This is a genomic window from Pluralibacter sp. (assembly GCF_019237635.1).
In the GTDB taxonomy this organism is placed as follows: Bacteria; Pseudomonadota; Gammaproteobacteria; order Enterobacterales; family Enterobacteriaceae; genus Enterobacter_B.
In genome coordinates, this window is record NZ_JAFAGS010000072.1 from 1 (window position 1) to 57,671 (window position 57,671).

55 protein-coding genes (1 of these 55 running past the window's edge) are annotated in these 57,671 nt (G+C 55.7%); 29 read left to right on the forward strand and 26 right to left on the reverse strand.

The features are described from left to right. The 8 genes from JO226_RS08335 to JO226_RS08370 all read left to right on the forward strand — a co-directional run. The coding region (locus JO226_RS08335; RefSeq protein WP_293547140.1) for a DUF3459 domain-containing protein at window positions 1-413 on the forward strand (413 nt) is incomplete at its 5' end. A 404-nt stretch (window positions 414-817) separates the two neighbouring features. Then, window positions 818-1,798 (forward strand): 6-phosphofructokinase, encoded by a 981-nt coding sequence (locus JO226_RS08340; protein ID WP_293547143.1) that lies wholly within the window; start codon window positions 818-820, stop codon window positions 1,796-1,798. A gap of 10 nt (window positions 1,799-1,808) precedes the next feature. Continuing rightward, entirely contained in the window at window positions 1,809-2,123 is a 315-nt protein-coding gene (locus JO226_RS08345) for a PTS sugar transporter subunit IIB (protein WP_293547146.1), read from the forward strand. Then, window positions 2,116-3,483: a PTS sugar transporter subunit IIC gene (locus JO226_RS08350; protein ID WP_293547149.1), complete on the forward strand. Its 1,368-nt coding sequence runs from the start codon at window positions 2,116-2,118 to the stop codon at window positions 3,481-3,483. Before JO226_RS08345 ends, JO226_RS08350 begins: the two co-directional genes overlap by 8 nt. Then, window positions 3,470-4,312: a class II fructose-bisphosphate aldolase gene (locus JO226_RS08355; protein WP_293547152.1), complete on the forward strand. Its 843-nt coding sequence runs from the start codon at window positions 3,470-3,472 to the stop codon at window positions 4,310-4,312. Before JO226_RS08350 ends, JO226_RS08355 begins: the two co-directional genes overlap by 14 nt. A 66-nt stretch (window positions 4,313-4,378) precedes the next feature. Beyond that, window positions 4,379-4,648, forward strand: coding sequence for a hypothetical protein (locus JO226_RS08360; protein WP_293547155.1), 270 nt, complete (start codon window positions 4,379-4,381; stop codon window positions 4,646-4,648). A gap of 20 nt (window positions 4,649-4,668) precedes the next feature. After that, window positions 4,669-5,106, forward strand: coding sequence for a PTS sugar transporter subunit IIA (locus JO226_RS08365; protein WP_293547158.1), 438 nt, complete (start codon window positions 4,669-4,671; stop codon window positions 5,104-5,106). Next, entirely contained in the window at window positions 5,103-5,657 is a 555-nt protein-coding gene (locus JO226_RS08370; protein ID WP_293547161.1) for an AAA family ATPase, read from the forward strand. Before JO226_RS08365 ends, JO226_RS08370 begins: the two co-directional genes overlap by 4 nt. A 105-nt stretch (window positions 5,658-5,762) precedes the next feature. Here the strand turns inward: JO226_RS08370 and JO226_RS08375 are convergent, their stop codons facing one another. After that, a complete protein-coding gene (locus JO226_RS08375; RefSeq protein WP_293547163.1) occupies window positions 5,763-6,305 on the reverse strand; it encodes a CpmK protein in 543 nt (180 codons plus the stop codon). Continuing rightward, entirely contained in the window at window positions 6,302-6,883 is a 582-nt protein-coding gene (locus JO226_RS08380; protein ID WP_293547166.1) for a spore coat protein CotH, read from the reverse strand. Before JO226_RS08380 ends, JO226_RS08375 begins: the two co-directional genes overlap by 4 nt. A 450-nt stretch (window positions 6,884-7,333) precedes the next feature. On the opposite strand from JO226_RS08380, the gene nrdD reads away from it, so the two are divergent. Together nrdD and nrdG are read left to right on the forward strand one after the other, a co-directional pair. Continuing rightward, on the forward strand, window positions 7,334-9,469 hold the full coding sequence (gene nrdD / locus JO226_RS08385) for an anaerobic ribonucleoside-triphosphate reductase (RefSeq protein WP_293547168.1): 2,136 nt from the start codon (window positions 7,334-7,336) through the stop codon (window positions 9,467-9,469). 76 nt (window positions 9,470-9,545) lie between these two features. Next, on the forward strand, window positions 9,546-10,010 hold the full coding sequence (nrdG, locus tag JO226_RS08390) for an anaerobic ribonucleoside-triphosphate reductase-activating protein (RefSeq protein WP_293547171.1): 465 nt from the start codon (window positions 9,546-9,548) through the stop codon (window positions 10,008-10,010). Window position 10,011: 1 nt separating this feature from the next. Here nrdG and JO226_RS08395 read toward each other — a convergent pair whose 3' ends face one another. From JO226_RS08395 to pmbA, 11 genes are all read right to left on the reverse strand, one after another. Then, entirely contained in the window at window positions 10,012-11,922 is a 1,911-nt protein-coding gene (locus tag JO226_RS08395) for a BglG family transcription antiterminator (RefSeq protein WP_293547174.1), read from the reverse strand. A gap of 56 nt (window positions 11,923-11,978) precedes the next feature. Continuing rightward, window positions 11,979-12,719 carry a KDGP aldolase family protein gene (locus tag JO226_RS08400; RefSeq protein ID WP_293547177.1) on the reverse strand — a complete coding sequence of 247 codons (741 nt, stop codon included), beginning with the start codon at window positions 12,717-12,719 and terminating at the stop codon, window positions 11,979-11,981. Next, window positions 12,716-13,834 carry a DgaE family pyridoxal phosphate-dependent ammonia lyase gene (locus JO226_RS08405; RefSeq protein ID WP_293547179.1) on the reverse strand — a complete coding sequence of 373 codons (1,119 nt, stop codon included), beginning with the start codon at window positions 13,832-13,834 and terminating at the stop codon, window positions 12,716-12,718. Before JO226_RS08405 ends, JO226_RS08400 begins: the two co-directional genes overlap by 4 nt. Further along, window positions 13,818-14,951 (reverse strand): amidohydrolase/deacetylase family metallohydrolase, encoded by a 1,134-nt coding sequence (locus JO226_RS08410; protein ID WP_293547182.1) that lies wholly within the window; start codon window positions 14,949-14,951, stop codon window positions 13,818-13,820. Before JO226_RS08410 ends, JO226_RS08405 begins: the two co-directional genes overlap by 17 nt. A gap of 19 nt (window positions 14,952-14,970) precedes the next feature. Next, on the reverse strand, window positions 14,971-15,615 hold the full coding sequence (locus JO226_RS08415) for a DUF4310 family protein (protein WP_293547184.1): 645 nt from the start codon (window positions 15,613-15,615) through the stop codon (window positions 14,971-14,973). Window positions 15,616-15,626: 11 nt separating this feature from the next. Beyond that, a complete protein-coding gene (locus JO226_RS08420) occupies window positions 15,627-16,403 on the reverse strand; it encodes a DUF4311 domain-containing protein (protein ID WP_293547186.1) in 777 nt (258 codons plus the stop codon). 61 nt (window positions 16,404-16,464) lie between these two features. Continuing rightward, window positions 16,465-16,764, reverse strand: a complete 300-nt coding sequence (locus JO226_RS08425; RefSeq protein ID WP_293547189.1) for a DUF4312 family protein — start codon at window positions 16,762-16,764, stop codon at window positions 16,465-16,467. 2 nt (window positions 16,765-16,766) lie between these two features. After that, the gene (locus tag JO226_RS08430; protein WP_008786042.1) at window positions 16,767-17,129 is read right to left on the reverse strand and encodes an SFCGS family glycine-rich protein; all 363 of its coding nucleotides are present in this window, start codon (window positions 17,127-17,129) and stop codon (window positions 16,767-16,769) included. A 10-nt stretch (window positions 17,130-17,139) separates the two neighbouring features. Then, window positions 17,140-17,469 (reverse strand): glycine dehydrogenase, encoded by a 330-nt coding sequence (locus JO226_RS08435; protein ID WP_293547199.1) that lies wholly within the window; start codon window positions 17,467-17,469, stop codon window positions 17,140-17,142. Window positions 17,470-17,775: 306 nt separating this feature from the next. Beyond that, window positions 17,776-18,165, reverse strand: coding sequence for a cytochrome b562 (gene cybC / locus JO226_RS08440; RefSeq protein ID WP_293547202.1), 390 nt, complete (start codon window positions 18,163-18,165; stop codon window positions 17,776-17,778). Window positions 18,166-18,218: 53 nt separating this feature from the next. Continuing rightward, complete coding sequence (gene pmbA / locus JO226_RS08445; RefSeq protein ID WP_293547205.1) at window positions 18,219-19,571, reverse strand: metalloprotease PmbA; 1,353 nt, start codon at window positions 19,569-19,571, stop codon at window positions 18,219-18,221. Between the two features lie 95 nt (window positions 19,572-19,666). Here pmbA and yjgA point away from each other — a divergent pair, with 95 nt between their 5' ends. Next, window positions 19,667-20,218, forward strand: coding sequence for a ribosome biogenesis factor YjgA (gene yjgA / locus JO226_RS08450; RefSeq protein WP_293547208.1), 552 nt, complete (start codon window positions 19,667-19,669; stop codon window positions 20,216-20,218). Window positions 20,219-20,284: 66 nt separating this feature from the next. On the opposite strand, the gene mpl is transcribed toward yjgA, so the two are convergent. Further along, the gene (gene mpl, locus JO226_RS08455) at window positions 20,285-21,658 is read right to left on the reverse strand and encodes a UDP-N-acetylmuramate:L-alanyl-gamma-D-glutamyl-meso-diaminopimelate ligase (protein ID WP_293547211.1); all 1,374 of its coding nucleotides are present in this window, start codon (window positions 21,656-21,658) and stop codon (window positions 20,285-20,287) included. Window positions 21,659-21,833: 175 nt separating this feature from the next. Here mpl and fbp point away from each other — a divergent pair, with 175 nt between their 5' ends. After that, window positions 21,834-22,832 (forward strand): class 1 fructose-bisphosphatase, encoded by a 999-nt coding sequence (fbp, locus tag JO226_RS08460; protein ID WP_293547214.1) that lies wholly within the window; start codon window positions 21,834-21,836, stop codon window positions 22,830-22,832. Between the two features lie 55 nt (window positions 22,833-22,887). Here fbp and yjfF read toward each other — a convergent pair whose 3' ends face one another. From yjfF to ytfQ, 4 genes are all read right to left on the reverse strand, one after another. Next, complete coding sequence (gene yjfF / locus JO226_RS08465; RefSeq protein WP_293547217.1) at window positions 22,888-23,889, reverse strand: galactofuranose ABC transporter, permease protein YjfF; 1,002 nt, start codon at window positions 23,887-23,889, stop codon at window positions 22,888-22,890. Beyond that, window positions 23,876-24,901: a galactofuranose ABC transporter, ATP-binding protein YtfT gene (ytfT, locus tag JO226_RS08470; protein WP_293547220.1), complete on the reverse strand. Its 1,026-nt coding sequence runs from the start codon at window positions 24,899-24,901 to the stop codon at window positions 23,876-23,878. Before ytfT ends, yjfF begins: the two co-directional genes overlap by 14 nt. Window positions 24,902-24,911: 10 nt before the next feature. Continuing rightward, entirely contained in the window at window positions 24,912-26,414 is a 1,503-nt protein-coding gene (gene ytfR, locus JO226_RS08475) for a galactofuranose ABC transporter, ATP-binding protein YtfR (RefSeq protein WP_293547223.1), read from the reverse strand. 71 nt (window positions 26,415-26,485) lie between these two features. Then, window positions 26,486-27,442: a galactofuranose ABC transporter substrate-binding protein YtfQ gene (gene ytfQ / locus JO226_RS08480; protein WP_293547226.1), complete on the reverse strand. Its 957-nt coding sequence runs from the start codon at window positions 27,440-27,442 to the stop codon at window positions 26,486-26,488. A 294-nt stretch (window positions 27,443-27,736) separates the two neighbouring features. On the opposite strand from ytfQ, the gene ppa reads away from it, so the two are divergent. Next, on the forward strand, window positions 27,737-28,267 hold the full coding sequence (gene ppa, locus JO226_RS08485; protein WP_013367898.1) for an inorganic diphosphatase: 531 nt from the start codon (window positions 27,737-27,739) through the stop codon (window positions 28,265-28,267). A gap of 69 nt (window positions 28,268-28,336) precedes the next feature. Here ppa and nadS read toward each other — a convergent pair whose 3' ends face one another. Both nadS and JO226_RS08495 read right to left on the reverse strand, forming a co-directional pair. Then, window positions 28,337-28,633 carry a NadS family protein gene (gene nadS / locus JO226_RS08490; RefSeq protein WP_293547230.1) on the reverse strand — a complete coding sequence of 99 codons (297 nt, stop codon included), beginning with the start codon at window positions 28,631-28,633 and terminating at the stop codon, window positions 28,337-28,339. Between the two features lie 53 nt (window positions 28,634-28,686). Next, window positions 28,687-29,010 (reverse strand): type II toxin-antitoxin system RelE/ParE family toxin, encoded by a 324-nt coding sequence (locus tag JO226_RS08495; protein ID WP_293547233.1) that lies wholly within the window; start codon window positions 29,008-29,010, stop codon window positions 28,687-28,689. Window positions 29,011-29,340: 330 nt separating this feature from the next. Here JO226_RS08495 and JO226_RS08500 point away from each other — a divergent pair, with 330 nt between their 5' ends. Beyond that, on the forward strand, window positions 29,341-30,921 hold the full coding sequence (locus JO226_RS08500) for a methyl-accepting chemotaxis protein (protein WP_293547235.1): 1,581 nt from the start codon (window positions 29,341-29,343) through the stop codon (window positions 30,919-30,921). 41 nt (window positions 30,922-30,962) lie between these two features. On the opposite strand, the gene JO226_RS08505 is transcribed toward JO226_RS08500, so the two are convergent. From JO226_RS08505 to tamA, 3 genes are read right to left on the reverse strand one after another with little or no spacing between them, the layout of a single operon-like run. Then, window positions 30,963-31,307, reverse strand: coding sequence for a gamma-glutamylcyclotransferase (locus tag JO226_RS08505; RefSeq protein ID WP_013367900.1), 345 nt, complete (start codon window positions 31,305-31,307; stop codon window positions 30,963-30,965). 2 nt (window positions 31,308-31,309) lie between these two features. Continuing rightward, window positions 31,310-35,086, reverse strand: coding sequence for an autotransporter assembly complex protein TamB (gene tamB, locus JO226_RS08510; protein WP_293547240.1), 3,777 nt, complete (start codon window positions 35,084-35,086; stop codon window positions 31,310-31,312). Continuing rightward, window positions 35,083-36,816: an autotransporter assembly complex protein TamA gene (gene tamA, locus JO226_RS08515; RefSeq protein ID WP_293547242.1), complete on the reverse strand. Its 1,734-nt coding sequence runs from the start codon at window positions 36,814-36,816 to the stop codon at window positions 35,083-35,085. The genes tamB and tamA overlap by 4 nt, the downstream gene beginning before the upstream one ends. Window positions 36,817-37,033: 217 nt before the next feature. Between tamA and msrA the strand changes: the two genes are divergently transcribed. Then, the gene (gene msrA, locus JO226_RS08520) at window positions 37,034-37,675 is read left to right on the forward strand and encodes a peptide-methionine (S)-S-oxide reductase MsrA (RefSeq protein ID WP_293547245.1); all 642 of its coding nucleotides are present in this window, start codon (window positions 37,034-37,036) and stop codon (window positions 37,673-37,675) included. Here the strand turns inward: msrA and JO226_RS08525 are convergent, their stop codons facing one another. Next, a complete protein-coding gene (locus JO226_RS08525) occupies window positions 37,676-38,734 on the reverse strand; it encodes a LacI family DNA-binding transcriptional regulator (RefSeq protein WP_293547248.1) in 1,059 nt (352 codons plus the stop codon). It lies immediately after the preceding gene. 192 nt (window positions 38,735-38,926) lie between these two features. On the opposite strand from JO226_RS08525, the gene JO226_RS08530 reads away from it, so the two are divergent. From JO226_RS08530 to araC, 10 genes are all read left to right on the forward strand, one after another. After that, window positions 38,927-40,078, forward strand: a complete 1,152-nt coding sequence (locus JO226_RS08530) for a Gfo/Idh/MocA family oxidoreductase (protein WP_293547251.1) — start codon at window positions 38,927-38,929, stop codon at window positions 40,076-40,078. A 15-nt stretch (window positions 40,079-40,093) separates the two neighbouring features. Further along, on the forward strand, window positions 40,094-41,278 hold the full coding sequence (locus tag JO226_RS08535) for a Gfo/Idh/MocA family oxidoreductase (RefSeq protein WP_293547254.1): 1,185 nt from the start codon (window positions 40,094-40,096) through the stop codon (window positions 41,276-41,278). Next, window positions 41,275-42,342, forward strand: a complete 1,068-nt coding sequence (locus JO226_RS08540; RefSeq protein WP_293547256.1) for a Gfo/Idh/MocA family oxidoreductase — start codon at window positions 41,275-41,277, stop codon at window positions 42,340-42,342. Before JO226_RS08535 ends, JO226_RS08540 begins: the two co-directional genes overlap by 4 nt. Before the next feature lie 12 nt (window positions 42,343-42,354). Then, window positions 42,355-43,377 (forward strand): Gfo/Idh/MocA family oxidoreductase, encoded by a 1,023-nt coding sequence (locus JO226_RS08545; protein WP_293547259.1) that lies wholly within the window; start codon window positions 42,355-42,357, stop codon window positions 43,375-43,377. 76 nt (window positions 43,378-43,453) lie between these two features. Continuing rightward, the gene (locus JO226_RS08550; protein ID WP_293547262.1) at window positions 43,454-45,001 is read left to right on the forward strand and encodes an MFS transporter; all 1,548 of its coding nucleotides are present in this window, start codon (window positions 43,454-43,456) and stop codon (window positions 44,999-45,001) included. A gap of 9 nt (window positions 45,002-45,010) precedes the next feature. Then, window positions 45,011-46,078, forward strand: a complete 1,068-nt coding sequence (locus tag JO226_RS08555; RefSeq protein ID WP_293547263.1) for a 1,4-beta-xylanase — start codon at window positions 45,011-45,013, stop codon at window positions 46,076-46,078. 211 nt (window positions 46,079-46,289) lie between these two features. Continuing rightward, a complete protein-coding gene (locus JO226_RS08560; RefSeq protein WP_293547265.1) occupies window positions 46,290-47,630 on the forward strand; it encodes a hemolysin family protein in 1,341 nt (446 codons plus the stop codon). Window positions 47,631-47,823: 193 nt separating this feature from the next. Further along, window positions 47,824-49,047, forward strand: a complete 1,224-nt coding sequence (locus JO226_RS08565; protein ID WP_293547268.1) for an oligosaccharide MFS transporter — start codon at window positions 47,824-47,826, stop codon at window positions 49,045-49,047. A gap of 18 nt (window positions 49,048-49,065) precedes the next feature. Continuing rightward, entirely contained in the window at window positions 49,066-51,075 is a 2,010-nt protein-coding gene (locus JO226_RS08570; protein ID WP_293547271.1) for a beta-galactosidase, read from the forward strand. A gap of 21 nt (window positions 51,076-51,096) precedes the next feature. After that, window positions 51,097-51,969, forward strand: a complete 873-nt coding sequence (gene araC, locus JO226_RS08575) for an arabinose operon transcriptional regulator AraC (RefSeq protein ID WP_293547274.1) — start codon at window positions 51,097-51,099, stop codon at window positions 51,967-51,969. 64 nt (window positions 51,970-52,033) lie between these two features. Here araC and JO226_RS08580 read toward each other — a convergent pair whose 3' ends face one another. After that, window positions 52,034-52,240, reverse strand: a complete 207-nt coding sequence (locus JO226_RS08580) for a DUF1107 domain-containing protein (protein WP_003856054.1) — start codon at window positions 52,238-52,240, stop codon at window positions 52,034-52,036. A gap of 320 nt (window positions 52,241-52,560) precedes the next feature. On the opposite strand from JO226_RS08580, the gene JO226_RS08585 reads away from it, so the two are divergent. Continuing rightward, window positions 52,561-53,121, forward strand: coding sequence for a YtfJ family protein (locus JO226_RS08585; protein ID WP_293547355.1), 561 nt, complete (start codon window positions 52,561-52,563; stop codon window positions 53,119-53,121). On the opposite strand, the gene cysQ is transcribed toward JO226_RS08585, so the two are convergent. Then, window positions 53,115-53,855 (reverse strand): 3'(2'),5'-bisphosphate nucleotidase CysQ, encoded by a 741-nt coding sequence (gene cysQ / locus JO226_RS08590; protein WP_293547358.1) that lies wholly within the window; start codon window positions 53,853-53,855, stop codon window positions 53,115-53,117. The genes JO226_RS08585 and cysQ overlap by 7 nt on opposite strands. Before the next feature lie 192 nt (window positions 53,856-54,047). On the opposite strand from cysQ, the gene JO226_RS08595 reads away from it, so the two are divergent. From JO226_RS08595 to JO226_RS08605, 3 genes are all read left to right on the forward strand, one after another. Further along, window positions 54,048-55,991: a bifunctional 2',3'-cyclic-nucleotide 2'-phosphodiesterase/3'-nucleotidase gene (locus JO226_RS08595; RefSeq protein ID WP_293547361.1), complete on the forward strand. Its 1,944-nt coding sequence runs from the start codon at window positions 54,048-54,050 to the stop codon at window positions 55,989-55,991. A 115-nt stretch (window positions 55,992-56,106) separates the two neighbouring features. Further along, window positions 56,107-56,931 (forward strand): AraC family transcriptional regulator, encoded by an 825-nt coding sequence (locus JO226_RS08600; protein ID WP_293547364.1) that lies wholly within the window; start codon window positions 56,107-56,109, stop codon window positions 56,929-56,931. Window positions 56,932-57,004: 73 nt separating this feature from the next. Beyond that, window positions 57,005-57,671, forward strand: partial view of a DMT family transporter gene (locus JO226_RS08605; protein ID WP_293547367.1) — the 5' portion only. 308 nt of this gene lie beyond the right edge of the window; the window shows 667 of its 975 coding nt (coding positions 1-667); its start codon is at window positions 57,005-57,007; its stop codon lies off the right edge, out of view.

Sequence of the window (57,671 nt, forward strand, 5' to 3'; positions counted from 1 at the left end):
CGCCGATGCAGTGGAGCGAGGCGGCGCACGGCGGCTTCACCACCGGCGAGCCGTGGATCGCGCTTTGCGATAACTACCGCGAGATCAACGCCGACGCAGCGCTTCGCGACCCCGATTCAGTGTTCTACACCTATCAGTCGCTGATTCGGCTGCGCAAAACGCTACCGGTGTTGACGTGGGGGGATTATCAGGATCTTCTGCCGCAGCACCCTTCCCTGTGGAGCTACCGCCGCCAGTGGCAGGGCCAGACCCTGCTGGTGGCGGCGAACCTCAGCCGCGAAGTGCAGACCTGGGCGCCGGAGCAAACCGATGACGACTGGCAAACTGTGCTCAGCAACTACCCGGACACCGCCGACAAACCGGGCGCAATAACACTGCGCCCGTTTGAAGCGGTGTGGTGGCTGCTGGGGTAATCAGGCAAGCTCCCCCGGCGGTACATCTGCCGGGGCGGCGAATATGAGCAATAATTTCATCACCGATACCCCCGCGCTTTCCCCAATTAATACTTTCATCAGCACAAAAATGCGCAGCTAATCACATTTCTGTCTTTTCATAACAATGCAAAGCCGCCTAAAGGAACATCGAATAAAACCGATTCCCGCAAAGTAAATTAACTCAATGATAATCAACAAAATAAACAAACAACTTTGACTTTTCTTTACTTCATAAAAGTGATGTCAATCACAAAAACAAACCATAAACTCATTGAGTCAAGGCTATGCATCGTTAATTTTATCACCACAATGTGATCTTCATTGCAAATACAGGGATTGAAATCAGGAAAAAATGTTTCTACGGGAATTAACGGGGAAACACAATGAAAATTGGCATTGTTATCAGTGGTGGAGATGTATCTGGAATTAATAACTTCATTTTCCAGATAGCTAAGCTCGCAAATGCGGAGATCACACTATTCAACGGTGGAATACCCGGTTTGTTAGATAAAAACCATCATGAAGTCTCCTGGCGTGATTTGGTTGATTTCTCTATTGCATCGATTCCCATCATTACGTCAGGGCGGACAACACGAAAATTAATACGGAGTGAATATGATGCAATTGCTAAAAAAATAAAATCATTACGCATTGATGTTTTGATTATGGCAGGAGGTGATGGGAGCCTGCAGTTTCTCAACACGCTGAGTGAGTTTGATATTAACTGCTTTGGGGTGGGAATGACCATCGATAATGACGTATATGGTAGTGATTATACGATTGGTTTCTCTACTGCCTGTGAACAGATTATTAAGGAGGTTTCTCGTTTAAGAAATACGGGGCGAGCACTACCGGGGCGTGTGTTTATGGTGGAAATATTAGGAGGCTACTGTGGTGAACTGACCCTGCAGTCGGCCATTAAGAGCAACGCGGATATCGCTTTAATTCCGGAGCATCAGATACCTGTAGAATGCCTGGCTGAGCGTGTGAAGCAAAAACTAACCAGTCAGAACAGTATCATTATTCTCTGTTCCGAAGGTTATACCCGAGAGTATTCACCAGGTTTTCAGGGTGCAATCGATACGATGATTAAGCAGCTTGAACCGCGTATTGGCGTACGTATCCGTAAAACAATTATCGGTTTTGGTTTACGTAATGGCGACCCGACCTGCGAGGAAATTTACCAGGGTACCATTATGGCTAATGAAGTCGTTCGATGTATTCAATCAGGGATGAAGAATAAAGCCATCATTATAAACTCAAGCAATAAGCCGATCCCAATAGATTTAATAAGTATGAAGAAGCGTCTGGTTGATGTAGAAGGACATTATTACAAACTTGCCAAACAACTCAATATTATTTGAGGAGACCTATATGCTAAAAATCCTTTGCGTATGTGGCTGCGGCCTCGGTTCAAGCTTTGCTATCGAAATGACAGCCAAAGCGGTTTTAAAAAAACTAGAGATCCCTGCAAAAATTGAGCATACCACAGTATCTGAAGCTGGGGCGTTTAAATCAGACATGATTCTGACGCAGAAAACATTTGCAGACATATTAACGGCAGATGCCAGTAAAGAAGAAATTAAACGGGTCGTGGTATTGAACAAACTCACAGACAAGGACGAGATTGAAACCAAGATTGTTGCATTCTTAAAAGAACATAATCTGAAGGTAGCAGACCATGAATAGTTTTGTAGAGTTTATCGTCAAGGATCTACTTGGTCAGGCTTCAATACTCATTGCATTTATCGCGATGCTGGGCTTGATCTTGCAAAAAAAATCGCCAGGAAAAACGGCGGAGGGAACGTTTAAAACGCTGCTTGGTTTTTTAATCATGATGGCTGGTATTAATATCATTGTCGCCACACTGACGTTTCTGAATGATATTTTCACCCATGGTTTTGGTATGAAAGGATACATCACTGATGTAGCAGCTATCGCCGGGTTAGCGAATCGGGAATTAGGTTCTGAGGTCGCATTAACGTTAATGGTGATTTTTGCCGTCAACATCATTATTGCTCGCTTAACACCGCTAAAATATATCTTCCTCACGGGTCAGGCTCTGCTTTGGATGGCAACCATCGGTGCAGTCATTGGCTACAAGGCAGGGTTGACCGGATTACCCCTCATTTTAACCGGTGGCATTTTCGGTGGCGTGATGGCAGTACTGATGCCTGCACTGGCACAGCCTGTGGTAAGGCGCATTACCGGTTCTGATGACGTAGCGCTCGGCCATTTTTGTACCATCGGTTATCTGGTACAGGCAGCCGTGGCCAAAGTGGTAGGAAAAGGCTCTCGTTCCACAGAAGAACTTGAATTACCGGATAACTTTAAGTTTTTACAAGATACCTACCTTGCAATGGCGGTTGTCATGGTACCCATGTACCTGATTCCCGCGCTGGCTGCTGGCCCGGAGTACATCGCTCAGTTCTCTAACGGCATTAACTACCTAATGTATGCCTTTATGCAGTCTATTCAATTCGTGGCTGGCGTATTCGTTCTGTACAGCGGTGTACGCTTATTACTCAATGAGTTAGTTCCTGCATTTCGCGGTATTGCGATGCGCATAGTTCCAGATGCCAAACCCGCGCTGGATTGCCCGGTTTTGTTTCCTTATGCCCCCAATGCGGTCATTGTCGGGTTTCTGGCAACCACTGTCGGTTCCATTATCGGCATGCTGATATTCCCGATGTTTGGTCTGGCAATGATTCTGCCGGGATTATTAACCAACTTTTTTGCAGGTGGCACCGCAGGGGTATTTGGTAATGCACTGGGCGGCCGTCGTGGCGCAATAATTGGTGGGATAGTACACGGTCTGTTTATTACCTTCCTACCCGCCATTCTGGTACCGATGCTCGAAAGCTACGGCTTTACAGGCGTCACGTTTAGTGACTCAGATGTCATCAGTTCCGGATTGGTTTTAGGGCATGTGTTCCAGCACAACTGGTTATTTGTTGCATTGTTCATTGTTTTTGTCGCCGCACTGGCATGGTTCGTAAACGGTAAAACTGGTCAGCAAAAAGAGGAGAGTGTTCATGAGTCTGTATAATTTCAACGATATTCTAAAAATCGCTCAGGAAAGAGATTTCAAAGCTATTGGTTCATTTAATCTACACTGTATTGAAATGCTACCCGCATTTTTCAAAGCAGCGAAGAATACCCATAGCCCATTAATGATTCAGATATCAACAGGAACCGCAGAATACCTGGGGTATCGTTTACTTGTAGACGCGGTATGCTCACTCGCAGACAGTGAAAATGTGCCAACCTGTTTGCATCTGGATCACTGCTCTGATCTCACAGCCATTAAAACAGCAATGGATGCCGGGTTCTCTTCAGTGATGTATGACGGCTCCCACCTCGGACTGAAAGAGAACATCGATAATACGCAAATTGTCGTGAAAATGGCGCACGCCAGAAACATCACGGTAGAAGGCGAGCTGGGCGCTATCGGTGGCTCGGAAGATGGTAAGTCAATCGCCGCAGAAAATATCTGTTTCACCACTGTGGAAGATGCCAAACGTTTTGTTGATGAAACACAGGTCGATATGCTGGCGGTCTCCATAGGAACAGTGCATGGTTTATATACTGGCAAAGCACAGATTCAACATCAGCGTTTGCAGGATATTAGCGCTGCGACGGGTATTCCTCTGGTCTTACATGGTGGCACAGGCGTCAGTGATGACGATATGCGTAAAGCCGTCACTGAAGGCATTAATAAAGTTAATGTCGGTACGGAAATGAATGTGCAATGGGTCGATAAGTGCAAAACGACCTTTGAGAAGGGTAAGGTGAATGACAGCGTGCGGAAATTTTTAATTCCCGCAAACCATGCTGTTACCAATGTATTAATGGAAAAAATCGCATTATTTAAGTAATACCCTATTTTTTATAATACATCATCACCAGGGTAGCCCTGTCACTCATCGGGGTGGGAGAGAATTATGTTTCAATTATTGAAGTCACTGTTAAAAAAAGAAAATAACCCGCCACAGGAGCATGATGAAGAATCCGCTGCATTGGCAGCCGAAATAGCCAAACTGGAAACTGAGTTACAGTGCGAACCTGGTAATGGAGAAATACAAAAGGCATTAATGCTAACCTATAACCGCGCACTCCCTATGTATGCTAAAAGCAAGGCATATCGCAAGGAAATAGATTCGCTTTTTGTTCGCATTGATAACTTACGCAATATTATTCGTCGTAATATTTAGGACAAAGATCAGGAGTCAAAATGACGATAAAAAACCTACTGATTGAGGCAGACGCAATTCAGGTCGGCGTCACAGAGTCGGACTGGCAAAAAGTCATTCAACTGGCGGCCAGCCCGTTAGTGGCACAAGGATATATTTCTGAAGATTATAGTCAGGCGGTGATTGATAATACCCTGAGCCATGGCGCGTATTATGTTTTTGATGAGGGAGTGGCGATCCCTCACGCCAGACCAGAATGCGGTGTAAATCGCAATTGCTTCAGTCTGGTGTTGTTGGAGCACCCGATCCGGTTTGCTGGCAGTGAAAAGGCAGACATTGTCATCATGTTTGGCGCCGAGGATAGCAACGCGCATATTGAAGAGGGTATCAGGGCAATCGTCGCCTTACTCGACAACGACGAACGCATGACTAAGTTGCGGGCAGCAAACTCCAGAGAAGAGGTTATCGCACTGCTATGAAACGATACCTTACTCCTGGTTGTAAAACAGTCATTCTGATTAACGGCATTCCCGCTTCAGGAAAGAGCACCATTACCCGGCAATTATCTGAAACATTACATCTCCCCTTCCTGACCATTGATGGGATTAAAGAACCCTTTATGGCGCGTTTCAATGATATTGACCGCACTTTCAATCGGCAGTTGGGATGTGCGGCATATGAGGTTATCTGGTCGATTATTGGGCAATCCCCCGCCAGTTGTGTCTGGTTGATTGATGCCTGGTTTGGTTTTCAACCACGCGAAACGCTGCAACAACTGGTGCAACAGGCAGGTATAGAGAGAGTATTAGAAATCTGGAACCAGATCTCTCCCGAACAGGTTGTCTCACGTTATGCCGAACGATTACAGCACCGCCAGCCGGGACACCCCGGCGAAGAATATCTCCCGGAGTTAGCATCGCTGGCGGAATACGCTGAACCTATGCGTCTGGGGCCAACCTTTACAGTGGATCAGCAGGCTTTACTGGATATTGATGCTTTAACATGTTGGATCGAGACTCAGATTGCCTGAGCCCTTCCCGGCCACGCTGCGCCCGTTTGAAGCGGTGTGGTGGTTGCAGGGGTAATCAGGCAAGCTCCCCCGGCGGCATGTCTGCCGGGGCGGCGGTCTGCGCATTCAGTAGAACAGATCTAACTGATAGGGCTCTCCAGTGATGGTCATTGAACCGTCTGCGTTGGTAAAAATATCCGCCTGATATCTGGCGTTCCCGATCCCCGTGACCATATTATCCAGGTCGGTGTACGCCCCCCTGATCGATTTATCTTTTGCCCAGGAGGGCAGATTTTCTATGTCATAGTAGAAAATTACCGACTTATTGCCATGGCCGCGGTTGACGATATCGTCAATGTGTTTCACGCGAATGCGGCCATAACAGAAGTCGCCATGCTTGTTAAATTCTTCCTGGCCTGCACGGGTTAGCGACCAGGTTTTCTTGTTGGGGGTCACTTTCACCAAACCAGCATCGACCAATGCCCACATTTTGGCATTAACCCACACCGACTCATTCTGTGTCATCGAAACGGGCCACAATGTTTCCCCCAGGCATAACGACGGTTGTCGATCCAGCGCCTGTTGAATCAGCTTTATATCATTATCGCGGTCGGTGCCGTGGCTGAGGAACGATAACAGCAGGCAACAGACGAGAAAACAGGGCCTCATTCCAGCGCCCTAAGGCTAATATGATTAAAAGCCTCATCCGTGTCGCTATATCGTTCTTTCGTCACATATGCTCTGGTGAGCTCCCAATAGAACAGAGAGACGCCAGGGTCTTGATCATTGATTTTGATATCATAACGACTAAATTTTACCGGAAGCGCATCCGTAACATCTTCACCATGTTGCTTACTCGCTAATTTGTAGGCACTGACGACAAAATAACCATTTGCTTTTTTATACAGCTGGTAGTTGGTTATTTTGATCGTGGAAGCAGACAGGCTGAAATCAGACCAGGTAAACCCCGTATCATTGGGAACGGGGATAATATTATATTCTCCATCCTTATTTTTAATGAAAATCGTCATGGTATGGTTGGGATGCGAGGTATTGTTATCAAATATGGCATCAATAACGATGTCTTTTATTCCATCGCCATTAACATCCAGCATATTGACGCCTTTCTGCAGCATAACCGGACTATGTTCGCCAGAAAACGCGCCAGGAGATATCAACATCAGCAGAGCGATGATGAACAGATTACGGTTCAATATGAAGGAAAAGGCCTGTATCAGGTATCTCATATAACTCCCTGTCAAATCTCGATGTCTCCCTTTGGAACAGAACGACATACCAGTATAGCCCCTTTTACAATATGCACAGGTGCCAATAGCCTCAAGCCCGCACAGTGACCACCTGATTTTGTTTATTTTTTACTCACCTTTCAAACGAAGAAATTTTCGTTAGGCTACATTGCCCGTCCTCTGTACTGTCCAGTTTTTACTTTGTCCTGAATCAAAAAAATCGCAAACATCTTTGATGCAAATCACTATATATAGAACTTAGAATGCATCCCGGCCCTACATATTGTATTAATCGTCTATTCTCTCACCTGAACCCGACTAAAAAACCCAGGGCGAGAATGTGGATAAAAAGGGCCGGAATCGGGGAAGTGTCTGGCAGGCAAGCTGAATCATGCCCGCGACGCGTCTTCCGCCTCTGTGGATAACCTGTTCTTTTAATATGGAGTGATCATGACACCGCATGTGATGAAACGCGATGGCTGTAAAGTGCCGTTCACCTCAACGCGCATCCAGGAAGCTATCCTGAGAGCCGCGAACGCAGCGGGAGTCGATGACGCAGACTATTGCGCCACCGTCGCAGAAGTCGTTAGCCAACAAATGCAGAGCCGCGAGCAGGTCGACATCAACGAAATTCAGACCGCCGTCGAAAACCAGCTGATGTCCGGGCCGTACAAGCAGCTGGCCCGCGCCTACATTGAATATCGCCACGACCGCGATGTTCAGCGTGAAAAGCGCGGCCGTCTGAATCAGGAGATTCGCGGCCTGGTGGAGCAGACCAACTCCGCGCTGCTCAACGAAAACGCCAATAAAGACAGTAAAGTGATCCCGACCCAGCGCGACCTGCTGGCCGGTATCGTCGCCAAACACTACGCCCGTCAGCACCTGCTGCCGTACGACGTGGTGCAGGCCCACGAGCGCGGGGAGATTCACTACCACGACCTCGACTACTCCCCATTCTTTCCGATGTTCAACTGCATGCTGATTGACCTTAAGGGCATGCTGACCCAGGGCTTCAAGATGGGTAACGCGGAGATTGAGCCGCCGAAATCCATCTCTACCGCCACCGCCGTCACCGCGCAGATCATCGCCCAGGTGGCCAGCCACATTTATGGCGGCACCACCATTAACCGTATCGATGAAGTGCTGGCGCCGTTTGTGACCGCAAGCTTCGAAAAACACCGCAAAGTGGCCGACGAATGGCACATTCCGGATGCCGAAGGCTATGCCCACTCGCGTACGGAAAAAGAGTGCTACGACGCCTTCCAGTCGCTGGAGTATGAGGTCAACACCCTGCATACCGCCAACGGCCAGACGCCGTTCGTCACCTTCGGTTTCGGTCTCGGCACCAGCTGGCAGTCGCGGCTGATCCAGCAGTCGATTCTGCGCAACCGCATCGCCGGGCTTGGCAAGAACCGCAAAACGGCGGTCTTCCCGAAGCTGGTGTTCGCGATTCGCGACGGCCTGAACCACAAGGTCGGCGACCCGAACTACGACATCAAACAGCTGGCGCTGGAGTGCGCAAGCAAGCGCATGTATCCGGATATTCTCAACTACGATCAGGTGGTTAAGGTTACCGGCTCGTTTAAAACGCCGATGGGCTGCCGCAGCTTCCTCGGCGTGTATGAAGAGAACGGCGAGCAGATCCACGACGGGCGCAACAACCTCGGCGTGATTAGCCTCAACCTGCCGCGCATTGCGCTGGAGGCGCACGGCGACGAAGCGGCTTTCTGGAAGCTGCTGGACGAGCGTCTGCAGCTTGCCCGCAAGGCGTTGATGACGCGTATCGCCCGTCTGGAAGGGGTGAAAGCCCGCGTGGCGCCGATCCTGTATATGGAAGGCGCCTGCGGCGTGCGGCTGAAAGCCGATGACGACGTGTCTGACATCTTCAAAAACGGCCGCGCGTCGATTTCGCTGGGCTATATCGGCATTCACGAAACCATCAATGCGCTGTTTAGCAACCAGCACGTCTACGACGACGCCGCGCTGCGTGAGAAAGGCGTGGCTATCGTTCAGCGCCTGCGCGATGCGGTTGACGAGTGGAAAGCGGAAACTGGCTACGGCTTTAGCCTCTACAGTACGCCGAGCGAAAACCTCTGCGACCGCTTCTGCCGTCTCGATACTGCGCAGTTCGGCCTGGTGGACGGCGTGACGGATAAGGGCTACTACACCAACAGCTTCCACCTCGATGTGGAGAAGAAGGTGAACCCGTACGATAAAATCGACTTTGAAGCAGCTTATCCGCCCATTGCCAGCGGCGGGTTCATTTGCTACGGCGAATACCCGAACATTCAGCACAACCTGAAAGCGCTGGAAGACGTCTGGGATTACAGCTACCAGCACGTACCGTACTACGGCACCAATACGCCTATCGACGAGTGCTATGAGTGCGGGTTTACCGGCGAATTCGAGTGCACCAGCAAAGGCTTCACCTGCCCGAAATGCGGCAACCACGACGCCTCCCGCGTGTCTGTGACCCGTCGCGTGTGCGGGTATCTGGGCAGCCCGGATGCGCGTCCGTTTAACGCCGGCAAGCAGGAAGAAGTGAAACGCCGCGTGAAGCATTTAGGGAACGGGCAGATCGGTTAATCCTCTGTCGCTTTCATGCCCGGTGACGCTACGCTTACCGGGCCTACAAACCGTCCACCCGGCATGGTTATACGCTATGAACTACCACCAGTACTACCCGGTTGATATTGTTAATGGTCCCGGCACGCGCTGCACCCTGTTTGTTTCCGGGTGCGTGCACGAATGCCCCGGCTGCTACAACAAGAGCACCTGGCGGCTGAACTCCGGGATGCCGTTTACCCGGGAGATGGAAGAGCGCATCATCGCTGACCTGAACGATACCCGCATTAAACGCCAGGGGATTTCGCTGTCCGGCGGCGACCCGCTGCATCCGCAGAACGTTGCGGATATTCTGCGTCTGGTGCAGCGCGTGCGCGCGGAGTGCCCGGGGAAAGATATCTGGGTGTGGACCGGCTATAAGCTCGATGAACTCAACGACGCGCAAATGGTGGTCGTCGACCTGATCAATGTGCTGGTCGACGGTAAATTCGTGCAGGATCTCAAGGACCCGGCGCTCATCTGGCGCGGCAGCAGCAACCAGGTCGTGCATCACTTGCGCTGAGTCAGAAGCGGCTCACGCACTCCATCGCCACCGTTTTAAACTCGGTAAAATCGCCGCAGGTACACAGCCGCGCCATTGCGCGCTCACGCAGGAAGGTGACGAAAATATCGTAGATGGCCATCGCCTCTTCATATTCGCTTTTGCTGATCGCCAGCAGGAAAATGACGTGGGCGGTTTCATCCCCCCAGGCGATACCCTGCGGGGCCAGCACGGTATAGACCACCGTTTTCTTTGCCAGCAGTCCCAGGGCGTGAGGCAGCGCGATGCCGTCACCCAGCATAGTGCTGACGATGGCTTCACGCTCGACCACTGAATCAACAAAATCGCCGTCGACAAACCCCTCTTCGCGCAGCTGCTGACACAGCTCGCGGAACAGCGTTTGCTGGTCGAGCGGCGTGTTGATAATGCGAAAATGGCGGGCGTCGAAATACTTTTCCAGCATCCACGGACGGGTTCTGTCGACCAGCACCAGTTTGCCTATCTGCTCAAGCTGATAGTCCGTGGGAAACGGCGACACCACCACCACCGGTTTGTCTTTTTCCGCCGCCCGCGCCGTGGAAACGACAAAATCTTCACTGATGGTCTCGCGCTGCTCATAGTCGCGCAGCGAAATAGTACCCGCCATCTCCAGCTGCGGGTACTTGCGCTGCAGCACGGCTTCAATCATCCGCGCCATGGCGTTACCGGCATCGCACACCAGCAGCACCCGCGGCTGGCGCTGGTAGCCGATGTTGTAGTGACGCTCCAGCCCGACGCCGATGTGCAGCACCAGAAAACCTATCTCGTTTTCGCTGATGGTCCACGGGGTGTATTTGCTCCAGCCGGAGACCGCCGCGAGGGTCATATCCCAGGCCATCGGGTAGTGCTGCTTGATGTTATCGAGCAGCGGGTTGGGGAGCATAATCTGGTAGCGCACCCGGGTTATCATGGTTTTGATATGCGTCAGCAGGTCGGCATGCAGCTGCGCATCGCTTAGCAGGTTGTAGTTATAGTGGCTGTTGATGTACTGCAGAATGTAGTTCACCAGCGCTTCGTCATCATCGGCGTTGATCTGGCTTGGCGCAATATCCCGCACCTGACGAGCAGCAATATGCACCCGCAACCAGTTCTCTTCCGACGCGGCCAGGGTTTTCCCGGCCAGATGCTGGATAACGCCGGCAATCTCCCGCGCCGCCTGCAGCACGTGCTCATCGACATCATCAGCGGTAAATTCCGGCAGCGGATAACCCTCGCTGATACGCCGCACCGCCACCGCGCAGTAGAGCCGGACGAACAGCTCGCCTTCATCGGTCAGGCGGATATGACAGCGGCTGAAAGCCTCCTGTAACGCATGCTCCAGTTGCTCCGGCACTCCTGCGTTGAGCGCCTCCTGCATCAGTCGCGGGTGCTGGTTGTCCTGCTGCGCCAGCTGCCAGAGCAGGTCCGTCAGACAGGCGCGAATCGACATTTCGCTGCCGAACAGTTTCACGCCGTGGCGCGGGCGCGTTTCCAGCGTCAGCTGATAGCGCGCCAGCCATTCGCGCACTTCGGCCATGTCGCCCTGCAGCGTCGCGCGGCTGACGAACCACTCGTCGGCGAGATCTTCAAGCTTGAGGGAAAACGCGGAGGTGAGAAAGCGCACCATCAGGTACTGTACCCGCTCGCTGGCGGTACGCGGCACCCGCAGCGCGCGCGGGCGCGAATCCTGCAACGACTGATAGCGCGCCGGGTCGTTGATGTGGAGCTGATAGCCGTTGCCACGGCTGAGAACAAACTGCGCGCCGTGCTGCGCCAGCAGGGCATTGAGCGCCGTAATATCGGCCCGAACGGTACGCGTGGAAACGGAAAGCCGCTGCGCCAGTTCATCCTGCGGCAGGGTTTCGTTTTGCAACATTTCAAACAATTGCGCCAGGCGTTGATTCGGGAATCGCACTGCAGTTTTCCTCTCTTTCAGCACGGGCGCCTGCGCGCCCGTCGTACAGCTTGAAATCACTCAACCAGCGCTTTGGTCATCGCCAGCAGTTGACGAACGTCCTCAGGGCGCGTATCACCGCTGTCGTTATCAATAATCGAGCTGTAGATATGCGGAATGATCTTGCTAACGCCCGCATCGAGGGCGATTTTCAGGATCTCGCCATAGTTTTCCAGATCGATCCCGCCGGTCGGCTCCAGCCAGAAATCGTGACGGGCGCAGGCCTCAGCCACGGCCTTGTACTCGTCACGGCTTTTCAGGCCGCCCATCGGGAAATATTTCACCGAGCTGCATCCCATGTCTTTCAACAGCGCGATCGCCGTATCAACAGGGACAATGCCGTCCTGCGCTTTGCTGCTCAGCGGACCCGTGGAGATTTTCACCATGCCAGGCGTCCCGGTCGGCGACACCAGACCGTTGACCACCGTGTCGTTTTGACCGAGCAGCGCGCGGCTGGTCGCTACGCCGGTGAACACCTGGTTCACGTGCTGCGGCTGCACCTCGCGGGCGATTTCGCTCACCATCTGCGACTGGTTCGGGTCCCCTGCGCCAAGGCCCACCGACAGCGCGTTGTCGATAAGCGCCGCGTACTCGCGCATGTCGGCAACCGCGGTGGCAACGTCCGGGTAGTTTTTCGACAATACGCCAACCAGCACGTGGCCTTCGGCGGCTTCATAAATGGCGCTCGCATTGACTTTAGACCCCGCCAGCACGTTCAGGCAAACACGGTCACGGTAAAAATTCGGGGTCAGCTTCATGCGTTTTTCTCCTTGTTCAGCACATCCGCAATTCGACGCGCCACAATCTCCAGCTGCTGCGCGTTTACGCTGCGCACATCGGCTTCAATAATGCCTTCGTTGGCCTTGTAGCCGCGGAAGTAAATAGCGTATTCGCCCTGCTTGAGCGCGTTGACCAGCTCGCTCGTGGCGATACCGGTGACGGCCTCATTAAATTTGATTTCGGTGCGGGCGATATCGCGCCCGGCGCTGTCCCAGACCACGCGAGCCGAGACGCCGTCAATGGCGTTCAGCGCGGCGATAAACGGCGTCATTTTTTCCACCATTTGCGCGCCGCTCTCTTTTTCCGCCGTCAGGTAATGTTCGATGGCGCAGGTCAGGCCAAGGATGCCTTCTTTACCCACTTTCATCGCGCGGCCGATACCCGCCGTCTGGCGTTTTACCCACTCGACGTACTGGGTTTTACCCACCACCAGACCGCTGGTCGGCCCTTCAATGGCCTTCGCGCCGCTGTAGATAACCAGATCCGCGCCGGAGCGGTAGTAGCACTGCAGATCCTCTTCCGCCGCCGCATCGACGATCAACGGAACATTGTGCTTGCGCGCTACCACCACCGCCTGCTCGACGCTGAGCATGCTCTTTTGCACGCAGTGGTGCGATTTAATGTACAGGATGGCGGCTGTACGCGGAGAAATAGCCGCCGCCAGCTGATCGGCGGAGCACTCGTTGGCATAACCCGCTTCCACGACCTTACCGCCGCCCAGCGCCACCATGGTGCCAACCGGGGCGCCGAAGTTAACGTTGTGGCCGCGCGGCAGCACGATTTCATTGTTTTCAATCACGGTGCTGTGCAGGTTTTCCAGCAGCCAGTCACTGTCTTTCACCAGCACGGCGGCGACGGACTGGGCAATCCCGGCACTGGCGCAAGAGACCACGGTCGCGCCTTCGACGTCCAGCAGATTCGCGATGTACTCCCCGGTCTTGTTGACCAGATCTTTCATTTCGAAGTAGTGATTCATACCGGTCATCACCACCTCAAGCACTTCAGGACGCGGCGTCGAAACGCCCAGCGCCGTCATACGGCCGGAGGTATTAATGACTTGTTTTAACTGATACTTCTCATAAATTGAAGGCATTTTCTGCGCTCCCCTGTTCGGTCATATACCCTTTGCCTGCGCGGATCGCGGCCAGAGGCACCAGATCCTGGTCCGCCTGCAGGGTGTCGTTTTCAGCATCCACCAGCGTAATCGGCTGGCGTTTTACGGTGAAGATGGTGAGGTCGGCGTCATAGCCCGGCGCCAGATGCCCCTTGTTTTTCAGGCGTACCGCCTCGGCGGCGTTCATGGTGACGCAGGCGATAACCTGCGGCAGCGACATGCCGATGGCGAGGAATTTCGCCATCACCCTTGAGAGCGAATGTACCGGCCCACTGATGCGGTTGCGGCAGTAAATATCAGAGCTGATGGTGTGCGGCAAAATGCCCATCGCAATGGCTTTTTTCGCCACCTCAAAGCTCAGGCTCGCCGTCCCGTGACCAACATCAAGCTTCACGCCGCGCCTGAGCGCGCCGGACACCGACGCGCGCAGCTCGCCTGCAGGCGTCAGGATACGGTTCGGCTTACCGTTATAGCAGTGGGTGATGATGTCGCCGGAGGTCAGCAACTCAGCAATCTCATCCAGGTTCGGCGGATTGTTGCCGATATGCACCATCAGCGGCAGATCTCCGTTGGCTTTCTGAATCGCCTTGGCGCGCTCAAGCGGCGTAATGCCGTTCTCGCCCACCACGCTGCTGCTCATCCGCGCCTTCAGGCCGACGATAAAATCAGGGTAGCGCTTGATAGCTGCCGTCGCGGCGTCGGCATCAATGTTCGCCATGTTCGCCAGCTCGTTTTGCGCAATCAGCCCGACCTTAGAGATATTGAGCAGCGCATAAACGTCGGTGGCCGCCTGACGGGTCAGCGCGTAGAAGGTATCCACATCATCCGCACCGGTGCTGCCCGCATCGATAACCGTCGTTACGCCGGTGGCAACGCCCACGCTGTCCGGCTCATCGTGATAAATCGGCGATTGCGGGTAGCAGTGCACGTGAAGATCGATCCACCCGGCGCTGACGTACTGCTCGCCGTTGAGGTCGACGACTTTCGCCGCCGCCCCGTCGATATCGCCCATTGCTGCAATTTTGCCGCCCAGGATGGCGATATCCGTTACCGTATCATCAACCAGACGCGCCCGTTTCAGCACTAAATCAAACATCACTTACTCCTTGCAGATCTTAGCTGATCGCCACCGGGAAGATGGAACCGAGGATCATCGCGCCGAGAATAGCGCCGCCGGTGATCGGTTTCTGCCAGATATAGAACAACAGCGCGCCAGCCAGAGAACCGATGCCGATAGGGATCGACGCGGTCATTGCGCTGAGGATAATGAGCGGCCCCAGGAAGCGGCCGGAGGCGTTACCCGCGCCCATCATGACGTCCGCACCGTAGGTGGAGTCACTCTGGTTAATGGTGAACTTACGCGCCAGGATGATGATGTAACCAATCGCCAGGCCGATCGCCAGGCCAGTGACCAGAGACGCGCCGAAGTTCGCCACCGGGAAGACGATCCCAGCACCCAGCAGCAGCGCCGGAACGCCGAGACCGACACCGGTCTGGATAGCGCCGCCGATATCAAGGATCCCGACCAGCGAACCTTCGATGATACGGGCGAAGAGGAAGCTGGCGCCGAACGCCGCGACCGCGCCGTAAGCGCCCGTGTCGATACCGGCCTTGAGCATCGCCACGAAGGCGACTTCGTTAAACGCGCCGATACCGTAGAGGTAGTACATGTGCGTCCCGGCGAACACGCCGGAGGAGAGCAGACCGACAAAAATCGGGAACGACCAGTCGGCGTACCAAAAACCTTTATTCTGTTCCATGCGTTATCCCCTTATTTGCCGCTCAGCGCGTTGTGAATCATATCCAGCCAGTTCGGCACGGTCAGGTGGAAGGATTCGAGCATCTTCATGTCGAAGCCGCGGAAGAAGGCGCTGAGAACGAACAGAGCGACAATCGCGGTCATCATCACTTTGGTGACGCGATGCCAACCGCTCTCTTCAACACCTTTACCAATCAGGATACCCAGTACCAGGCCCGGAACGGCGTTGCCCATGATGAGCTGCGCGGCGCCGCCGAAAATAGTGGCCCAGAAGCCGGATTTTTTACCCGCATCAATCGCCGCCAGCCAGAAGATGACCGGCATGACGGTGTTAACCAACAGGTTAGCCGCCGGTACCAGCACTTTCACTGCCGTGACCTGCAACGCCGCAGGGACTGCGGAGGCGGTGGAGTTAAGGAACGCCACGACGATCATGCCGATGATGCCGCAGGCGATCGCCATTTTTTTCGGGTCGTGCAGCGTTTGCGCAACGTTACGGTTTTTCATCATCAGCGCCGCCGCACCCCAGTTCGGGATAATGCGGTGGTCGACGTCCTGGGTGAAGGCGCCAGCCGCTACCGACGATGCCCAGGCGTTAAAGAAAAAGCCGAGACCAAAGGAGAAGTGTGAAGCCGGGTCGCCCTCGCAGGAGTTAAGTTCGCCCAATGTACGAAATGCACCCATACCTTGCGTGGTGGGTGCATGAAACATGCGTGCTGCGCCTGCGCCCACGCCGACGCCCACCAGGCCGCCGATAATGAGCGATTTTATTAATATAATTAAGAACATGTATCTGCCCTTTTCCTACCCTGCTATCTGCCGCCAGAGCCGTCAGCGCATCGGGTATCAGTTATTGAGACGTGACGAACTCCACCTTATCGAGGTTTAACGCAGTCACGTTGACGGTTACATCCAGTTCGACGCTGAAGGTGCGTCGTTCCCGGCGCAGAAAGAAGAATAAGAACGCCTCTTTTCGCACCGCTTCTCGCGCTTGAATCACCTCCACGTCCTGGGGTTCGATACGCAGTAAGATATGCGGCGATGCTTTCATCACCGCGGCCTGAACATGGCTGAGGGCGTCGGCAAAGGCGCGTGTTTTGGCCTCGCCCTTGCCCTTGACCCTCACCGTTGTGGTGAATTGTTCTTTCATACTTAAGCGCCGTATTTTTTCTGCCAGGCCTGCACCAGACGCTCGCCCAGCTCTTCTTTATCCATGAAGCCGAAGCCCAGCACGTTGCAGCCTTCGTTGATCGCCGTTACGCCTTCATCCACAGAGCGCATGCCATACTTCGCTTTGTAGCCGTATTTGGTCTGAGCGGTAATCGCCCCAGCGCCGCCGCTGCCGCAAAACGAGATGCCGAAGGTCGCGTTTTCCGCTTTCATCACATCGCCAAGCTTCATGTCTGCGGCAACGCCGGGTACCACGACGGCGCGGCCGCCCGCTTTCTCAACGCCTGCGGCGACTTTCTGACCTTTGCCCAGACGATCGCCAATCACTACGGTAATTTGTTCCATGTTTTGCTCCTTACAGGTTTTCTTTCGCCACTTCGAAGTGCACTGACAGCAGCCAGGCTTCTTCATCCGGAAGATTGCCAAATGCGGCGACCACTTCGCGGGCAAGCGTCATTGAATCGGGTGAAATTTCTTCAAACAGGCTGGCCTCCACTTCCGGCAGCGGTTCACCGGTAATCGACCGGTGCGCCATAGCGCGGACATGCGATGTCAGCATTTGCTCCTGGACGGCGTTCGGGATGATATCGTGACGTTTGAGCAGGCTGTACACCTCGCCCAGCATGCGTATGGCAAGCTCTTCTGTCCGATTCCCTGCGTCGTTATTCACTACTGCGTTGTTCACTCATCTGACCCCGTTTATTGCGTCTGATATATAACGTAGCGTCGGGTGGAGCCGGTTTGTAGCGAGTTGTTTTCCACTTCGAAGTGGAAAGGCGGGCAGCAAGAGTGATCTGTTCCACATAATTCGGCTGAATACGTACTTTTCACCAAATTCTTGTGATGAATATCACGAGAAAATGTCGACTCTCTTCCGAAAAAGAAAATGAAAAAACGTGCGCTGAGTCTCAGGAAATAAGCGTAGCTTATGAAAGAGAAAGCAGGAAAGGTGAAGAAAACGCCCCGTTGCGTTGAACAGGGCGAGAGGGATTTAGCGGTACTTCTGGTGATACGTGTTGCGGGTGGTCGCGAGGTCTGCCGCGATCGCCTGGGCTTCTTTCACTTTACCTTCATCAACAAACTTGAGCGCGCTGTCGATCTGCCCGATCAGTGTGTCGAAACCGTGGCGGTAATCTTTCATTTCCGCGCTGTCGTCGGCTTTACCTTCCAGCTTCGGCGGCGTCTGTTTCTGGGCGTCCTGGGCGGCGGTGCGCATCTTCGTCAGCGCGGCTTTAAGTTCTGTCGCATTGTCGCTTTTTTGCACCACTTTCAGGTTCGTCGCCAGGACTTCCATATCGTCGCCGATATCCGCAAACGCCGGGGCCGCAGCCGCCATCGCAAGCGAAGATACCGCCAGAATAGCTAAAAGTTGTTTACGCATTGCTCACTTCCTTTTTGTTTTTAAAGGCGCGGCAGGTCGCGCCGGAATGTGCGTTACTGTCCGGCGATTTTCATCTCCGGCAGCAGTACACTACCACACTGGATATTGCTACGAGTCTCAATATCATCAGCGATGGTGACGATATTACGCCACATATCTTTCAGGTTTCCGGCAATGGTGATTTCGCTGACGGGATACTGGATCTCGCCGTTTTCCACCCAGAAACCTGATGCGCCGCGGGAATAATCGCCGGTAATGCCGCTTACACCCTGGCCCATCAGTTCCGTTACCACAAGGCCGGTGCCCATCTCTTTAAGCAACTTTGCAAAACTCAGGCCGCGTCCGGCAATGCGCCAGTTATGGATGCCGCCCGCATGCCCGGTGCTCTTCATCCCCAGCTTGCGCGCGGAGTAGTTGGTCAGCAGCCACTGGGTCAGCACGCCGTCTTTGATGATGTCGCGACGCTCCGTGCGTACGCCTTCGCTGTCAAACGGCGTGGACGCCAGCCCTTTGAGCAAATGCGGATGCTCTTCGATGGTCAGCCAGTCCGGCAGGATCTGTTTGCCCATGGAATCCAGCAGGAAGGTGGATTTACGGTACACCGCGCCGCCGGCAATCGCCCCGACCAGATGACCAAACAGACCGGTGGCGACCTCGTTGGCAAAAATCACCGGCGCCTGCATGGTGGCAAGCTTGCGCGGCGACAAACGCGAGAGCGTGCGGCGTGCGCACTCGGCGCCGACCCACTCCGGATTTTGCAGATCGCCCATGGCGCGGCCGATGGTATAGGCGTAATCACGTTCCATTTCGCCGTTTTCTTCAGCAATCACGCAGCTTGAAAGCGAATGGCGCGTGGAGCAGTAGCTTTGCAGCATACCGTGGCTGTTGCCGAACACCTTGATGCCGTAATGGCTGTTAAAGCTACCGCCTTCGGTATTAGTGATGCGTTTATCGACGTCAAGCGCCGACTGCTCGGCGCGCGCCGCCAGCTCAATGGCCTGGTCCGGGGAGACCTCCGCCGGGTGGAAGAGGTCGAGATCCGGCGCGTCAAACGCCAGCAGATCTTTTTCCGCCACGCCCGCAAACGGGTCTGGAGAGGTATAGCGCGCGATATCCAGCGCCGCCTGCACAGTGCGGGCAATGGCGTCCGGGCTTAAGTCCGTGGACGACGCGCTGCCTTTACGATTCTGATGATAGACCGTAATGCCAAGCGCCCCGTCACTGTTGAATTCGACGTTCTCCACCTCGCCGTAGCGCGTGCTGACGCTGATCCCGGTCGATTTAGTGACCGACACTTCTGCGCCATCAGATTTGCCTGCTGCCAGCTCCAGCGCGGTGGAGACGGCTTTTTCCAGCGTTTTACGCTGTTCTGCTACCTGTGTGATGACTTTCATCGCTAATGCCATAATGTATAGGTGGTTAGACTTCAGTCTAACAGAGAACCGTTTTTCAGTGCGCGCCTTAACTGGTAACATGTGCCTCTTTTTTTAAGGAGCCTGAGATGACAAAGCCCCCCAAAGACTGGCTCGACGACGTGCCCGGTGACGACATCGACGATGAAGATGATGAGATAATCTGGGTCAGTAAAAGCGAAATTAAACGCGACGCCGAAGAGTTAAAACAGCTCGGCGCAGAAATCGTTGAGCTGGGTAAAAACGCGCTGGAGAAAATCCCGCTGGATGACGATCTGCGCGCCGCGATCGAGCTGGCGCAGCGCATCAAGAAAGAGGGCCGCCGCCGCCAGATGCAGCTGATTGGCAAACTGCTGCGTCAACGCGACGTCGAGCCGATTCGCCAGGCGCTGGACAAGCTGAAAAACCGCCATAACCAGCAGGTCGCCCTGTTCCATAAGCTGGAGCATCTGCGCGATCGCCTGATTATGGAAGGGGATGATGCGGTAGCGGAAGTCCTGAACCTGTGGCCGGATGCCGATCGCCAGCAGCTGCGTTCGCTTATCCGCAATGCGCAGAAAGAACGCGACGGGAATAAGCCGCCGAAGTCCGCGCGCCTGATTTTCCAGTATCTGCGCGAACTGGCGGAAAGCGAAGCGTAAACGCCTTATCCGGCCTGCAAGGTCGTGCGAAAAGCAGGCCCGGTAAGCGTCGCTACCGGGCTTTTTTTACTCTGCGGCTGCGGCTTTCTTCGCCAGACCTTCCAGCAGCGTCTGATGGATGCCGCCAAACCCGCCGTTGCTCATCACCAGAATGTGATCGCCCGGCTGCGCGGTTTTGACGATCATGTCTGCCAGCGTATCGACGTCCGCACTCCAGTGCGCAGGCTGTACGCAGGCGTCCGCCACTTCCGCTACCTGCCATGGGATATGCTGCGGCTGTAACAGGAACACTTCATCGGCGCGTCCGAGCGACGGGGCGAGATCGTCTTTGCACACGCCCATTTTCATGGTGTTGGAGCGCGGCTCCAGCACGGCGATAATCCGCGCCGTACCGCCGACTTTGCCACGCAGCGCCTGTAAGGTCGCGAGGATCGCCGTCGGGTGATGGGCGAAATCGTCATACACCGCGACGCCGTTCGCTTCGCCGCGCAGTTCAAGACGGCGGCGGGCGTTGATGAACGATCCCAGCGCATGGGCGGCATCGGCTGGTTGTACGCCGACGTGACGCGCGGCGGCGATCGCCATCAGGCCGTTGTTCATGTTGTGCTCGCCGACAAGGCCCCACTTCACCTCACCGACCTTGTCGCCGTCCAGCCACACTTCCCACTCGGAGGCATCAGTGCTGACTTTTTTCGCCTGCCAGTGGCCCTGCTCGCCGACCAGCTCCTGCTCGCTCCAGCAGCCCATCGCCAACGTCTGCTTCAGGTTGAAGTCGCTTTCCGGCCAGATAATCCGCCCCTGCCCCGGCACGATACGCACCAGGTGGTGGAACTGTTTCTGAATGGCTTTCAGGTCGTCAAAGATGTCCGCATGGTCGAATTCAAGGTTATTGAGAATGAGCGTACGCGGGCAGTAGTGTACGAACTTGGAGCGTTTGTCGAAGAAGGCGCAGTCATACTCGTCCGCTTCGATAACGAAGAACGGGCTGTCGCCCAGACGTGCGGAGACGTCGAAGTTCCCCGGGACGCCGCCTATCACAAAACCCGGCTTATAGCCGCAGGCTTCGAGGATCCAGGTCGCCATACCGGCAGTGGTGGTTTTACCGTGTGTCCCGGCCACCGCCAGCACCCAGCGATCGCGCAGCACGAAATCGTGCAGCCACTGCGGGCCGGACATGTACGGAATGTTCTTTTCCAGCACCGCTTCAACACACGGGTTACCGCGGGTCATCGCATTGCCGATAATCACCAGGTCCGGCTGTGAATCGAGCTGGCTTGCATCATAGCCCTGAATTAAATCAATACCCTGCTGCTCCAGCAGCGTGCTCATCGGCGGATACACATTGGCGTCCGAACCCGTTACCTCGTGGCCCAGAGAGCGCGCCAGCATTGCCAGACCGCCCATGAAGGTGCCACAGATTCCCAAAATATGAATGCGCATACGTCATTATCCTTTCTCTTAGCTGGCGCACATTTTACCCACATGTGAGACGGCTGAGAAACGCATTTCGGGTAAATCTGTACTAGCTGGCGCGATTCACCTGAGCGCAATCGTTGAATTGTTTGTTAAGATTGTTGCGGTCGCTTTACTCCATATAAATTGCAGGGAAAGTGTTATGAAAACGTTAGGTGAATTTATTGTCGAAAAGCAGCACGAGTTTTCTCATGCCACCGGTGAACTCACTGCTTTGTTGTCGGCGATAAAGCTCGGCGCCAAGATCATCCACCGCGATATCAACAAGGCCGGACTGGTCGATATCCTGGGTGCCAGCGGTGCTGAAAACGTGCAGGGCGAGGTGCAACAAAAGCTCGACCTGTTCGCCAATGAAAAATTAAAAGCTGCACTGAGGGCGCGCGATATCGTGGCCGGTATCGCATCGGAAGAAGAAGACGAGATCGTCGTTTTCGAGGGCTGCGAGCACGCCAAATACGTTGTGCTGATGGACCCGCTCGACGGCTCCTCCAACATCGACGTTAACGTCTCTGTCGGCACCATTTTCTCCATCTATCGCCGCGTTACGCCAGTCGGTACGCCGGTAACGGAAGAAGACTTCCTGCAGCCGGGCAACAAACAGGTGGCGGCCGGTTATGTGGTGTATGGCTCTTCCACCATGCTGGTGTACACCACCGGCTGTGGGGTTCACGCTTTTACCTACGATCCGTCGCTGGGCGTTTTCTGCCTGTGCCAGGAACGTATGCGCTACCCGCAGAAAGGCAATACCTACTCCATTAACGAAGGCAACTACATCAAATTCCCGATGGGCGTGAAGAAGTACATCAAGTTCTGTCAGGAAGAAGATAAAGAGACCCAGCGCCCGTATACCTCACGCTATATCGGCTCGCTGGTAGCGGATTTCCACCGTAACCTGCTCAAAGGCGGCATCTACCTCTACCCGAGCACCGCCAGCCATCCGGAAGGGAAACTGCGCCTGCTCTATGAGTGCAACCCGATGGCGTTCCTCGCCGAGCAGGCTGGCGGCAAAGCCAGCGACGGTAAAGCGCGAATTCTGGATATCACTCCGGAAAGCCTGCACCAGCGCCGTCCGCTCTTCGTCGGCACTGAGCATATGGTCGACGATGTCGAACGCTTTATCCGCGAATACCCGGACGCGTAAGGCAAATGCCTCTCTTCGGAGAGGCGTTTTTATATTTTTCAGCAAATTCAAGATGTTACTTCTGTGTTGCCGTCGGACTCACTCTCATTACCGGCGCGCTCTGGCGATTCTCCCACAGCACGGTCAATCCACGCTGTAGCGCAATAAAAATAAACAACAAAATACCGATGGCGATTTTGGTCCACCACGAGCTCAGGGTGCCGTCGAAGTTGATGTAGGTTTGTATCAGCCCCTGGATGCCCACACCGAACAGCGTGCCCAGCACCGTCCCCACGCCGCCGCTCAGCAGCGTACCGCCAATCACCACCGAAGCGATAGCGTCGAGTTCGACACCAACGCCCGCCAGCGCATATCCCGCCTGGGTATAGACGGAGAAGACAATGCCCGCCAGCGTGGCAAGCCCGGTCGACAGCATGTAAATCCGCACCGTGGTACTGCGGGTGGAGATCCCCATCAGATTCGCCGACGTGGCGTTGCCGCCAATGGCGTACACCTGGTTGCCAAACCGCGTGCGGTGGGCAAGGAATATCCCCACCACGACCACCAGCAGCATCAGCACCCCCATCGCGCTAAGGCGCCCGCCGCCGGGAAGGGTCCAGGCCAGATCGGACAACCGATCGTACAGCGGGTGGTTGATAGGGATAGACTCCTCAGAGACCAGATAGCTGACGCCGCGTAAGAAGAACATCCCGGCAAGCGTCATGATAAACGCCGGGATCTTCAGCGCATCGATCAAAAGCCCCATCAACGCGCCGAAGGCGCAGCCCATCGCCAGCACCAGCGGGAAGGCCATCAGTGGCGAAATCCCCCAGAAACCGATGGCTTTCGCCAGAAACACGCCAGTGAAGGCGATCACCGACCCGACGGAAAGGTCTATCCCGCCGGAGAGGATAACAAAGGTCATGCCGACCGCGATGATCCCCAGAAAGGCATTATCGGTCAGAATGTTGCAAATAACCCGGGTGGAAGCGAACCCCGGAAATTGGGTCAGGCAATAGAGATAGCCGAGGATAAACACCCCGAGGGTTATCATCAGCGGCAGGTTACGTTTTATCATGACCGCGCGCTCCTTTGAGTAAGCGGATAAAGCGCGGCGACTGCACGATCAGCACGCACAGCACCACCACCGCTTTCACCACCTGATTCAGCTCTGGCTGAAAACCTGACAGCAGGATCCCAGTGTTCATCCCCTGGATAATCAGCGCCCCCACCACCGACAGCAGCAGATTAAAGCGTCCGCCCATCAGCGAACCGCCGCCAATCACCACCGCCAGAATGGCGTCCAGCTCCAGCCATAGCCCGGCGTTGTTGGCATCGTCGCCGCGAATATCCGCGGCGACAATCACCCCGGCAATGGCGGCGCAGACACCGCTCAGCACATAGGTCAGCATCACCACAATACGGGTATTCACCCCGGCATTTTTCGCGGCGCGAATATTAATGCCAACGGCTTCGATAAACATGCCGAGCGCGGTTTTGCGGGTGACCAGCCAGAAGATAACCAGCGTGACCAGCGCGATAATCACCGGCGTTGGGAAAAACAGCAGCGAACCGCTGCCTGTCCAGCCAAGCGAGGCGGAGTCGAAGGTGACTATCTGCCCGGCGGTAATCAGCTGCGCCACGCCGCGCCCGGCCACCATCAGAATAAGCGTCGCGACAAACGGCTGGATCTTGAGGATCGCCACCAGGATGCCGTTCCACAGCCCGGCCAGCACGCCGGTTGCCAAGGCGGCCAGCAGCACGACCGGCAGACTGTGTCCGGCCACCACCATCGACGCCGCCGTCGCCCCGGCGATAGCCATCACCGCCCCCACCGACAGGTCGATACCGCCGGTGGCGATCACCAGCGTCATCCCGATGGCCAGCAGCGCAACGGGCGCGGCGCGGTTAAGAATATCGACAGGACTGCCGAACAGCCGCCCGTCCTGTAGCACCACCTGGAAAAAATGCGGCGCCACGAGACTGTCTGCCAGCAGCACAAGGATCAGCGCCGCCAGTTGCGGCATCCCCGTCGGCAAACGCAGCCGCCGCTTAGGCTTGCCGGTTTGTGGGAGAGATTGTGGCATCACATCATACCCCTTATGCTGCAATAGCATTCATGATGGCCGGAACGGACAGCGCCGCCAGCGGGATCTCCGCCACCTGCCTGCGGTCGCGCATGATGATCACCCGGTCGGCATAGCCCACCAGTTCCTCCAGCTCCGACGAAATCACCAGCAGGGCCAGCCCGTTGGCGCACAGGGTTTCGATAAGCCGGATAATCTCCGCGTGCGCGCCGACATCGATACCGCGCGTCGGCTCATCCAGGATCAGGAACTGCGGGCGCGTCAGCAGCCAGCGGGAAAGTAGTACCTTTTGCTGGTTGCCGCCGGAGAGAAATTCAACCGGCTGCTCGCTACCGGGCGTGCGGATCCCCAACTGGCGGATAAAGCGTTCCGCAATCTCATTTTGCTCGCGTCGCGGGATCGGCCGCAGCCAGCCTCGCTGCGCCTGTAGCGCCAGAATGATGTTCTCGCGCACCGAGGCGGCGGCAATAATACCGTCGGTTTTACGATCCTCCGGGCAAAAGCCAATCCCCAGGCTGGAGGCCTGGTGCGGCGACCGCAGCGTCTGCGGTTTGCCCTTGATTTCCGCGCGACCGCTGTCGGCCGGCCTGATGCCGAAAATCACCTCGGCGGTTTCGGTACGCCCGGAACCAAGCAGGCCCGCCAGCCCGACGATTTCGCCGGGGCGGACCTGTAAATCGAACGGTTCGACCACCCCTTTTTTCCCGTAACCGCTGAACGCCGCCACCGGTTTGTCGCTGAGCAACGTGCGCCCGGCGCGCTGTAGGGCGTTATTCTCCAGTTCGCGCCCCAGCATCATCTTCACCAGCTCGATTTGCGGCAGTTCGCGGGTGTCACGACAACCGACAACGCTGCCGTTGCGCAGCACGGTAATGCGGTCGCTGACCTGGTAGACCTGGTCGAGAAAGTGGGTGACGAAAATCAGGCTGACGCCCTGGGCGCGCAGCTGGCGCATCAGGGTAAACAGCATCTCCACCTCCTGGGTGTCGAGGCTGGCGGTGGGCTCGTCGAGGATCAGCACTTTAGCGGACAAATCAATAGCGCGGCAGATAGCCACAATCTGCTGCATGGCGACGGAAAAGCGGTTGAGGGGTTCGCGGACATCCAGGGAAAAGCCGTAGGAGGCCATCAGCGCCGCAGCGCGTTTTTCCATCTCTTTACGGCGCAGAAAGCCAAAGCGCCTCGGCTCGCGGCCGATAAACAGGTTATCCGCCACCGACATGTTGGGCAGCAGGTTCACTTCCTGATAGACAGTGCCGATCCCCAGCTGCTGCGCATGGGCGGTATTTTTGGGGGAAATCGCCTGGCCTTCGAGCCAGAGGGTGCCGCGATCGGCATGATAAACGCCGGTCAGGGCTTTGATGAGCGTCGATTTCCCGGCGCCGTTCTCCCCCAGCAATGCCATAATTTCACCGCGGCGCAGGCTGAAATCCACGTTATCCAGCGCTTTTACGCCGGGGAAGTACTGGCAGAGCCCCTCGGTGCGGAGGATGTCCTGGTGCGTGTCAGCGGTCATATGATCCCCCTGCATTAACCTGATGCCTGATGGCGCGACACAAGCGCAGCGTCATCAGGCATTCTCAGGACTCAGTAGCCCATATTTTTCTTCTTCTCTAACTCCTCTTTCGCCGTGTCCGGCAGATAGAGTACCGATTTGGTCAGGGTCAGCTTCGGCGGCATCGTGCCGTCTTTTTTGTATTTTTCCAGCGCGTCAAACGCAGGACCCGCCATGTTCGGCGTCAACTCAACGCTGGCGTTGGCTTCACCGTCCATCATCGCTTTATAGATATCCGGTACGCCGTCGATAGAGCCGGTCAGGATATCTTTACCGGGCTTCAGCCCTGCCTCTTTGATGGCCTGAATCGCGCCGATCACCATGTCGTCGTTATGGGCGAAAACCATACAAATGTTCTTGCCGTTGTTTTCCGCCTTAATAAAGCTCTCCATCACTTCTTTGCCCTTACTGCGGGTAAAGTCGCCGGACTGCGAGCGGATAATCTTGATGTTCGGATCTTTCGCGATGGCCTCCGCGAACCCTTTCTTACGGTCAATGGCCACACTCGCGCCTACCGTCCCCTGGAGCTCAACCACGTTACAGGGTTTGCCGTTGAGGGTTTTGATAAGCCAGTCGCCGATAAGCTGGCCTTCCAGCACGTTATTGGCGGTCACGGTGGTCATGTACAGCGATTTATCTTTCACATCAATGGAGCGGTCGAGCAGGAACACCGGGATTTTGGCCTCTTTGGCCTCTTTGAGCACCGGCTCCCAGCCTGTCGCCACCACGGGGGCAATAAAGATGGCGTCAACACCCTGGGCGATAAACGAACGCACGGCTTTGATCTGGTTTTCCTGCTTTTGCTGGCCGTCGGCAATTTTCAGCGTGATGCCGCGTTTTTCAGCTTCGCTTTTCGCCACATTGGTTTCAGCGGCACGCCAGCCTGATTCAGAACCGACCTGCGAAAATCCTACGGTTAATGGCGCAGCCATCGCCATAGACGACATCGCTGCGGAAACGGCGGAGACAAGAAGTAAGCGCTTCCACATAAGGGTATCCTCGTAGGGTTATTGTTGATGAAAACGTCACCTGCCGAAAAACTATAGACAAAGGTCGATGTAACAAGATGCGTTACGTCACACTTCATAAAAGTGAAAACTTGATTTGTAAGCGCTTTCACAACCGTATTCATGATGCAGCTATGTTTATGGATTTTTCACCTGTAAAAAGGCGAGGAAAAACGAGGCGGCACGCCGGACGGCGTGAAAAGAAGCGAAGACATTTACCCTGAGTTGGCTATAATACCCGCCACTTGTTTGCCACACATTTCTAAGGAAACAAACATGAGCTTACTGAACGTCCCGGCGGGCAAAGAACTGCCAGAAGATATCTACGTTGTTATTGAGATCCCGGCTAACGCTGATCCTATCAAATACGAAATTGATAAAGACACCGGCGCGCTGTTTGTTGACCGCTTCATGTCTACCGCGATGTTCTATCCGTGCAACTACGGTTACATCAACCACACCCTGTCTCTGGACGGTGACCCGGTAGACGTTCTGGTCCCGACGCCGTATCCGCTGCAGCCGGGCTCTGTGATCCGCTGCCGTCCGGTTGGCGTTCTGAAGATGACCGACGAAGCCGGTGAAGATGCGAAACTGGTTGCCGTTCCGCACACCAAGCTGAGCAAAGAGTACGATCACATCAAAGATGTGAACGACCTGCCGGAACTGCTGAAAGCGCAGATCGCACACTTCTTCGAGCACTACAAAGATCTCGAAAAAGGCAAGTGGGTGAAAGTTGACGGTTGGGACAATGCTGAAGCTGCAAAAGCGGAAATCATTGCTTCCTACGAGCGCGCGCAGAAGAAATAATTCTTCCAGGCACTCAACCTTCAGAGCCGTAGCGCGTTGCGCTACGGCTTTTTACTCCCTACAGCTGTCTCAGATTGTTTTAAGCTGATTAATGATAAAAGGGTTTGCCTGCAGCAACAGCAGGAGCTTTCTCGTCGCCCCCGTTGGCTGACGCCGCCGGGTTTCCCAGCTTTTAACCAGGTCATAACTGACCCCCACAGCCGTCGCAAAGTCCTGTTGTTTTAGTCCCGTCGCTTCGCGAATGGCTTTTACATCTATTTCGCTAAACGTATGAACATGCTCAGGATCAGGTGTTTTCTCACCCTTTTCAATTCGGACCATTTCTTCTGCACTCGCCAGCAGATCGGCAAATAATTCGTCTTTCATCTGTACCCTGTCGCCCTCATTGACGCTGATAAGACAGCCTTACGGTGATAGCCTCAGTGTTGCTCCAGCATGTCAGATAACCGTTTCAGCGCTTTCTTTTGCTCATCCGTCAGATCATCCCTCTCATTCTTTGAATAGATCAAAGCCAGATAAATTCGCCCTTTACTCGTCACATTGTAGTAAATCACCCGAACGCCGCCCCGCTTACCCATGCCGCGACGGTACCAACGGATCTTTCGAAATCCTCCGGAACCCGCAATCGTGGCTCCGGTGTCAGGAGCATCAATCAGCACCTCCTGGAAAACCCGGAACTCATCGTCCGATAGCAGCTCCGGGCGTCGTTTACTGAACCCCTGCAACTCAATAAAAGTGAACATCTTATTCCCTGACGTCAAAAACAGATTAAGTGTACCCCGTACATCATGCAAGTTATTTGCAGCATCCCGGTATGGCTCATAGCACAGTGAACCCTCTTGTACGCGTAATCGGCTGCGTTAGAGAGAGGAAAGAACAAAAAGGAAGGAGGAAAATTAACCTCTTCGACAATGTACGCAAAAAACGCTGTCATAAAATCGTCATAATAAAATAACTCTCGCGTTTTTAATGACATAACGCAAACCGCCGTTATTCCCCTTCCGCAAGCAGTAAAGTCCCCGCTCGCCGTGACGATATCTGTGGCAGTCATTCACCGTGAGAACTGCAAAAGCATGAAACTGAATCAACTGACCATCGGCCAGCGGTTGGGCCTGATGGCCACACTGCTATTACTGGCAATGCTGTTTATCGGCCTGCGCGGGCTGCTCATCAACAGCAACAGCTTTAGCCAAAACCAGACGATGATGGCGTCTGAAAAACGGCTTGCCGACAGTATCGATACCGCCCGCAACGCCCAGGTTCAATTCAAGATCCAGGTCCAGGAGTGGAAAAACACCCTGCTGCGCGGCGGCCAGGGGCAGGAGACGTTTGAGAAATACAAAGCGGCGTTTATCAGCCAGAGCCAGAAAACCCAGCAGTTGCTTAAACAGCTGAGCGACCTGCTGCTGCAGGTGGGTCTCGACAACCGCGAAGTGGAACAAACCCGCCAACTGCATGCCGGGCTTGAACAGCGCTATCTTTCCGCACTGCAACAATACGTGATTACCGACCCGGGCAGCCCGCAGCGCGTTGACCGACTGGTGACCGGCATCGACCGCGAACCCACTCGCATGATTGATGAGGTTGTTGCCCGTACGCTGCAACATGCCGAGTCGATTCATCAGCAAACCGACGCGCGCAACCTGGCGCAGTTTCAGCAAACCCGGCTGATGCTGCTGCTGGCGATGACGCTCACGCTGCTGGCGGGCCTCGCCATTACCTGGTGGCTGGTGCGCAGCATTACCCATCCTCTGGCGCAGGCGGTCACCATCGCCCGGCGCGTTGCAGCAGGCGATTTACAGACCGCCATCACCGTAGCCGGTAAGGACGAAACGGCGGGTCTGATGCAGGCCTTACAGGACATGAACGCCAATCTGACGCAGATCGTTTCCGGTGTGCGGCAGGGGACGGAATCTATCGCCACCGCATCCGCGCAAATTGCCGTCGGCAGCCGCGAACTGTCGTCTCGCAATGAGGCGCAGGCCAGCGCGCTGGAGGAGACGGCTGCGTCCATGGAGCAGTTGACCTCCGTGGTGAAAAGCAACGCCGATAACTCACGTTTTGCCAGTGAAATCGCCCGCGACGCCTGCGCGATTGCCGGTCAGGGCGGCCAGGCGGTAGAGCGCGTGGTGCAAACGATGAGCGAAATCCACCAGTTGTCCAGTGAGATCAACAACATCATCGGCGTTATCGACAGTATTGCTTTTCAGACCAATATTCTCGCGCTGAACGCCGCCGTCGAGGCCGCACGCGCAGGCGCTGAGGGCCGGGGGTTCGCCGTCGTGGCGGCGGAAGTCCGCGCGCTGGCGCAGCGTTCAGCCTCAGCGGCGCAGGATATTCGCCATTTGATTGATAACTCGGTTAACCGCATCGCCGACGGTAATGCGCAGGTGCAAAACGCCGGATCGGCAATGGAGGAGATTCTGCAAAGCGTTAAGCGGGTGAATGAGCTGGTGGAGGCTATTTCCATGACCAGCCATGAGCAGAGTACCGGGATAGACCAGGTGAATATCGCCGTCACGCACATGGATACCGCCACGCAGCAGAACGCGACCCTGTCGCAGGAGTCATCAGCCGCGGCGCAGGCCATGCATCGCCAGGCGGAGACGCTGCTGGAAACGGTCAGCGTCTTCAAGCTGCGTCAGGCGCTCTGAGCCGACAAAAAACGACGCCACCCGAAGGTGGCGTCGTTTTATCAGTACTCGTCCCTGTCTAACCAGTTCCCGCTTTCAATCAGCGTTAACCCGTCGACCGGACGTTGGTACACATACATCCATGCACTTCCATACGGTGTCTGAATCAAATGGCGGGCATATTCCCCGCCTTTGGTACGTAGCGCATCAAGCTCGGCAAGCGTGGAGGCGTCGACGCGATAAACCTCACCCTGTACTGTGCCATTTCCCGGCACCGCGCCTGGATAGTGGCCCAGGCTATACAGTTGATAATCGTCAACGCTGTGCGCGCCCAGAAGCTGGGCGTTCGTCATCCAGTGGCTGTTGCCTTGCTTGCGTCGCAAACTGCCGTAAACAAATATTCGCATTGCTAAAACTCAAACTGATAGAGCAAATCGAGTGCCTGATCGATACCAGACACCGCTTCCAGATATAGCTTAGGCATCAGGCGGTAGCGTAGCGTGAGCGTTGCCAGAGAGTCAAAAATACCCACGCCATACTTCACCTGCAGACCCGGCAGTACATAACCGCTGACCACCACCTGCGAGGAGTTACCTACCCCCTGGGTGTCCAGCGCCAGATTGCTTACGCCAAACGTCTCGCCGATTTTACCCACAACCTGCCCACTTTGCGCAACCCCCAAACCAACAAGCATTGAGGTCATGGCGGCGCCATCGCTCTGCTGGCTGTCGAGCCCCTGCCCGCGAAGCAGGTAGGAAAGCGCTTCCTGCTGCGACATCGCCGGGTCAGAGAAGATTTCCGCCTTTGGCTGATCGGCCGTACCGGTGACGCGTACGCCAGCGATAACGTCGTTTTCCGTCGCCTCCGGGTTACGAATCGCTTCGATATTCAACAACGGCTGATCCGGCGGGCCGGAGAACAGCAGGACACCTTTACGCACAATCAGATCCTGGCCATAGGCGTGGAAACGCCCTTCCGGGATATTGATTTGTCCGTTCAGCCCCAGACCCTGTTTATCCTGCGCCACCTTCAGGTCGCCCGTCAGGCGCGCCTTCAGCCCAAAGGCTTCCAGACGCACGTCGTTGCCGACGTGAATCGTCAGGTTGCTGTTAATCGGTATCGGCGCGCTCTGCGTCTGAACCGGTTTGAGGTTTTTATCCAGCATCACGACATCGCTGGAGACGCCGACCGCGCTTTCCGGCACATCATGCACCACAATTCGCGCCCAGGGAACATCAACATTGCCATCCAGCGTGAACAGGCTCGGCGTTGCGGTAAAGACAACGTCCGGCGACACGTCCAGACGCACCATGGGCGGCACCGTTACCCGCACCCGGCTGCCTTTGGCCGCCACCCGCGCGCGCCAGTTGTCGAGTTGGCTCCAGTCGGCGTCGCCGCTGAGGTTAATCTGCCCCTGTTTGGTTCTCACTACGCCCTGCAAGGTCGATCGCGTCCCGTTAAAGGTCATGGCAATCTGGCTTGGCTGCATGTCGAACGGCATAAAGTTACCGTCCACATCGATGCCGTTGAGCTGCAATTGACCGAACATCTGCGGGCTCTGGACGTCGCCGCCGAGGCGCAGGTTCGCGTTCAGCGTACCGGCCGCCTTTTCGCCGCGGGAGAAAATAGGGTTAATCATCGCCAGCGAGAAGTTGCGGATATTCACGTTGCCGCCCAGACTGCGGCGCCCCTGCGGGTCGGTCACCTGCAGTTGGCCGTCGAGCTGACCGTTGTTATTCAGGCGGATAAGCCAGCCCAGTTCCGCACGGTTGTTATGCAGGTCGGCGCTGAGGTTGAGCGTGTCGAAAGCCAGCGGCAGCGGCGCATCGTTCACCGTCTGCGTCACCTTCACATTACGCCCGGAGAGCGTCACTTTACCCTGCGGCAGACCGGGTTTGGTGGTATCCCAGCTTACATCGGCATTACCGCTGAAGACCCCGCTGGCCTGGGTCGCTTTCGGCAGGAACGGCTTCACCATCGCGAGGTCGAAACGGTTGAGATTCACCACCGCACGACCTTCAGCGCCCGCGTCAACGGTCTGCGGGACGCACAGCTCTGCATTCGGGTTATTCCAGCAGTGCGGCCCAATGCTGATTTTCTTCTCCAGATGACGGTAGTCGAGAGCAATGGGACGGTTGAGCGACCACGGTCCGACCGGCGTCTGGAAGCGGGTGTTGCTGAGCGCCCCTTTCCAGCGCGCCTCCTTACGCGAGAAGCTGCCGGCAAGATCGAGCTGGCCGGACACCGGGTCGCCCTGAATACGCAATTGCAGCTGGTGCTGCGCCTCGCTGCCTTTGGCGTTAAGCGTCACAAGGCCGATATTGACGCCCGGCTGCGCGATGCGCTCGACGCGAACATCCAGGTTCCCGGCAATCTGATCGGTGGATTTGATATCGCCATTAACCCGTACCTGCGCGACCGACAGCGCCTGCCAGCGTAGCCCGCGCGCGGTAATATCCGCCAGCAGCTGTGGAGCGTCCGCCGTACCGCGAATCTTAATTAACCCCTTCGCCGTACCGCCCAGCCCCGGCAGGGCATTGTCGAGGTTTGGCGCGTCGATTGCAGCGTCGAGGTTAAGATCTTTAACGCCAAGCTCCCCTTTTACATCAGCGCTGTTACGCCCAAGCGCCAGGTGCAGCCCGGGGATCGTCCACTGCAGATAGCTGTTGCCCTTCAGCGAACCTTCTACGTTGACCTTGTTCCGCTTCACGTTACCGGTCAGTTTAATTTCCGGGACGTCGACCTGCCAGCTGCCGCCATAGAGGCTGCCGCGGGTTTTGATCAGGCCATTGAGCTTCGACGGCCAGTCCGGCACCTCTTTGGCGGTGCTGATGCCGTCCAGCGTCAGCTCGCCGCGCCAGCTGATAGCCTGCTGCCAGTCGAGCAGCGCCTTCAGTTCGGTTTTCCCTTCCAGCGCCGCGACGGTGAGTTTATCGAGGTTCAGTTGCCGCTCATTACCTTTCGCATTGAGGGTAATGGCCGCAGGCGGCACGCCCTGCCCCTTCACTGCGGTCGCAAACGACAGGGTGTAGTCGGTCATTTTGCCGCTCAGCTTGAGCGCCAGGTTGTCGGCCTGGAACTGCTTCTCGCCGGTCAACGGCCAGTACAGCTGCTTGCTGGTGATCTCAACGTTGAGCGGCAGCCCCGCCTGCGCGAGCTCGGTCTGCGCCTTCAGGGCGACATCCACCGGCCCGGACAGATTGATGCCGACATCCAGCTGCTTGCGCACCTCGCCGCCGACCTTCATGTTGATCTTCTCGCCCTTGAGCGGGTCGATATTCAGGGTACTGCTCAGCGTCAGGTTCACCGGCCAGCTGTCTTTCAGCGTCGCTGTACCGCTGGCGTTCACGCTGCCCTGGCTTGAGTCGAAATCCAGCGCGTCGAGCTTCAGGTCGCCGTCGATGCTGCTCACTTTCAACAGCATCTTGTACACCGTCAGGTCGGTATCGCCGGTCAGGCGCAATTGCTCGCCGCGAAACGCTTCGATATTCAGGTTCAGCGGCAGATGGACGTCGGCCATCTCCGGCAGCATCGGCTTCGAGAACAGATCTTTCATCGTCTCGCCGAGCGGTTTTTCCTGCGGCTGCGGATGCTCAATCTTCGGCTCAACGACCTGCTCCTGCGCCACTTTCGCCGCCTTCGGCAACGCAATCAGCAGGCCCTGCAGCGAGGTAGGCGTCAGCGTCAGGTTCTTCTCCTGCCAGCGCAGGCCGGTGGAGAAATCCATCACCGATACCGTGGTGTTATCAATCCTGACGTTGACATTATCAAGCGCCACCCGACTCAGGACGAGCGGATACGGTGTAGACAAATTCAGCGGCCCGCTGTCGGTCTCTGCAACCGGTGCCGATGGCGGCATCTTTTTGCTGTCGATGACGACGTTCACATCCTTAAGCGAGAGGTCATCAACGCAGAGGCTGCTTTTCCACAGGCACTGCGTTTTTACCGCCAGATGGAACTGTCCGGCATTGACCGCGACGCCCGGCTGCGTATAGCGCACATCCTTGAGGGTTAAATCTTTCCAACCGCCGCTCACCTGGCCGATGGACAGGCCCGGCACCCAGCGGTCGGCGGCCTTAAACAGCAGATGCAGGCCCGATGAGGTACCTATCAGAAAGGCTACGGCGCCCAGCAGCAGGACGATAAACGCCAGGACGCCGAGGCTTATCTTCTTCCATAAACTCATAATTCAGGCCCCAGACCGATGTAGAACTGCAAACCGTGTACCTCTTTATCGCCAACCGGCGCCGCGATATCGAATTTCACCGGCCCGATGGGCGACGCCCAGCGCACGCCAACGCCTGCGCCGGTTTTAAAATCATGATCGCGGAAATCATCCACCGCTTCGCCGCTGTCGACAAACACCGCGCCCCACCACTTGCCGGTCACGTTGTACTGGTATTCCAGCGATCCGGTCGCCAGCTTTGAGGCGCCGGTCAGTTTGCCGCTACTGTCTTTCGGCGAAATGGACTTATAGCTATAGCCGCGAATACTGCGGTCGCCCCCGGCGAAGAAACGCAGGTCTGGCGGCACTTTGTCGAAATCATTGGTTTCTATCCAGCCCAGGTTGCCGCGGATCACGAAACGGTGCTTGTCGTAGAGGGTACGAATCCAGGTGTTTTGCGCCTGGGCGACGATAAAGTCCACATCGGAACCCCAGGCAGTGCTGGAATAATCCACCGAGTAACGCTGGGAGTCGCCCCAGTTCGGCATCAGGCCGCCGCGTGAACGGGTGCGGCTGACCATCACGCCCGGATACAGCAGCATTGTGGTGTTGGTCACCTGCGCCTGGGTAAAGTGGTCGAGGCTCCAGCGTAGGTTAATGGCGCGCTGCCAACCGCTGGAGAGATCCCAGTAGCGGGAGACGCCGAGCGTGGTGGAGTCTGATTTGGTATCGTTCAGGTTAGTCCGCTTAAAGCCACCCTGCACCAGATAATATTGCTCCAGCGGGTTTTTCAGCAGCGGCATCTTATAGGTGAAATCAAACAGCTGCTCTGGCCCGGACAAGCTGATATCCGTGCTCAGGCTGTGGCCGTAGGAGTTCATCCACGGTTTTTTCCACGACGCCTTCACCCGCGGGCCAACGTCGGTGGAGTACCCCACCCCGGTTTCAATGGTGTTTTCAGTACGCGGCGACACCACGCCGTGCAGCGGCAGCACTTTGGAATCGCGCGCTTTATCGAATACCGGCGCCACCACCACCGAGTTAAACCAACCGGTCGCCGACAGGCGGCGGTTCAGCTCGGCCAGGTCTGCGGAGGTGTAGTAGTCGCCCTCTTTAAAAGGGACGAGGTTTTGCAGGTACTGATCCTGAATCTGCGAGCCTTCAAAGGTGACGTCGCCAAAGCGATAGCGCTGGCCGCTGTCGTAATCGATATCCCAGAACGCCTGATGCCGGTCAAGCGAGATGCCGAGCTGGCTCTTTTTGAACTCGCTGTCGAAATACCCTTTGCGCAGCGAGATGCCGGACAGCTCGCTTTTAAAATGGTCGTAATCGCCCTGATTTAGCACGGTGCCAATGGCCGGGCGCTGCTTCAGGAGGGTGAGATAGTCGCGGTCGTTGCGCGCGCCGCCGCGTAAAATCACGTCGGTACCGCCAATTTTTATCGGGATCCCCGGCGTCACGCGTACGACCAGCACCTGACGCCCCTTCTCCGGCGGCGGTTTGAGCTCGAAATCAATGGTCGGCTCATAATAGCCCAGCGCTTTTAGCCCTTCCCGAATGGCATCATCAACACGCGCGCGGAAACGGCGATCGGGGGTCACTTCGTCGCTTTGAATGGTCGACAGCTGAGCGCGGACGTTTTTTTCCAGCTCGCCCGAGAGCCCCTCGACCTGCAAACGGACGTTTGCCGCTCCGGCAACCCCGCTGACCAACAGTAAACTGGCCCAACATAACTGGCGAATTTGTGGCACGTTTTCTCCCAAATATCCTTGTTTCCACCCCACCGGAAACACAAATGCCGAACCTTGGCATAACATAAACTCAACAGCTGTGGTTGAAAAAGCGACTTCTGTCCAAATATTTCTTATATCTATATATAGCTTTATACGTATTCGTCATATTCATTGTGTTAAAAGACACGCGACATGACAACCTTAACCACACTTTCCGCCGACCGGAGGCCATATCGTGGGCTTATTTGATAAAAAACAGACGATTTCCTCGTCTGATGCGCTGCCAGGGCGCAACACGCCAATGCCCGTCGCTACGTTACATGCGGTGAACGGGCACTCCATGACTAACGTCCCGGACGGGATGGCGGTGGCGCTGTTCGCAATGGGCTGCTTCTGGGGCGTGGAACGCCTCTTCTGGCAGTTGCCCGGCGTGTACAGCACCGCCGCAGGCTATACCGGCGGCTATACGCCAAACCCCACCTACCGTGAAGTATGTACCGGAGAAACCGGTCATGCCGAAGCGGTTCGCGTGGTATATGATCCAAACGTGATCGACTACGAAGAATTGCTGCATGTGTTCTGGGAAAACCACGATCCTGCACAGGGTATGCGTCAGGGCAACGATCGCGGCACGCAGTACCGCTCGGCGATATACCCGCTGACGCCGGAACAAGAATCTGCGGCCAAAGACAGCCTGTCGCGTTTCCAGAGCGCGATGCGCGACAGCGGCGATGCGCGCACCATCACCACCGAAATTGCGCCCGCGAAACCGTTCTATTACGCCGAGGACGATCACCAGCAGTATCTGCACAAAAACCCGCATGGATACTGCGGAATTGGCGGCATTGGCGTGTGCCTGCCCCCGGAACAGGGCTGACTACGGGTTCAGCGCCACGCGAGCTGCGTGGCGCGTGGCATTGCTCACTGTTCCATATTCCATCCTCTTGCCCTGCAACAACAGATTATAAACCGGCGCCTGCGGTCGATTGAGCCGCGTTTGCAGCAGGTGAACGGCCTCAATGCCGAGCTCACGACAGGGAACGGTAATCCCCGTGACAGGCATCGCCAACCCGTTTTGTAGATTCCAGGCAAGATCGGTGGTGATGATAGAGATGTCCTCCGGGACGCGCAGTCCATGGCGCTGTAATGCCCTGAGCACACCTTCCGTCATGCTGGTGCTGTTGGGAAAAATCACCTCCGGCCACTGCGCGCTGTCGTGGTTTGACAGCCACTTATCCAGCGCGCGATCGGCCTCCTCTGCAGTAAACCACTCCGTCACCAGCAAATCGCGCTGCGGCTCAAAGGCAACGTGAAAATGGCGATATGCCTCTTTGATACCGTCCAGCCGGGTATAGAGCGTTTCCCGGCGCAGACAGGTTATGGTCAACACCCGCCGGTGTCCTTGCTCAAAGAGATATTGCATCGCGGTAAATCCAATCGCACGGTGATCCGGCGAAACGGAATCCAGCCCCCGTTCCCTGTCGACAGAATTAATTAATACGCAGGGTTTATTGAGCATACTGGCCAGTTTGAATATGGTGGAATCATCCGTGCCAATGATAATTATCGCGTTAATATTTTTATGGCTGGCTTTTTCGAGAAATAATTTTACATCCGCATGCTGCTCTTCTAATCCGCAATAACTGACCCACACATTGTGCGGCGCGCTGGCTTGCGCAATACCTTTGGTCACTTCCAGATAAAAAATATCGCCACGTCCCTGAAAGGTTCTTTCCGGGGCAAAGACAGCGATACCGTTAATTAAGAGTCGACCGCTCGCCATCGACTCAAGCACACCCAACTCCCGCGCGGTACGGACAATCGCGTCCCGTGCTTTATCGCTGGTATAGGATTTGCCGCTTAACACCCTGGAAACCGTGCTGACGGAATATCCCGTCAGGGAGGCAATCTCCTCCATTTTTAACCTGCCCGGCATAGTGTGACCTCGCTCTCAATCTGTTTTTGCAAATATTTGCAGAAACAGCATCTTGATTTTAAAACCAAATTTCAGAAACGTTCGGGTTTACTTAAGGAGCTTGCGAGTATTCTCACAAAAACACATTGTCGCTGCGACTCCCCTTTTCTATTTTCCGGTCATCACTCTTTTCGACTGAAATTAAGGTGTGACATGGAGAAGGTACGTGTTGGCATTATTGGTATAGGTAATATCGGTACAGTCCACGTGCGCTACTTACTGGCAGGGGCCGTTAGCGACGCCTGCCTGACAGCGGTTTGCGATAATGCGCCGGAGAAACATCCGGCCATTCGCCAGCTGGTGGGCGCCATCCCGCTGTTTGGCGACGCACAAGAGATGATCCAGAGCGGGCTTATCGACGCGGTCATTGTCGCCACGCCGCATTACGACCACCCGCGCCTGTCGATGCTGGCGATGCGCAATGGGATCCATACCCTGTGTGAAAAACCTGCGGGCGTATATACCGCACAGGTGCAGGAGATGAACGCCTGCGCCCATGAGTGCAACGTGGTGTTCGGCATCATGTATAACCAGCGCCCGAATCCGCTGTATCAGAAAGTGAAAGAGCTTATCGACAGCGGTGAGCTGGGCGAGATCCGCCGCTCTAACTGGATAATCACCAACTGGTATCGCTCGCAGAGTTACTACAACTCCGGCGGCTGGCGCGCCACCTGGAAAGGAGAAGGCGGCGGCGTACTGCTCAACCAGGATCCGCATCAGCTCGATCTCTGGCAGTGGCTGGTGGGTATGCCGGTACGCCTGCGCGCGTTTTGCCAGTTCGGTAAGCATCGCAATATCGAAGTCGAAGATGAGGTGACCGCTTATGCGGAATATCCCAACGGCGCAACCGGGGTATTCATCACCACCGTGGCGGAAACGCCGGGCACGAATCGCCTGGAGATCACCGGCGATCGCGGCAAAGTCGTCGTTGAAGAGGGAAAACTTCGCTACTGGCGGCTGCGCGAGTCCGAAACCGCGTTTAATGCCCGCTGGCAGAACGGTTTTGGCGAGCCCGAATGCTGGGAGGTCACGGTTCCGGTCGCCCCGGAATGCAGCGAACACCCTGTCATTACCGCCAACTTCTGCGCCGCCATTCTGCGCGGCGAGCCGTTGATTGCGCCCGGTCTGGAAGGCATCCGCGGACTCACGCTTTCCAACGCGATGCACCTGTCCACCTGGACAGACGACTGGGTCGAGCTGCCGCTTAACGAAAAACAGTATCTGCGTCTTCTTCAGCAGCGTATTAACACCTCGGTTGATAAAGGGGCGACCAGCATCACGCTGGATGCCTCTGGCAGCTGGTAACCCGGAGAAATCACGATGTTAAATGTCGCCATCGTAGGAACAGGAAATATCTCGCATAACCATATCCAGGGTTATTTGCAGTTGGGTCAGCGCTGCCGGATTGTCGCGCTGGTCGATATCTACCCGGAAAAAGCGCACGAGAAAAAAGCGCGCTACGGACTGACGGACGCCCGCGTGTATGAAAACCATCAGCAAATGCTGGCGGCTGAGCCGAACGTAGACATCGTCGATGTCTGCACACCACCCTATGTACATGCGGAAATCAGCATTGATGCGCTGCATGCCGGTTGCCATGTGCTGTGCGAAAAACCGATGGCCGCTTCGCTTGAGGAGTGCGACGCGATGATCGCCGCTCAGCAGGCGAGCGGCAAAACGCTCTCCATCATTGCGCAGAATCGCTTTACCGATGCCTTCTGGCGTTTAAAAGCGGCGCTGGACTCCGGGCTTGCGGGCAATATCTGCCATGCGCAGGTGGATTCGTTCTGGTGGCGCGGACACTGCTACTACGATCTGTGGTGGCGCGGCACCTGGGAGAAAGAGGGTGGCGGCTGCACGCTTAACCACGCAGTGCATCATATTGACGCCATCCAGTGGATGCTCGGCTTCCCGTCTGAAGTGGTGGCGATGATGACCAATGTGGCGCATGACAACGCCGAAGTAGAAGATCTGAGCGCCGCTGTCTTCAAATACCCCAGCGGCGCGCTCACGCAGCTTACCGCCTCGGTGGTGCACCACGGTGAAGATCAAAAAATCATTATCCAGGGCGATAAAGCGCGTATCTCCGCGCCGTGGCAAGCCTTTGCCAGCGTAAGCGCCGATAACGGTTTTCCGCAAGCCACGAATGACCAGCAACGAGAAGCGCAGCTCAACGCCCTTGTCCAGGAGACGCCGAAACTCGCGTGGACGCTGCACACCGGGCAGATTAACGATCTGTTACAGAGCATTGAACACGGCACAGATCCGTTGGTGGATGGACTGCAAGGCAAGCGCTCGCTGGAGCTGATTACCGCGATGTATAAATCGGCCATTACCCGCACCGTCGTTTCGCTACCGATTCATCGCGATGATCCGTTTTACCGAACCGGCGGGACGAACGCCCTTGCCCCCCGTTTTTATAAAAAATCCGCAAGCGTGGCCAATTTCAGCGAAGTGGGCGCTATCCCTCTGGGTAAAGATCTGGATCGAGGAATGTCATCATGAACAAAAATGATGGAATGAATTACGCGCCGGTCGGCAAGCCGCGCCCTGTCGTCCACGCGGGTGAATTTGTTTTTGCCGCCGCCGCGCTCGACCACGGTCATATCTACGGGATGTGTAACGGCCTGATTGAAGCAGGCGCCACCCTGAAGTGGGTTTACGATCCCGATCCGGTGAAAGTGGATACGTTTGTGCAGCAGTACCCGCAAGTAAAGGTAGCGGATTCGCTGGAGGCCATCCTCGCCGACAGCGAGGTGCGTCTGATCGCGGGAGCGGCCATTCCGTCTGAGCGTTGCGCGCTAGGGCTAAAATCGATGGCCGCAGGTAAGGACTACTTTACTGACAAAGCGCCGCTCACCACCCTTGAGCAACTGGCTGACGCCAAAGCGATGGTTGAAAAAACCGGGAAGAAATACGCGGTTTACTACAGCGAACGCCTGCATGTGGAGAGCGCGGTCTTTGCCGGGCAACTGGTACAACAAGGGGCGATTGGTCGCGTGGTGCACACCCTGGGGACGGGCCCGCACCGTGAAGGACTGGGGCGCCCGGACTGGTTTTACGATCGCCGGTACTTTGGCGGCATCCTGTGTGATATCGGCAGCCACCAGATTGAACAATTCCTGTTTTATACCGGCAACAGTAATGCCGCCGTGGTCGCCAGCCAGACGCGGAACGTCACTCACCCGCAGTACCCCGACTTTGAGGATTTCGGCGATGCGATGCTCAAAGGCGAAAACGGCGCCCGCGGTTACTTCCGCTGTGACTGGTTCACACCCGACGGGCTTTCCACCTGGGGCGATGGCCGCCTGACGCTGCTCGGCACCGACGGTTATATCGAAATCCGCAAGTATGTCGATTTAACCCGTGGAGAGCAGGATGTGGTCTACCTCGTGAATAAAGAGGGGGAATTCCGTTATCCGGTGGCCGGACAAGTCGGATTCCCGTTCTTTGGCGAATTGATCCTCGACTGCCTGCACCGCAGCGAAAACGCCATGACGCAGGCGCATGCCTTTAAGGCTGCGGAATTGTGTGTGAAAGCACAAATGCTGGCGAACGCGGCGGGATAACGGGAGGCGACGATGACCATCCTGAATACGGCGATTATCGGCGGCGGAGCGATTCACGGTTGCCATGTGAATGCCCTGCGCCAGATCCCAGACGTGACGCTGCGTGCGCTGGCAGACATCGACAGCGCCAAAGGACTGAAGCTGGCGATGGCTTATCAGTGCCGCTTTTATCAGGATTACCGGGAAATGCTGCTGGATGAGGCGATTGACGTGGTACACATCTGCACGCCCCACTTCGAGCACAAGAGCATGATCCTGGCAGCGCTTGCCGCCGGGAAGCATGTTTTCTGCGAAAAACCGGTCGGCATGAACGGCAGCGAACTCCTTGATATCACCCGTGCGGCTCAGTATGCGCCGGGTCTGCTGGGCGTTTGCTATCAGAACCGACTCAACCCGACCAGCCTGCGCATTCGCCAGGAACTGGTGGACGGCGGGCTGGGTAAGATGCTCAGCATCAGAGCGGTGCTCACCTGGTCGCGCTCGGGCGCTTACTACACCGAGAGCCCGTGGCGTGGCCAGCTGGCAACGGAGGGAGGAAGCCTGCTGATCAACCAGGCGATCCATACGCTTGACCTGATGCAATGGTTCGCAGGTCGTGTCACACGGTTGAAAGGCGTTGTCGATAGCGGCGAGCTAACCGACGTCACCGAAGGAGAAGACAGCGCCATGGCCACGCTGCATTTTGCCAATGGCGCTCGCGGCCTGTTTTATGCCAGCAACTGCAACACCACCGACTCCCCACTTTTGCTGGAGATCCACTGCGAACACGGCTCGCTGCTGATTAACGACAACACGCTCTGGCGCATCACGCCTGACGAACAGCGCAAACTGGCAAGTGACATGTCTCCCGACGGCACGACTAAACGTTACTGGGGGATCGGCCATCAGCAGGCGATCCGCCGTTTTTATCATGCTATTCATCACCCGGAAAATACGGATTACACCAATATCCATGAAGCCGGAAAATCACTCACGCTTGTGGAGGCCATATATCGGTCATCTCAAATACGACAATGGATAGATATCAATAATTAGAACGTAATTTGAATTCCAGAAGTTAATAAAAAACGGCCTGAAACAAGCTAATCATTACCCTACACTGGAAATTATTATGGTCAAACCAACTGAACGTAGAGTTGGTTATGGCGTGGCACTGGGCTACGGCATAACCGATCTGTTTGGCGGAGGCGCTTTCGCCATTATCGGCACCTGGCTTTTATTTTTTTACACCACCTACTGCGGATTATCTGTCGTAGAAGCGGGATCTATATTCGCTATTGCCCGCGTGATTGACGCGTTATTAAGCCCGATTATGGGTTATATCACCGATAATTTCGGGGATACCTGGCTTGGGCGAAAATTTGGTCGTCGTCGCTTCTTTTTATTACTCAGTTCCCCGTTAATGTTCCTGTATGCCCTTCTCTGGCTCACGGATATGGGATATTGGTATTATCTGGGGACGTACCTCTCTATCGAACTGCTGTCGGCGATGGTGCTGGTGCCGTGGGAAACCCTGGCGGCAGAAATGACGAACCGCTACGAAGAGCGCAGCCGTCTTTCTGGTGTGCGCATGATCTGCTCACAGTTAGGCGGTTTTCTTGCGGTTTCCGTCCCCGGCGTGATTATGCAATTCACTGGCAAAGATAATCCGTTTACCTATACCCTGACCGGGCTGATATTTTCCTGCATCTTCTGTATCGCGGTATTTATCACCTGGTTCACGACCTGGGAAGCGAAGGATGTCCACCGGGAATCCGACTTCAAGGTGGATAACCAGCGCAGTCGCGGGATTGGCAACCACCTCAAATATCTGGTGCTGGATCTCTTTTCAGCATTCCGCATTCGCGCATTCCGTCTGCATATCCTGATTTATATTTTCTCGTTTACCGCAATGGACGTTTTTGGCTCGGTATTTACCTATTATGTCGTTTATTGCCTGAGCCAGGGCGCAGCAGCCGTTTCGGGCTGGCTGAGCATTGCGGCATTTGCCGCGGTGCCGGGCACGTACGGGTTTATGCTGCTATTAAATCGCCTGAATATGACGCCATCCGCCGCCCTGCGCCTCTCCTACGGCTGCATCTTCTGCGTGCTGGTGTTCCTGTTTACGGTCTATCTCACGAAAACACAGGTGCCGACGCTGTTGTTCTCGGCAGTCTTTATCCTGTTGGGCGCCGCGCGCTCCGGCCTCTATTACATCCCGTGGAATATCTACAGCTTCATTCCTGATATCGACGAGATGGTGACGCAGCAGCGCCGCGAAGGGATTTTTGCGGGTGTGATGGTGCTGACCCGCAAAAGCACCGTCGCGATTGCGATCATGATTATCGGCCTGGTACTGCAGGAGTCTGGTTTTGTGAAAGGTAGCGGTGCGCAGCCTGAAAGCGCGCTCAACGCCATTATCGGTCTGATGATTTTCGCGACCACCGTCCTGTTGGCCGTGAGCTTCTTCGCGACGTACAAATTCAAACTGACCCGCGAGACACACAAACTGCTGCTCAGGGAGATTGCACGCCGTAAGCTGGGCGGCGATTACCGCGACTGCGACGACAACACCCGCGTGGTTATCAAGCAGTTGACGGGTTATGAGTATGACGAAGTGTGGGGCGGCGATGCCACGCGTCGTACGGTGGGTAACGTCAGCCTGTCGGATGCGAAATAAGGAGCGCAAATGTATCAGCAATGGCGTCCTGAACGCGCGCGCGCCTGGCACGCACGACAGGTTTGGGGCTGCGGTTTTAACTACCTGCCCCGCACGGCAGTAAACTGGCTGGAAATGTGGCAGGAAGAGACATTTGACCACACCACCATTCAGCAAGAGCTGAGATGGGCGCAGGCTTATGGCTACAATGTCTTACGCACGAACCTACCGTTTACGGTCTGGGAACACGACCGCGACGGCCTGATAAATCGTATTGAGCATTTTTTATCTATCGCCCACCGCTGCGGCCTGAAAGTGATGCTCACTCTGCTTGATGACTGTGCTTTTTCGGGCGATGAGCCGTTCATCGGGCAACAAAAACCCCCGATTCCGGGGGTGCACAATAGCCAGGGCGCAGGCAGCCCTGGCCGGGCAAAAGTGCTTGATCCGACATGCTGGCCGCAAATTGAAGCCTATGTAAAAGATATCATCGGCCACTTTCACAGCGACCCGCGCATTCAGATGTGGGATTTGTATAACGAGCCGGGTAACAGCGGCGTGTTTGTCGGTGAAGCGAAAGGGATGGCGTTTGATGCCCGGCTGGAATTTTACGCCCTGTCGCTGATGGCACAGGCGTTTGAATGGGCGCGGCAGGCATCGCCTTCGCAGCCGCTGACGGTCGCCGCCTGGCATATTCCTGACCGCAGCCAGTGCGAACACGCGTTTATCCATCCCATTGATATCGCAGCGCTGCATCTGTCAGATGTGATTAGCTATCACGCCTATGTCGACAGGCATGGACAACAGCTCATTGCATCATCGCTGGCGGCATTCGACCGCCCAGTGTTCTGCACCGAGTGGCTGGCACGACACGTGGGTTGTGTGATGGAAGAGCAGTTGCCGCTATTCCACGCGCAGAATATCTCCTGCTATCACTGGGGGTTGGCGCAGGGTAAAACCCAGACCTGGCTACCGTGGCCCGATATCCCTCAAACCGAGGAGAATACGGAGTTGTGGTTCCACGACGTGCTCACGCCGCAAGGAAAGCCTTATCGCAAGGAGGAAATGGCGTTGGTGCAAAAACTGAGCAAACGGTAATCGCCACAGGCAGGGTAAGCCTCTCTTTACCCTGCTTCGCTTCCCCGGCAAAACCGACTAAAAACTTGACCTCTGGCAGGTTTACACTCCTTTACGCTATACTACCCGCTGAAATAATCGGCTCAACGCTACGAGCTGATATTCAATGTGTTTTCACTCAAATGTGATCAACTTCCCTTCCGAGGATCTGGCCACAACAGCCAGATAAACTATGTTAAACAGTATTTTAGTAATACTCTGTCTCATCGGCGTCAGCGCATTTTTCTCAATATCGGAAATCTCGCTTGCCGCCTCACGTAAGATCAAACTGAAACTGCTTGCCGATGAAGGCAATGTGAACGCGCAGCGCGTGCTGAAAATGCAGGAAAACCCGGGCATGTTCTTCACCGTGGTGCAGATTGGCCTCAACGCGGTCGCCATTCTCGGCGGTATCGTCGGCGATGCGGCGTTTTCTCCGGCGTTCCACAGCATGTTCATCGACTATATGTCTGCCGAACTGGCGGAACAGATGAGCTTTATTTTCTCCTTTGCGCTGGTGACTGGCCTGTTCATTCTGATTGCCGACCTCACCCCGAAACGCATCGGTATGATTGCGCCAGAAGCCGTGGCTTTGCGTATCATCAACCCGATGCGCTTCTGCCTGTTCGTGTTCCGCCCGTTGGTCTGGTTCTTCAACGGTATGGCGAACCTGATTTTCCGCGCCTTCAAACTGCCGATGGTGCGCAAGGACGACATCACCTCCGACGATATCTACGCCGTGGTGGAAGCGGGCGCGCTGGCAGGCGTGCTGCGTAAGCAGGAGCACGAGCTGATTGAAAACGTGTTCGAACTGGAATCCCGCACCGTACCGTCGTCAATGACGCCGCGTGAAAATATCGTCTGGTTCGATCTGCACGAAGACGAACAGAGCCTGAAGAACAAAGTGGCGGAACATCCGCACTCTAAGTTCCTGGTGTGTAACGAAGATATCGACCACATCATCGGCTACGTCGACTCAAAAGATCTGCTCAACCGCGTGCTGGCTAACCAGAGCATGGCGCTGACCGGCGGCGTGCAGATCCGCAATACGCTTATCGTCCCGGATACCCTGACGCTCTCCGAAGCGCTGGAAAGCTTTAAAACCGCCGGGGAAGACTTCGCCGTTATCATGAACGAATATGCGCTGGTCGTCGGCATCATTACCCTTAACGACGTGATGACCACCCTGATGGGCGACCTGGTCGGCCAGGGGCTGGAGGAGCAGATCGTCGCGCGTGATGAAAACTCGTGGCTTATCGACGGCGGTACGCCAATCGACGACGTCATGCGCGTGCTGGATATCGACGAGTTCCCGCAGTCCGGCAACTACGAGACCATCGGCGGTTTTATGATGTTTATGCTGCGCAAGATCCCCAAACGTACCGATTCGGTGAAGTTTTCGGGCTACAAGTTCGAAGTGGTGGACATCGATAATTACCGCATCGACCAGCTGCTGGTGACGCGCATCGACAGCAAACCGACGCTGCTGACGCCAAAGCTGCCTGACGCAGAAGAGAATAAAGGCGCGGCGTAATCCCCTTCCCGGGCTACGCCAGTAGCCCGGCCCTTCCCCACTCCCCCGCAGAATGTGAAGCTGCTCACGCTCATTTAGCCATAGCAGATTATTACTGGTCAGTAGCGAAACGCTCATGACTTCCCGTAGCGCAAAACGATAACGTTGCTCGCATCTCTACATCCAGACTCCTGTGTGAGAATACGAGGGTATCATGAATAAAAATTACGCTATTAGCTGCCTGTTCTTCTTATTCTTCTTCATCGGCTGGGGCTGTTGTTATCCCTACCTCTCTCTGTGGCTGACCGAAACCATCGGCATTAGCTACACCGACGTCGGCCTGGTCTATTCGTTCACCGCCATCATCGCAGTGTGCGTGCAACCGCTGTTTGGCTTTATCTCCGATAAACTGGTCTACCGCAAACACCTGATGTGGATGTTGGCTATCATTATCACACTGTTTGCCCCTTACTGGATTTACATCTTCGCCCCACTGCTAAAATTCAACATCATCCTCGGCACGCTGGCGGGCGGGATTTATATCGGCATGGCCTACGGCGCAGGCTGCGGTATCTGCGAAGCCTATATAGATAAGGTCAGCCGCGCCTCCGGCTTCGAGTTTGGCCGCGCGCGGATGTTCGGTGGGATTGGCGCTGCTATAGGTACATTTGCCGCCGGTAAGCTCTACGGTATCGATCAGAACATGATTTTCTGGCTAGCGAGCGCCGCTGGCGTCTGTCTGCTGTTGATTGTCTGGAAAGCACGGGTCGATACGTCCGGCGCGTCGACGCAACAGCAGACAAAAGCGATACCAGTGACCTTTAGCGACGCAACTTCGCTGCTGAAACTGAAGAAGTTCTGGTTCTTCGCCATCTACATGATCGGCGTCGGCGCGGTCTATGAAACCTACGATCAGCAATTTGCCATCTACTACAGCCACTTCTTTGAGAGCAAAGCGCGTGGGGCGGAAGTCTTCGGCTACCTGACCACCGGACAGATCTTCCTCGATGCAGTGGTGATGTTCTTCGCACCATGGTTTGTCAACAAAATCGGCCCGAAAAACGCCCTGCTGTACTGCGGCATGATCATGAGCCTGCGCATCATCGGCTCAGCCTGGGCGGTTGGCCCGGTTTCCATCAGCCTAATTAAACTGCTGCACGGCTTTGAGAGTTCAGTGCTGTTGGTTGCCGCGCTTAAGTACATCACCGCTAACTTCAACCCGCTGCTTTCAGCCACCGTTTACCTGATTGGCTTCCAGTTTGCCAAGAGCTTCAGCTCAATTTTCCTCTCCACCGGGATTGGTCATATGTACCAGAGCATGGGCTTTACCAGCAGCTACATCGTGCTGGGCAGCATCGCCCTGTGCTTCACCCTGCTCTCCTTTATCACGCTGGATAAATCGCGATTTTTCGCCCTGCAACCCGCAACCGCCCACTAATTACACGAGGTAACCTGCATGTCTGATTTATATTACGGTGTCGCTTATTACGACGAATATATGCCGGAGGATCGCCTGGCGAAAGACATCGCGCTAATGTGCGAGACGGGCATCAACGTGGTGCGCATCGCGGAATCCACCTGGAGTACGCTGGAGCCGCAGGAAGGCGAATACAATTTCTATCACATCGACCGCGTGCTGAACGCCATGCACGCGGCGGGTATTGCGGTGATTATCGGTACGCCGACCTACGCAGTACCCGCGTGGCTGGCCGCCAGGCACCCGGACATCCTGGTGACCACCGCCGAAGGTCAGCAAAAGTACGGCCCGCGGCAGATTATGGACATCGTGAACCCCACCTTCCGCCGCTACGCGGAGAAGATTATCCGCACGCTAATGGCCCATGTGCAGCATCATCCGGCAATTATCGGCTGGCAGTTAGATAACGAAACCAAACATTACGACAACGTCGGGCGCCATATGCAGGCAGGCTTCGTGCGTAGCCTGCGGGAAAAATACACCAGTCTCAGCCAGTTAAATCGTGATTTCGGCCTCGACTACTGGAGCAACCGCATCGACAGCTGGGATGACTTCCCGTCTGTGGAGAACACTATCAACGCCAGCCTCGCCTGCGCCTTCTCGCGCTATCAGCGCCAGCAAGTGACAGAGTATCTGGCGTGGCAGGCGGAAATCGTGCGCGAATATGCCCAGCCACATCAATTCGTCACCCACAACTTTGACTTCGAGTGGCGCGGCTATTCGTTTGGCATGCAGCCGCGCGTGGACCACTTCGCTGCTGCAAAATCGCTGGATATTGCCGGGGTCGATATCTATCACCCCAGCCAGAAGCATTTAACCGGGCGGGAAATCGCCTTCGGCGGTGCCATTACCCGCGCGCTGAAGAGCGGCAGTAATTACTTCGTACTGGAAACCCAAGCGCAAGGTTTTGCCCAGTGGACACCGTTCCCCGGCCAACTGAGGCTACAGGCCTTTAGCCACGTAGCCTCCGGTGCGGCAATGGTCTCCTACTGGCACTGGCATTCTATTCACAACGCGTTTGAAACCTACTGGAAGGGGCTGCTGAGCCACGACTTTTCCCGCAACGCCACCTGGCAGGAGGCAACGACCATTGGCGCCGACTTCGCTCGCCTTTCACCTAAACTTGCCGGGCTACGTGCAGAGAACGACGTCGCGCTGCTGATCGACAATCAGGCAATGGACGCGCTGAACCAGTTCCGTCCCGGCGATGCTCAGGGCAACGTCTATAACGATATCCTCCGCCGCTTCCACGACGCACTGTATGACCATAATATCTCGCTGGATATCATCAACGACGTCACCGAAGAGACCTCGTGCTATAAAACCCTAATTGTTCCCGGCCTCTACGCTGCCGACGATGGTCTGCTCACGCGGATTAACCGCTACGTTGAGCAAGGTGGGCGCGCGCTGATTGGCTTTAAATCAGGCTTCAGCGACGAGAACGTGAAAGTGCGCAGTAGCGCACAGCCGGGTATTCTGCACGAGGCCTGCGGCGTGAGCTACAGTCAATTCACGCTCCCGGAGGACATCACCGTTGCCGCCTGTACACCCGCCATTGATTGCCGCGAACACAACGCTGCCGAACTGTGGATGGAGTTGCTGACGCCCGCGTCCGGTACCCGCACGCTGCTACGCTACCAGCATCCGGCCTGGAGAGGGTATGCGGCGGCCACCGAAGCGGACTATGGCAAGGGCCGGGCGCTGTACGTCGGCTTCCTACCGCACAAAGCGCTGATTAACCAGCTATTTGATGCGCTCACCGACGGGTTGGATTTACGCTCGCGTACCTCCGCCTACCGTTATCCGCTGGTCACCAGAACTCTGCGCAACCGCGACGGTAAGCGCATCCACTTCCTGTTTAACTACAGCGGCGATAGCCACGAGATTCTCACGGAAACAGCGGGGACTGAACTTCTGAGCGGTAAACCGGTGGCCCGGAGCGAGCCATTGCGTCTCAATGGCTGGGACTTTAGTATCATTGAAAGTTAACAGCCCCAGGGCGGAGGAGTTATGGAGTTAGATATCAATGCGCTTTTGCACTTCTCACCATTGATAAAAACCTTCACCTTCAACGCCTGGGTCGTCGCCGGTTTTACGCCGATTACCCGCGGCTCAAAACTCGACTACTACATCAACCGCCCGCAGGGGATGAAGGGTTATATCATCAACCTGACCCTACGCGGTCAGGCGCGGGCCAAAGCGGGCGAAGGGTCACTGCTGTTCGGCGAAAGCGAGCTGCTGTTGTTCCCGCCTGGCGTGCCGCATCACTACGGACGCGACGAGCACAGCGATCACTGGGATCATGTGTGGATCTACTTTATTCCACGACCCTACTGGGTCGACTGGTTGAAGTGGGATCACACCACCTACGGTATCGGCAAAACTACGGTCAATCACCCTCAACAACAGCAGGTGCTACGCGATCTGTTTTACGAGGTCATTCGCCACCACAACGACACCGCTCCGCTTAGTGAAGCACTGGCAATGAACGCACTGGAGCGACTGATCTTAAACTGCTTCCAGCTACAACCGATCAGTAATCATCATGCCCATGACCCGCGCATCAACGCCATCTGCGACTACCTGAATGAACATATCGCCCAGGAACTGAAGATAGAGACACTGGCGGCAATGGTTTTTCTGTCACCCTCACGGCTAGCACATTTGTTTAAGAACGAACTGGGGCAAACTATCTACGCCTGGCGCGAGATGCAGCGGATTAATCGAGCAAAATGGCTAATGCAGACTACGACGCTGCCACTGAACAAAGTGGCTCTATCGATAGGATATGGCGATCCGGTCTATTTCACCCGCGTTTTTCGCAAACACAACGGCATTCCACCAGGGGAATATCGCAAACGTTATGCGGCAATGAAGGAGTGAAAACGTCAACGGCTCCCAGTGGGAGCCGTTCTTGTTTTACAGTTACTGCATAGCACGTTGTTGGTTACGCCATCTCAGTCTGCAGACGCATAACCTGACGGTTGACCTCGGACATCACAGACAGATGCTGCTTATCCTTCACCTTCGGGATAAGGATTTTCCCCTTATCAAACTCAAAAGCGCCCACGTCCTTGATGTATAACCGTCCACGGAACAGGATCTTCACGTACTTCGCCACCTGAAGCGGGTTGTAGCGTTGGAAAATTTTCATTGTGTCTCCTGCTTAACATCTTACGCCCTTGCGGTACCACATTCGGTCCAACGTTCCGGGGCGCAAAAATTAACGCATTAAAACTATAGTCCAGAACTCCTGAGTTACCCAGTATGCATAAGTTTATTTACCTTTTGATTACAGTAATTCAGAATTTTCGTTTCAGACATACGTTAAAGGCAGTATAAGCCTTCATTTTTCCGTGGATATGTGCGTTCGCCCGCAAAGTGGCATCACGATTGCGGGTAAAGGGGATAATTCGCATTTATGATTAAAATGGACCAAGTGGTCGGATCACCTGCATAAAATAAGGAAACACCATGACCCTACGTAAGCTGATGGCGATCTCATGCCTGTTAATGCCGTTGATGGCCTCCGCTCATAATCTGGAAACTGGCCAGCGCGTGCCGCCCGTCGGTATTGCCGATCGCGGCGAGCTCAATCTGGATAACGACAAGTTTAGCTACAAAAGCTGGAACAGCGCGCAGTTGCCTGGCAAAGTGCGAGTTGTGCAACATATTGCCGGTCGTAGCTCGGCAAAAGAGAAAAACGCCAACCTGATTGAGGCGATCAAAGCGGCCAAATTCCCGCATGACCGCTACCAGACCACCACGATAGTCAACACCGACGACGCCATTCCCGGCACCGGCATGTTTGTACGCAACAGCATCGAGAGCAATAAAAAGCTCTTCCCCTGGTCGCAGTTTGTTGTCGACAGCAACGGCCTGGCGCGTAAAGCCTGGCAGCTTGATGAAGGAAGCTCAGCGATTGTGGTGCTGGATAAAGACGGAAAAGTCGAGTGGGTCAAAGACGGCGCCCTGACCCAGGCCGAGGTGCAGCAGGTGATCGCCCTGCTGCACAAGCTGCTCGCGACTCAGTAAATCGACACCCGAAAACCGGGGTTCAGGAAGGATTCACGCGGCGTATAGTCAAGGGTTTTTCCCTGCCAGTCGTGAACATGCGCCCCGGCCGCTACCGCTACGGCATGCCCGGCGGCGGTATCCCAGACGTTGGTCGGCCCAAAGCGCGGGTACAGCTGGGCCTGCCCTTCCGCCACCAGGCAGAATTTCAGCGATGAACCGATCGACGTCGTCTGGTGGTCTCCCAACTGCTGAAGATACTCTTTGAGTTCGTTATCCGCGTGGGAGCGGCTTATCACCACCAGCGGCGGGCGGGCGTCGCGCACCCGAATCTGCTTACGAATACCGCACTCTTCTTTCCACGCCTTGCCCTCATGGGCACTGTACATCATCTTCATCACTGGCGCATACACAACGCCAAGCACCGGTTTTCCCTTATCAATCAGGGCGATATTGACGGTAAACTCACCGTTGCGCTTGATAAACTCTTTTGTCCCGTCCAGGGGGTCCACCAGCCAGTACTGCTGCCAGTGCTGGCGCACCTCCCAGGCGGGCGGATCCTCTTCGGAAAGCACCGGAATATCCGGCGTCAGCGCCATTAACCCGGCCACAATCACCTTATGCGCGGCGATATCCGCGGCGGTTACCGGAGAATCGTCAGCCTTGCTGGCGACATCGATTGGCGTTGCTCCATCGTAGACCTGCATAATGGCATCACCCGCGCTCCGTGCAAGCTGACATACATGTTCTAGCATTCTCCACCTCGCTATTGATGGCAGTGGCGTTAACTCGTTGTTTTATTTATATCCTATCGCGGCCAGTTCCGCTATCTGTGAAGCATTAGCGATTTCCCGCCATCAATTTCTGGCATGCTTCACACTTCTGTAAGCAACAGGATGTATACACATTTTTCTTTTGTGCACCCGATCGATAAAAGGACGCCTCCGATGATTAAGTTTAGCGCAACGCTCCTGGCCACGCTGATCGCCGCCAGCGTACAGGCCGCGACGGTAGATCTCCGCATCATGGAAACCACCGACCTGCATAGCAACATGATGGATTTTGACTATTACAAAGATAGCGCCACGGAAAAATTCGGTCTGGTACGTACCGCCAGCCTGATCAACGCCGCCCGCCAGGAAGTGAAAAACAGCGTGCTGGTGGATAACGGCGACCTGATTCAGGGCAGTCCGCTCGGCGATTACATGGCGCACAAGGGGCTGAAAAAGGGTGAAGTACATCCGGTCTATCAGGCCATGAACACCCTCGACTACGCCGTGGGCAACCTCGGCAACCACGAGTTCAACTATGGCCTCGACTACCTGCACAAGGCGTTGTCCGGCGCAAAATTCCCGTACGTGAACGCCAACATCATTGAGGCTAAAACCGGTAAGCCGATGTTCACACCTTACCTGATTAAAGAAACCCAGGTTGTCGACAGGCAAGGCAAATCGCAAACCCTGAAGATAGGCTATATCGGCGTGGTGCCGCCGCAGATAATGACCTGGGATAAAGCGAATCTGAGCGGCAAAGTCACGGTAAACGATATCACCGAAACCGTCCGTCAGTATGTCCCGGAAATGCGTGAAAAAGGCGCTGACCTGGTGGTGGTGGTCGCCCACTCCGGGCTCTCCGCCGATCCTTACCAGTCGATGGCGGAAAACTCGGTCTACTACCTGAGCCAGGTGCCGGGCGTGGATACCATCCTGTTTGGCCATGCGCACGCGGTCTTTCCAGGCAAAGACTTCGCCAGCATCAAGGGCGCGGATATCGAAAAAGGCACCCTCAACGGCGTCCCCTCGGTGATGCCGGGCATGTGGGGCGATCATCTTGGCGTAGTCGACCTGGTGCTGAACGACGACAGCGGTAAATGGCAGGTGTCGCAGTCGAAAGCGCAGGCCCGTCCGATCTACGATACCGTAGCGAAGAAATCGCTGGCGGCGGAAGATGAACAGTTGGTGAAGATCCTTAAAACCAGCCACGACGCCACCCGAGCCTTCGTCAGCAAACCTATCGGCAAGTCGTCGGACAATATGTACAGCTACCTGGCGCTGGTGCAGGACGACCCGACGGTCCAGGTGGTTAACATGGCGCAGAAAGCCTATGTGGAGCATTTTATTCAGGGCGACCCGGACCTTGCCAATCTGCCGGTGCTCTCCGCAGCGGCGCCGTTTAAGGTCGGCGGACGTAAGAACGACCCGGCAAGCTATGTAGAAGTGGAAAAGGGCCAGCTCACCTTCCGCAACGCCGCCGATCTCTACTTGTACCCGAATACCCTGGTGGTGGTGAAGGCCAGCGGCAAAGAGGTGAAGGAGTGGCTCGAATGCTCGGCCGGGCAGTTTAACCAGATTAACCCCAACAGCAGCAAACCGCAGTCGCTGATCAACTGGGACGGTTTTCGGACCTATAACTTCGACGTTATCGATGGGGTCAATTACCAGATAGACGTCAGCCAACCCGCCCGTTACGACGGCGAATGCCAGAAGGTGAACCCGAAGGCGGAGCGTATTAAGCAACTGACCTTTAACGGCAAACCTGTCGATCCTGACGCTACGTTCCTTGTTGCGACCAACAACTACCGCGCCTACGGCGGCAAGTTTGCTGGTACCGGCGACAGCCATATCGCCTTTGCCTCACCGGATGAGAACCGTGCGGTGCTGGCGGCGTGGATTGCCGAACAGTCCAAGAAAACTGGCGCTATCCATCCGGCGGCGGACAATAACTGGCGCCTGGCGCCCATCCACAGCGCACAGCCGCTGGACGTGCGCTTTGAAACCTCGCCGTCGGCAAAGGCCGCCGCGTTTATTAAAGACAACGCGCAGTATCCGATGAAAAACGTCGGTCAGGACGACATTGGGTTCGCGGTCTATCAGGTGGACTTAAGCCAGTAAACGGCAGGCGGGGGGCTATAGCCGACAGCGTTCGCGCCATTCTGTAACGGTTATTTTTGTGGCGAACCCGCGGGTCATCTTCGATAATGTGAAGACGATCCGCGGGAGGTGGCCGGTGCAGGGCGTTCCAGAGCAGTTTACTGACGAAAGAGATTGTGCAAGCTTCCGCCATCTGGAGCAGTTGCCGGGCGTGGAGCTTTATCACGCCCATATTTCCCGTTACGCCTTCGAACCGCACACCCACGAGGCGTTTGGCATCGGCGCGATTGAGCTTGGCGCCGAGCGCTTTCGCTACCGCGGCGCGCAGCATGTCGCCCCGGCCTGCTCGGTCATCACCATGAACCCCGATGAACTGCATACCGGCGAGGCGGAGACCGCCGACGGCTGGCGCTACCGCATGGTTTATCTTGACCCGGACCTGCTCGAAGAGGTAACCGGCACTCGCCACTGGTGGTTCAGCGATGTTGTACGCCTGGACGTGGCGCGCAGCGGGCAGCTTTGCCAGCTTGTCTATGGGCTATGGAACACCGACGACCCGCTGGCGCAGAAAGGGCTGTTGCTGGATCTTATCGATACCTTTCGTCCGTTCGCCCATCATACCCCGAAACGCCCGGAGGCCGCGCACCGCTTTGAACGCGTGCGGGACTATCTGCATGACAACTATATGCATGCGCTAACCCTCGACGAGCTGGCAAACGTGGCATCCCTCAGTCCCTGGCATTTTCAGCGCCAGTTTAAGGCGCAGTACCACGTCACGCCGCACCAGATGCTGATGGCGATTCGCCTGTGGCGCGCCAAAGCGTTCCTCACTCACGGTATGCCTGCCGCCGACGTCGCGGCGGCCACTGGTCTTGTCGATCAATCCCACCTGACCCGTGCTTTCACCCGCCGCTACGGCATCACCCCGGTACGCTATCAAAAGCAGGTTGTCCGGCGCTAATGCGCAATCTCATACAATACGTCGCCCCGGCCCACTTTCTACACTGCGTCTGTTTATTAAAAAGGTGCAGAACATGATGAGTGGCGTGCTGTATGCCCTGCTGGCGGGGTTGATGTGGGGATTAATTTTTGTCGGGCCGCTTATCGTGCCGGAATACCCGGCCGTGTTGCAGTCGATGGGGCGCTATCTGGCGCTGGGCCTGATTGCGCTTCCGCTGGCATGGCTTGGCCGCGCGCGCCTCAAACAGCTGCGCGCACGCGACTGGCGCACCGCGCTGTCGTTGACCCTGTTCGGCAATCTTATCTACTACGTGTGTCTCGCCAGCGCGATTCAGCGGGCGGGAGCGCCGGTATCGACGATGATCATCGGCACATTACCGGTGGTGATCCCCGTTTTCGCCAACCTGCTCTACAGCCAGCGCGACGGCAAGCTGCCGTGGTCGCGAATGGCGCCCGCGCTGGCATGTATCGCGATGGGTCTGCTGTGCGTCAATATCGCCGAACTGCGTCACACGCAGCCAGGGTTCAGCGGGTGGCGCTACGGCAGCGGCATCGGGCTGGCGCTGGTTTCGGTGATCTGCTGGGCCTGGTATGCGCTGCACAACGCCCGCTGGCTGCGGGAAAAACCGGATAAACACCCCATGATGTGGGCAACGGCGCAGGCGCTGGTGACGCTTCCCGTTTCTCTGCTTGGCTATATCGCCGCCTGCGTGTGGCTCGACACCCGTCACGACGCCTTTC

Bases quoted from the DNA above. Each gene is read 5' to 3' on its own strand.
- JO226_RS08525 (WP_293547248.1), bottom strand. From the start codon at position 38,734: ATGCCGGGCAGGTTAAAAATGGAGGAGATTGCCTCCCTGACGGGATAT.
- JO226_RS08370 (WP_293547161.1), top strand. From the start codon at position 5,103: ATGAAACGATACCTTACTCCTGGTTGTAAAACAGTCATTCTGATTAAC.
- JO226_RS08550 (WP_293547262.1), top strand. From the start codon at position 43,454: ATGGTCAAACCAACTGAACGTAGAGTTGGTTATGGCGTGGCACTGGGC.
- JO226_RS08400 (WP_293547177.1), bottom strand. From the start codon at position 12,719: ATGAAGCTGACCCCGAATTTTTACCGTGACCGTGTTTGCCTGAACGTG.
- JO226_RS08580 (WP_003856054.1), bottom strand. From the start codon at position 52,240: ATGAAAATTTTCCAACGCTACAACCCGCTTCAGGTGGCGAAGTACGTG.
- JO226_RS08405 (WP_293547179.1), bottom strand. From the start codon at position 13,834: ATGCCTTCAATTTATGAGAAGTATCAGTTAAAACAAGTCATTAATACC.
- JO226_RS08420 (WP_293547186.1), bottom strand. From the start codon at position 16,403: ATGTTCTTAATTATATTAATAAAATCGCTCATTATCGGCGGCCTGGTG.
- JO226_RS08430 (WP_008786042.1), bottom strand. From the start codon at position 17,129: ATGGAACAAATTACCGTAGTGATTGGCGATCGTCTGGGCAAAGGTCAG.
- JO226_RS08340 (WP_293547143.1), top strand. From the start codon at position 818: ATGAAAATTGGCATTGTTATCAGTGGTGGAGATGTATCTGGAATTAAT.
- JO226_RS08540 (WP_293547256.1), top strand. From the start codon at position 41,275: ATGAACAAAAATGATGGAATGAATTACGCGCCGGTCGGCAAGCCGCGC.
- JO226_RS08375 (WP_293547163.1), bottom strand. From the start codon at position 6,305: ATGAGGCCCTGTTTTCTCGTCTGTTGCCTGCTGTTATCGTTCCTCAGC.
- tamB (WP_293547240.1), bottom strand. From the start codon at position 35,086: ATGAGTTTATGGAAGAAGATAAGCCTCGGCGTCCTGGCGTTTATCGTC.
- cysQ (WP_293547358.1), bottom strand. From the start codon at position 53,855: ATGCTAGAACATGTATGTCAGCTTGCACGGAGCGCGGGTGATGCCATT.
- JO226_RS08585 (WP_293547355.1), top strand. From the start codon at position 52,561: ATGACCCTACGTAAGCTGATGGCGATCTCATGCCTGTTAATGCCGTTG.
- mpl (WP_293547211.1), bottom strand. From the start codon at position 21,658: ATGCGCATTCATATTTTGGGAATCTGTGGCACCTTCATGGGCGGTCTG.
- JO226_RS08505 (WP_013367900.1), bottom strand. From the start codon at position 31,307: ATGCGAATATTTGTTTACGGCAGTTTGCGACGCAAGCAAGGCAACAGC.
- JO226_RS08595 (WP_293547361.1), top strand. From the start codon at position 54,048: ATGATTAAGTTTAGCGCAACGCTCCTGGCCACGCTGATCGCCGCCAGC.
- yjfF (WP_293547217.1), bottom strand. From the start codon at position 23,889: ATGATAAAACGTAACCTGCCGCTGATGATAACCCTCGGGGTGTTTATC.
- JO226_RS08350 (WP_293547149.1), top strand. From the start codon at position 2,116: ATGAATAGTTTTGTAGAGTTTATCGTCAAGGATCTACTTGGTCAGGCT.
- ytfQ (WP_293547226.1), bottom strand. From the start codon at position 27,442: ATGTGGAAGCGCTTACTTCTTGTCTCCGCCGTTTCCGCAGCGATGTCG.
- JO226_RS08360 (WP_293547155.1), top strand. From the start codon at position 4,379: ATGTTTCAATTATTGAAGTCACTGTTAAAAAAAGAAAATAACCCGCCA.
- JO226_RS08500 (WP_293547235.1), top strand. From the start codon at position 29,341: ATGAAACTGAATCAACTGACCATCGGCCAGCGGTTGGGCCTGATGGCC.
- araC (WP_293547274.1), top strand. From the start codon at position 51,097: ATGGAGTTAGATATCAATGCGCTTTTGCACTTCTCACCATTGATAAAA.
- cybC (WP_293547202.1), bottom strand. From the start codon at position 18,165: ATGCGTAAACAACTTTTAGCTATTCTGGCGGTATCTTCGCTTGCGATG.
- pmbA (WP_293547205.1), bottom strand. From the start codon at position 19,571: ATGGCATTAGCGATGAAAGTCATCACACAGGTAGCAGAACAGCGTAAA.
- JO226_RS08415 (WP_293547184.1), bottom strand. From the start codon at position 15,615: ATGGAACAGAATAAAGGTTTTTGGTACGCCGACTGGTCGTTCCCGATT.
- JO226_RS08365 (WP_293547158.1), top strand. From the start codon at position 4,669: ATGACGATAAAAAACCTACTGATTGAGGCAGACGCAATTCAGGTCGGC.
- JO226_RS08345 (WP_293547146.1), top strand. From the start codon at position 1,809: ATGCTAAAAATCCTTTGCGTATGTGGCTGCGGCCTCGGTTCAAGCTTT.
- ppa (WP_013367898.1), top strand. From the start codon at position 27,737: ATGAGCTTACTGAACGTCCCGGCGGGCAAAGAACTGCCAGAAGATATC.
- ytfR (WP_293547223.1), bottom strand. From the start codon at position 26,414: ATGACCGCTGACACGCACCAGGACATCCTCCGCACCGAGGGGCTCTGC.
- JO226_RS08410 (WP_293547182.1), bottom strand. From the start codon at position 14,951: ATGTTTGATTTAGTGCTGAAACGGGCGCGTCTGGTTGATGATACGGTA.
- JO226_RS08495 (WP_293547233.1), bottom strand. From the start codon at position 29,010: ATGTTCACTTTTATTGAGTTGCAGGGGTTCAGTAAACGACGCCCGGAG.
- nrdG (WP_293547171.1), top strand. From the start codon at position 9,546: ATGAACTACCACCAGTACTACCCGGTTGATATTGTTAATGGTCCCGGC.
- JO226_RS08380 (WP_293547166.1), bottom strand. From the start codon at position 6,883: ATGAGATACCTGATACAGGCCTTTTCCTTCATATTGAACCGTAATCTG.
- JO226_RS08565 (WP_293547268.1), top strand. From the start codon at position 47,824: ATGAATAAAAATTACGCTATTAGCTGCCTGTTCTTCTTATTCTTCTTC.
- JO226_RS08545 (WP_293547259.1), top strand. From the start codon at position 42,355: ATGACCATCCTGAATACGGCGATTATCGGCGGCGGAGCGATTCACGGT.
- JO226_RS08535 (WP_293547254.1), top strand. From the start codon at position 40,094: ATGTTAAATGTCGCCATCGTAGGAACAGGAAATATCTCGCATAACCAT.
- JO226_RS08355 (WP_293547152.1), top strand. From the start codon at position 3,470: ATGAGTCTGTATAATTTCAACGATATTCTAAAAATCGCTCAGGAAAGA.
- JO226_RS08570 (WP_293547271.1), top strand. From the start codon at position 49,066: ATGTCTGATTTATATTACGGTGTCGCTTATTACGACGAATATATGCCG.
- JO226_RS08555 (WP_293547263.1), top strand. From the start codon at position 45,011: ATGTATCAGCAATGGCGTCCTGAACGCGCGCGCGCCTGGCACGCACGA.
- yjgA (WP_293547208.1), top strand. From the start codon at position 19,667: ATGACAAAGCCCCCCAAAGACTGGCTCGACGACGTGCCCGGTGACGAC.
- JO226_RS08425 (WP_293547189.1), bottom strand. From the start codon at position 16,764: ATGAAAGAACAATTCACCACAACGGTGAGGGTCAAGGGCAAGGGCGAG.
- nrdD (WP_293547168.1), top strand. From the start codon at position 7,334: ATGACACCGCATGTGATGAAACGCGATGGCTGTAAAGTGCCGTTCACC.
- fbp (WP_293547214.1), top strand. From the start codon at position 21,834: ATGAAAACGTTAGGTGAATTTATTGTCGAAAAGCAGCACGAGTTTTCT.
- JO226_RS08560 (WP_293547265.1), top strand. From the start codon at position 46,290: ATGTTAAACAGTATTTTAGTAATACTCTGTCTCATCGGCGTCAGCGCA.
- JO226_RS08530 (WP_293547251.1), top strand. From the start codon at position 38,927: ATGGAGAAGGTACGTGTTGGCATTATTGGTATAGGTAATATCGGTACA.
- nadS (WP_293547230.1), bottom strand. From the start codon at position 28,633: ATGAAAGACGAATTATTTGCCGATCTGCTGGCGAGTGCAGAAGAAATG.